Below are 57,671 nucleotides of genomic sequence, written 5' to 3'. Positions count from 1 at the left end.
TTTTGATCTTTCGCTTGAGATTCAAGTGTCAGGGGAAAGATCGCAGCCTCGTTGCACTCGACAGCTCCTACAGGCGCAGCCTAGCGGGAGCAAGCTCCCTCGCCGTAGGGGTAGAGGTGGTTCCGAGCGGCCTGTGCCCATCTGCTACGCGCCGATTCCCCATCGTTGTTCCTCGCTTGTCCGTCGCTCACAGCAGTGAATGTCGCCGGCATGCCTCGCGAAACGCCGCCGCGTTCCAAGTAATGCTCCTCGTACACCCATGTACCCATGCTGCGACCTGACCAATGTGGCCGCGCTGGTGCTGAGTTGGTTGGGTGACCGCCTTGGAGAGTCACTGAACCGGGATTCCGACAACGTGGACGTGTCCAGGCTTGGCTGGATGCGCGCAACAGTTTTCGATCACGGCCTATGAAGGCCGTCATCTAGGCTGACTTCACCGCCGCGCCACATCCGAAAAATAAAACTTGTCCAGCGTATGCCGCGATTCGGTGTACTCGAACTGCCGGCCGTCCTGGAGAAAGGTCTGGTTGCTGACCACGATCACATGGCTCTGGCCGTCGAGGTCCAGGTGTTGCTGATCGTCCTTGCCGCAGCGGACTGCTTCGATGGTGCGCTGGGCGTAGGCAATCTGCAGGTGCAGGGTCTGTTCGATGAAGGCGTAGATCGACTGCACGGCGATGTCGCGGGTCAGGCCGGGGATCACGTCGCTGACGAAGTGGTTGATGTCCAGGATCACACGCTTGCCGTCGATTCGTCGGACCCGCTTGATGCGGGTGATCGGGCTCCCGGCGGGGGCCTTGATGTGTTCGAGCAGCGCTCCTTCCAACGGCAACTGGCTGAACTCGACCACTTCGGTGCTGACATCGTTGCCCAGGCGCGGGTAGGTCTCCTGGAAGCTGACGATGCCGCCGAGCTGGAATTCGATGGGCTGGGTCGACAGCACGAAGGTGCCCTTGCCATGGATCTTCTGGGCGAAGCCGCGCTCCTGGAGTTGCTCGATGGCCTTGCGCACCGTGCCACGGCTGGCCTGATAACTGTCCATCAGTTCGGTTTCGGAGGGCAGGCGAGCGCCTCGCTCCAGGCGTTCGGTGGTAATGCTGGTCAGCAGATCGTTGTAGATCTGGTTGTATTTACTCATGGAGAGGGCTCTGTACCGCGCTGTTCACCGGGGCGGAACCTTACGGGCCAAGTGGGGGAGTTGTCCATTCGGCTGTCATCATTTGACGACAGGAGCGTAGGACGTTTCCCGGTTTTTCGGGGGCTCATCATAAACAAAAACAAAACTCGTCTGTACGAGTTGTTGATTTAACTCGTACAGACGAGTACTTTCCCTTCCACGTGCTGTCGACTCTCAATAACAAGAATGACGCGGAAGAAAAAAGCATGAGCCACGATTACTCCAAAATCGCCAGCGAGCTGCTGCAAAGCTTGGGTGGCGTCGACAATATCGAGCAGGCGGCCCATTGCGTGACGCGCCTGCGCCTGTCCCTCAAGGACGCGGCCCGGGTGGACAGTGCCACGCTGAACCAGATCGACCTGGTCAAGGGTTCGTTTTTTACCGGTGGCCTGTTCCAGGTGGTCATCGGCCCGGGCGAGGTGGAAAAGGTCTATGCCGCCCTGCGCGAGCTGACGGGCCTGGCTGCCGCGACCATTGCCGACGTCAAGCGCCAGGGCGCGCAGAAGGGCAACGGCATGCAGCGCCTGGTGCGGGTACTGTCCGATGTGTTCATGCCCATCCTGCCTGCCCTGGTGATCGCCGGCCTGCTGATGGGTGTCAACAACCTGTTGGGCGCCAAGGGCATGTTCATCGCCGGGCAGACGTTGCTCGATGCCTATCCGAACCTGGATGGCGTCTGGAGCCTGATCAACCTCATGGCCAATACCTCCTTTGTCTTTCTCCCGGCCCTGGTGGGCTGGTCGGCGGCCAAGCGTTTCGGCGGCAGTGAGATCCTTGGCATCGTGCTGGGCCTGATGCTCGTCCACCCGGACCTGCTCAACGCCTGGAACTACGGCAAGGCCGTGGCGGGGCTGGAAGGCCAGAGCCTGCCGTACTTCGACATCTTCGGCTGGTTCCGGATCGAGAAAGTCGGTTACCAGGGGCAGATCCTGCCGATCCTGCTGGCGGCCTATGTCATGAGCGTGATCGAGCGATGGTTGCGGGCCAGGGTGCCCAACGCCATCCAGTTGCTCGTGATCCCCATCACCACCATCGTGATCACCGGTGTACTGGCCCTTGCCATCATCGGTCCGGTCACCCGGCACCTGGGCATCCTGATTACCGAAGGCATGGTGGCGCTGTTCGACCTGGCGCCGGTGATTGGCGGGGCGATTTTCGGCCTGCTCTATGCGCCGCTGGTGGTGACCGGCATGCACCACATGTTCCTGGCGGTGGACCTGCAACTGATCTCGACCCAGGGCGGCACGTTCATCTGGCCGATGATCGTCATGTCCAACCTGGCCCAGGGCAGCGCGGCGCTGGCGGTGTTCTACATGACCCGCAATGCGCGGGACAAGAGCATGGCGTCCACGTCAGCGATTTCCGCTTATTTCGGCATCACCGAACCGGCAATGTTCGGCGTCAACCTGCGCTACAAATTCCCCTTCTATTGCGCCCTGGCCGGCTCGGCCCTGGGCTGCATTTTCCTGTCGCTGAACAAGATCAAGGCCTCGGCGATTGGTGTCGGGGGCCTGCCGGGTTTCATTTCGATCGTGCCCGATTACATACCGATGTTCGTGGTCGGCATGGTCATCGCCATGAGCGTGCCCTTTGCCCTGACCTGCGCGTTGAGCATGAAGATCGTCCGGCCGGGGTATCGGGTGGCCTGACCTGTGGGAGCCGCCCGCAATGTGGCCCGCAGGGCCAGTACCAAACAGAATGAAGGAATCTCGCCATGCAAGACTGGCAACGCTCAGTGATTTACCAGATTTATCCAAAGAGTTTCTACAGCCATGGCGGCCAGGCCACCGGTGATTTGCTGGGGGTGGTGGACAAGCTCGACTACTTGCACTGGCTGGGTGTGGATTACCTGTGGCTGACACCGTTCCTGCGTTCGCCGCAACGGGACAACGGCTATGACATCAGCGACTACTACGCCATCGACCCCAGCTACGGCACCATGGCCGATTGCGAATTATTGATTACCGAAGCGAGCAAGCGCGGTATCAAGCTGATGCTCGACATCGTGGTCAATCACACTTCCATCGAGCACCCCTGGTTCCAGGCCGCCCGCAGCAGCCTCGACAACCCGTACCGCGATTTCTATATCTGGCGGGACCAGCCGAACAACTGGGAATCCAAGTTCGGCGGCTCGGCCTGGGAGTACGAAGCGCAGACCGGCCAGTACTACCTGCACCTGTTCGACCACACCCAGGCCGACCTGAACTGGGACAACCCCCAGGTGCGCGCCGAAGTGTTCAAGATGATGCGTTTCTGGCGGGACAAGGGAGTGGGCGGCTTTCGTCTCGATGTGATCAACCTGATCTCCAAGCCGGCCGACTTCCCTGACGACCATACCGATGGCCGGCGTTTCTACACCGACGGTCCCAACGTGCATCGCTACCTGCAGGAAATGCATCGGGAAGTCTTCGAGGGGTTCGACCTGATCAACGTCGGCGAGATGTCGTCCACCAGCCTCGAACACTGTGTTCGTTATTCGTGCCCGGCGTCCCGTGAACTGTCGATGACGTTCAATTTCCATCACTTGAAGGTGGATTACCCGAACCTGCAAAAGTGGGTGCGGGCCGATTTCGATTTTCTCGAACTCAAACGCATCCTGTCCGACTGGCAAGTCGGCATGCAGGCCGGTGACGGTTGGAATGCGCTGTTCTGGTGTAACCATGACCAGCCGCGGGTGGTGTCGCGGTTCGGTGATGACGGCGAGTACCGCGAGCCTTCGGCGAAGATGCTCGCCACGGCGTTGCACTTTCTCCAGGGCACTCCGTTCGTGTACCAGGGCGAGGAGTTGGGGATGACCAATCCGGGCTTCGAACGCATCGAGCAGTATCGCGATGTGGAAACCCTGAACATCTATCGCCTCAAGCGCAACGCCGGGGTGTCGGAGGCCGACGCCATGGCGCCGATCATGCAGAAGTCCCGTGACAACGGGCGCACGCCGATGCAATGGAATGCCGGGCCGAACGCAGGTTTCAGCCGGGCCGAACCCTGGATCGGCGTGCCCGCCAACGCCGCGTTCATCAACGTCGAGCAGCAACAGCAAGACCCGACCTCGGTGCTGCATTACTACCGTCAATTGATCGCCTTGCGCCGCAGCGAAGCCTTGATTCAGGACGGCGTCTACCGCCTGCTACTGCCCGAACATCCACACGTGTGGGCGTACCTGCGCGAAGGGCAGGGCGAGCGCCTGTTGGTGGTCAGCCATTTTTATGGGGGCGACTGCGAGGTGGAACTGCCCGAAGGGATCCTCAGCCATGGCACGAAACAACGCTGGGTGATCGGCAACTACGAGGCCGGCGAACACCGATACCGACGGCTGCGCTTGCGGCCCTACGAGTCGTTTGTGTTGCACCTGAGCGACTGAATAAAAAACTTCCCCTGACCCAGGCAATGCCTGACAGCGAACACGTTGCGCCAGACGCATCGTGGGCCCTTTGTCGTCAGCCAAATGGCGGCCAAGGGGGAAGTCATGGAGCAAAAAAAACAATAAGAAATAATGGAGAGGCGTATGAAAACAATAATAAACCGTGGCCTTGCCGCGTCCTGTATCTGCCTGGCGCTGCCGTTCCCGGTTCAGGCCCTGGAGTTTTCCGGCTATCTGCGCAGCGGCGTCGGCAGTGCGACCAATGGCCGTTCCCAATCCTGCTTCCAGTTGCCTGGGGCGCAGACTAAATATCGGTTGGGCAATGAATGCGAGCAGTACGGGGAACTGGAACTGCGCCAGGATCTTTTCACCCTCGACGATGGCTCGGTGTTGAGCGTGGACGGCATGGCGTCGCTGTACAACCGCTATGACCGCACGCCGACTTTCCAAGGTGAAAACGGCTCGGCACGCATGCCGCAGATGTATGCCCAATGGTCGAACATGCCCAGCCTGAATGGCGGGTCGCTGTGGGCCGGTCGGCGTTACTACAAACGTAACGACATCCATATTTCGGATTTCTACTACTGGAACCAGAGTGCTACCGGTGGCGGGATCGAGGACGTCTTGATCGGCGGGTTGAAATACAGCTACGCCTTCTCGCGCAAGGACAACCTCTACCAGAAAGACCCGGTCAATCGGCATGACTTCAACGTCGCCGGTTTCAAGGCCAACCCCGGTGGCGAGTTGGAGTTTGGTCTGAGCTTCATTGACCGGGCGGACCGTCGCGACGCCCATCGCGGCTGGGCCTTGACCGCCCAGCATGTGCAGCAGGACTTCCTGGGTGGGAAGAATAAACTGGCCTTGCAATATGGCGAGGGGCCCGGCACCGGGCTCGGTTATACCGGCGATACCGGGCTGGACGACAGCAACAAGAGTTATCGTCTGGTGGAGTTTTTCGATTGGCAGGTCACGCCGCGTTTTGGCGGGCAGGTGCAGGCGGTGTACCAGAAGGACATCCGCCCCGATGGCGCCGACCAGAACTGGCTGTCGTTGGGGGTGCGCCCGGCGTACGCCATCACTGATCAATTCAAGCTGGTGGCCGAACTGGGCCATGACCAGGTTCAGGCCAGCGATGGAACACGCAAGCTGAGCAAATTCACCTTTGCGCCCACCTGGTCGCCCAAGGGCCCGGAATTCTGGGCTCGCCCGGAAATCCGCCTCTACTACACCTACGCCAGTTGGAACGAGGCGGCCAAGCGTGCAGCCAATGAACTGGCAGCCGGTTCGGCGCTGTCGGACACCGGTGTATTTGGCGGTGCGCGACATGGTTCCAACGTGGGCCTGCAGGTCGAATACTGGTGGAAATGACCCGTGTAGCGCGGGTCGCTTCTCTGCGTGCCCGCGATGCCAAAAAGAACAGACAGCAGCAGGTGAAGTCTCATGAACACAACGCAACCTTTGCAATTGCTCGCACCGCTGTCCGGGGTCTTGATGCCCTTGGACAGCGTGCCGGACCCGGTCTTCGCCAGCCGTGTGGTGGGGGATGGCATCTGCATCGATCCGACCTCGCAGACCCTTTGCGCACCGCTGTCCGGTGTCATCGGCACGCTTCAGGACAGCGCCCATGCGGTGAGTGTCACCGCTGACAACGGCGTCCAGGTGCTGATGCATATTGGCCTGGATACGGTCAATCTGGCGGGCAAGGGGTTCACCTCGCGGGTGACCATGGGGCAACGGGTCGAGGCCGGCCAGCCGCTGATCGATTTCGATGCCGACTACATTGCCCTGCATGCGCGCAGTCTGTTGACGCTGATGCTGGTGGTCAGCGGCGAGCCCTTCAGCCTGCTCGGGGATGGGGCGAGCTGTATCGAGAGTGGTGCTCCGTTGTTGCGTGTGTGCCCGACGGAACAAGGGCCAGTCGACGAGGCGCAGCAGGGCTCGGTGCTGTTTTCCAAGCCGCTGATCGTGCCCAATGAAAGTGGCCTGCATGCCCGTCCTGCCGCGGTGTTCGCCCAGGCGGCCAAGGGGTTTGATGCCAATATCCAACTGCATAAGCAGCAAGCCGGCGCCAACGGCAAATCACTGGTCGCGATCATGGCGTTGCAGACGGCCAAGGGCGACAGCGTGCAGATCAGCGCCGCCGGCCCTCAGGCCGGACAGGCCATCGAAGCGTTGGAACAGTTGCTGTTGTCGGGGTGCGGCGAAACGGTGCAAGCGCCGCTGACGCCGGCGCCGACCGTCACGGTCGAGCCATCGATACCCGGTCGGCTACGGGGTGTCTGCGCGTCGCCCGGTTCGGCGTTTGGTGAAGTGGTCCAGGTCGCCTCCCAGGTGTTGGCGATCGAGGAGGCGGGGGCCGGCATCGAGGTTGAGCAGGCCGCCCTGGATCAAGGGCTGGAGCAAGCGACGCAAGCCTTGAAAGCGTTGCAGGACGAGGCGGCGGGCAGCGTTCAGGCGCAGATTTTTCGCGCCCATCAAGAGTTGCTGGAAGACCCCACCTTGCTGGAGCAGGCCCTAGCCTTGATCACCGAGGGCAAGAGCGCGGCATTCGCCTGGAGGACCGCTACCGAGGCGAGTGCTGCGCTGTTCCAGCAATTGGGCAGCGCTTTGCTGGCCGAGCGCGCAGCGGACCTGGCCGATGTCGGGCAACGGGTGCTCAAGCTGATCCTGGGGGTTCAGGACAACGCCTGGAACCTGCCTGAACGGGCGATCCTGGTGGCCGAGCAACTGACGCCGTCCCAGACCGCCAGCCTCGACACTTCACGCATCGCCGGTTTTGTCACCGTGGGTGGCGGCGCCACCAGCCATGTCGCGATCCTCGCCCGTGCGCTGGGCCTGCCCTCGTTGTGTGGCGTGGCGCACTCCGTGCTGGCCCTGGATAACGGCACCCGGGTGTTGCTGGACGCCGACAATGGCGAATTGCACGTGAACCCGGATCAAGCCCTGGTCGAGCAATTCCACGCCACTCGTGACCGGCAGCGCCAGCGACATCAGCGTGACCTCGAACAATCGGCCCAGGCGGCGCGTACCCTTGATGGTCATCGAGTCGAGGTCAGTGCCAATGTCGGGTCGCTGCGGGACGTGGAGCAGGCCATGAGCCTGGGCGGCGAAGGGGTCGGGCTGTTGCGCTCCGAGCTGCTTTACCTGGATCGCGCGCACCCCCCTGGCCATGACGAGCAAGCGGCCCTGTACAGCGCCGTCGCCCGGGCCCTGGGGCCGGAGCGCAATCTGGTGGTACGTACCCTGGACGTGGGCGGGGACAAGCCGCTGGCCTATGTACCGATGGCTCATGAGGCCAATCCCTTCCTCGGCATGCGCGGTATTCGCCTGTGCCTGGAGCGCCCCCAGTTGTTGCGTGAACAGTTCCGGGCCATTCTCGCCTGTTCGGGGCTGGCGCGGCTGCACATCATGCTGCCCATGGTCACGCAACTGGCGGAGCTGCGCCTGGCGCGGCAAATGCTGGACGAAGAGGTCCGCCACCTGGGACTCGAGCAGGCGCCGAAGCTGGGCATCATGATCGAAGTGCCGGCGGCGGCGCTGATGGCCGACCTGTTCGCCCCAGAAGTGGATTTTTTCTCCATCGGCACCAACGACCTGACCCAATACGCCCTGGCCATGGACCGTGACCACCCCCGCCTGGCCAGCCAGGCCGACAGCCTGCATCCCTCGGTGTTGCGCCTGATCGCCCGTACGGTCGAGGCCGCCCGTGCCCATGGCAAATGGGTCGGGGTGTGTGGTGCGCTGGCATCGGAACCCCTGGCGGTGCCGGTGTTGCTGGGGTTGGGCGTGGATGAGCTATCGGTCAGTGTGCCGCTGATTCCGGCGATCAAGGCCTGCGTGCGTGAATGGAACCTGAGCGAGTGCCGCACGCTGGCTCAACAGGCCTTGGGCCAGGAAAGCGCCGAGCAGGTGCGTGACCTCCTGCGTATTCACTCATCCACGGCCACCCCGGCCACCCTGGCCATGGAGCATTGAACATGTTCGATAAACTGCAACAGGCATTCTGGAAAGCCCTGACCCCGGACCTGGTACCGGAAGAACCCAAGCGACCGGCCTCGGTAGATGGACTGGCGCCGGCCATCATCGTCGCGTTGGGCGGTGCGGAAAACCTCAAGTCCCATCAGCCTGTGGCGTTGACGCGACTGCGGGTGGAACTGCGGGATGTGGCGCGGATCGACCGGATGGGCTTGAGTGCCGCCGGTGTGGCAGGCGTGATGACGCTGGACAACGGTGTGGTGCATCTGATCACCGGCTTGCAAGGCTGAACCGAAGCGGGCACATGGCGATAACGGCTCCGGGGGCTGCTGTGCAGCCCATCGGGGATAAATCCCCTCGCCACAGGGGATAGGCGTTTCCCAGGCGTCTGTGCCCAGGCTCTGCGCAAAGTCGGGTTTTAAATTGTGCTTAAATGCCACCTTCCCCATCGTTGCTCTTGGCTTGTCCACGTTTGTCCGTCGCTCTCTGCACGTGAATGCGCAAAGCTGTCGGCCGCTCACAACAAGACTGCAAACTTCCATCCCAAGAACACCGTGCCGACAAACTCAGAAACGGTGTCACTGCCCTTATGTTCAAACGCATCCTGTCCGCTCTGAGCGGCAAGAAATCCAGCACGTCGACACCGGTTTCTTCCGCGCACACTGACGCGCCACCGCCCCAGCCGGACGAGAGTGAGTTGATCACGGTCTACGACAGCTACGGTCGCGAGATGCAGATCACCCGCAACGAGTGGCGCAACAACGTCTTCCTGCCAAACCTGCGAGAGAAATGGAATTCTGCCGACGAGCTCTACAGCCTGATTATCTCGGGTTTGAATGATGGTTTTGTCGCTGACTTGATCCCGGCCGCGGCACAACTGGTCGAGATCGACAGCAATCCCGAGCGCAGCCATGTCATCCAGGGCATTGTGCTGCTGGAGAACGGCCAACTCGATGCCGCCGAAAACGCGCTGCGCACGGGGATGGCGAAAGTGGGCGCGACGGGCACCTTGCTGACCAACCTGGCCAAGGTCTTCAGCGATCGAGGCGAGCAGGCGCTTGCCGATGAAACGCTTTGGCTCGCGATCCAGGCCGACCCGAATCAAGAGAATGGCCTGTTGTGGTGGGCGGCCATTCAGCGGGAGAAGGCCGGCGAGGCGGGTTATCTCGAGGCGCTGCGTACCGTGGCTGCGTTACCCGGCAGTTGGCGTGCGCCCTTGTGGTTGGCGCGTCATTGCCTGGAACAGAAGGACGTCGAATCGGCACGTGTGTTTTACACGCAGGTGCTGACGGCGGGTACGTTCGACGGCAGCGCGCTGATGATGATCTCGGGCGACTTGGGTAACAACGGCCAGATTCCACTGATCATCGAGTTGGTCGAGCCCGTCTACGATGAGCACAAGCACGACCCCATGGCCGGTATCAACTTGCTGCGCGCCTATCAGGAACTTGGCCAAGCGGCCGAAGGCGAGGCGCTGCTCGCCCGCCTGTATGCCCTGGGTTTTGCGCCGATCAAAAGCCAACTCGACCAGTTTGCCCAAGCTTTCCAGCAAATGCACAAGCAGGACGCCCAAGGCGTGCCGGTGGATCCTGAAAGCCTGCAGTTCGCGACGTTGGCATTGAGCCAGCCGATCTGGCACTACGGTTTGCGCAACGCCGATTGGTTCTTCGCGCAGAAACCGGAAGGGGCATCGCAAATCGGTTTCTTCGCGCTGTCCAAAAGCACAGACGGGGCAGAGCGCGCCGAATCGCAACGGGAGGATGAACTGGGACGCTTCTCGCGCGCGATTCCTCTCTACCTGGCCGAAGCCGTGCACTACTGGAGCGACCATGTAGGCACTTGCTATATCCAAATCGTGGAAGGCGGCGGCCCGGTGCTATCGGGGTGTGAAGCCGACGGCCAAGCGCTTTTCGATATCGTGCCGCCGGCGATGAAGTCCTTCATCACCGGCGAGATCGGCTGTTCGGGTGAGGGTGATCAAGCCCAATGGCAGCTTTCCCTGAGCCTCTGGGACTGCGCGACCCGCACCAGGCAAACTACCGAAAGCGGCAGCGCGGTGAAGGCTGATATCGGTGCGCTGGTACTTGATCTTGAGCAGCGCTTGCTTGCCCGCATTGGCCTGAGTCGCGAGACGCCCCTGGATTCGTTCTACCTGCATCCCACCGCCGAGGTCCTGCCGGTCTACCTGACCGAACTGGGCCAGGCCTTCATGTTGACGCTGCTGGCGAACGGGCGCATGCCTAAATCCGCGATGTGGGGTGAGCGTGCCATGCTCGACTGGCCGCTCAACATGGCTCTTCATTGGCCCACGGTGGAAGTCGCCAAGCTGATGTACATCTCCGGGTTGGGCAAGGCCCACGATTACCAGTCGGACGTACTCGTCGAATACAAGGAGCGCAGCCTGCAGTGGCTGCGCGAGTTGGAGCAGGCGGGCAACCCTGCATCGCGCTTGGCGCCACTGATATGGAAGGTGTTCGGTATGCAAGCAGAGCTACAGGCTTACCTGAGCAACTTGCCCGACGATACAAGTGCTGCGCACAAGGCCTGGCTGGAGCGGGTGAGCGAATAGTCGCTCGGCTTTTTTACGCCACGCGGTGTAAAAGCACGCTGACCGTTCGATTCATTCTCCTATCGGGAAAACGTTGGGAATAACCACCACACGTTTTTTTCATCTTCCTTTCCTTACCGTTTCTCATCTGCGGGTGTATCGTATTCGCCTTTTGCGGGCCCAACGGTTCGTCGCGGATTCAATAGGTGGTTGCGTTCATGTCCTTTACCCGTCGCCAAATACTCGGTGGCCTGGCCGGCCTTGTTGTCGTTGGCGTGGGTGCGGGAGGTGCGTCGCGGTATTGGTTGGGCAAGCGCGCCGATGCCGAGGCCGGTCACGACTATGAATTGATCGCCGCGCCGCTGGACGTCGAGCTGGTGGCCGGGCACAAGACCCAGGCCTGGGCGTTTGGCCCCTCGGCGCCGGGCACCGAGCTGCGGGTGCGCCAGGGTGAATGGTTGCGGGTACGCTTTATCAATCACCTGCCGGTTGCCACCACCATTCATTGGCACGGGATCCGTTTGCCGCTGGAGATGGACGGCGTGCCGTATGTCTCGCAACTGCCGGTGCTGCCGGGCGAGTATTTCGATTACAAGTTCCGCGTGCCAGACGCCGGCAGCTATTGGTATCACCCTCACGTCAACAGCAGCGAAGAGCTCGGGCGTGGGTTGGTGGGGCCGTTGATCATCGAAGAGCGTGAGCCCACTGGCTTCAAATACGAGCAGACCCTGAGCCTCAAGAGCTGGCATGTGGACGAGCAGGGCGAGTTCGTCGCGTTCAGCATTCCCCGTGAAGCGGCGCGTGGTGGCACGGCCGGCCGGCTGGCGACCATCAACGGCGTGGCGCAAGCGGTGATAGACCTGCCGGCCGGGCAGATCACCCGGGTGCGCTTGCTCAACCTGGACAACACCCTGACGTATCGCATCAACATCCCAGGCGTTGAAGCGCAGATCTATGCACTGGACGGCAACCCCATCGAACCGCGCCCGTTGGGCAAGGAATACTGGCTCGGCCCGGGCATGCGCATTTGCCTGGCGATCAAGGCCCCGCCAGCCGGCGAAGAGTTGTCGTTACGCAATGGCCCGGTGCGCCTGGGGACCTTGCGTTCGGTGCCTAACACTGACGCGCCGAGCCAATGGCCGCCGGCGCTGCCGCCCAACCCCGTGTCCGAGCCGGACCTGGCCAATGCCGAAAAACTCAACTTCAATTTCGAATGGGTCGGCTCGGTGTCGGTCAATGTCGACAATGGCAAGCCGCCGAGCCTGTGGCAGATCAACGGCAAGGCCTGGGACATCACCGACAAGACCTGCGCCGACCGGCCGATCGCCACGCTGAAGAAAGGCCAGAGCTACATTTTCGAATTGAAGAACATGACCCAGTACCAGCACCCGATCCATTTGCACGGCATGAGCTTCAAGGTGATCGCGTCGAACCGGCACAAGGTCGTGCCGTATTTCACCGACACTTACCTGCTGGGCAAGAACGAGCGGGCGCAGGTGGCGCTGGTGGCGGATAATCCAGGCGTATGGATGTTCCACTGCCATGTGATCGACCACATGGAAACCGGCCTGATGGCCGCCATCGAGGTGGCTTGATGCGCCAGATTCGCCCTGCCAGGATCATCGACCGCAGCCACGACCAGGACTTCATGCGCGAAGCCCTGGCCCTCGCCGCACAAGGCGCAGCCCTGGGCGAAGTGCCGGTGGGCGCAGTGCTGGTGCAGGACGGCGAGATCATCGGACGCGGCTTCAACTGCCCGATCAGCGGCCACGACCCCAGTGCCCACGCGGAAATGGTCGCCATCCGCGCCGCCGCCCAGGCGGTGAGCAACTATCGCCTGCCCGGCAGCACGCTGTATGTGACGTTGGAGCCATGCAGCATGTGCGCTGGCCTGATTGTCCATTCGCGTATCGCCCGGGTCGTCTACGGCGCCCTGGAGCCCAAGGCCGGCATCGTGCAGAGCCAGGGGCAGTTCTTCAACCAGGGTTTCCTGAACCATCGGGTGATGTACGAGGGCGGGGTGCTGGCCGAGGAATGCAGCACCGTGCTGAGTGAGTTCTTCAAGGCCCGTAGAACCAAACCTTCAGACTGACACCGTCCCCCCTGTGGGAGTGAACCTTTGTGGGAGCAAGGCTTGCCCGCGATGAACGATAACGCGGCCTTGCTATAGACCGCGGTGCCTCCATCGCGGGCAAGCCTTGCTCCCACAAGGGCTCGCTCCCACAGGGTTTTTGTGGTGCTTGGGCGATTTACTTACGCGCCACAATCACCGCCCGCATCGGCGCCGGCAGCCCTTCGATGGTCTTGCTGTGGTCGGCGGGGTCGAGGAAGTCGCTCAGCGACTGATACTTCATCCACTCGGTGCTGCGCTGTTCCTCTACGGTGGTCAGGCTCACGTCCACGCAACGCACATCGCTGAACCCGGCGCGGCGCAGCCAGCGTTCCAGGGCCGGGACCGACGGCAGGAACCACACGTTACGCATCTGCGCGTAGCGGTCCTCGGGCACCAGCACCTGGTGTTCGTCGCCCTCGATCACCAGGGTTTCCAGCACCAGTTCGCCGCCCTTGACCAGGCAGTCCTTCAAGGCCAGCAGATGCTCGATCGGCGAGCGTCGGTGGTAGAACACGCCCATGGAGAACACCGTGTCGAAACCTTCCAGCTCCGCTGGCAGGGCCTCGAACGGGAACGGCAGGTGCCAGGCGTTGGGCTGCGACAGGTAGCGCTGCACCGCCTGGAACTGGCAGAAGAACAGCCAGTTGGGGTCGACTCCGATCACCGTGTCTGCCCCGGCGCCTAGCATCCGCCACATGTAGTAGCCGTTGCCGCAGCCCACATCGAGGATGCGCTTGCCTTTCAGGTCCAGGTGCGGGGCCACCCGGGACCACTTCCAGTCCGAGCGCCATTCGGTGTCCACGTGCACGCCAAACAGGTCGAAAGGTCCTTTGCGCCATGGCGACAGACCCATCAACGCGGTACGCATTTGCGCACGGGTTTCGTCGGAACAATCGGTGTCGAGCGTCAGGCCGTTCAGCAGGTCGACCGTGGTAGGTTGCAAGGCCGGCAGCGCATCGAGCGCGCTTTGCCAACGCTCCAGATCGCCATGGCCCTTTTCCATCTTGCTGTCGAGTTGCGTCTGCAGTGTCGCGGCCCAATCGGCCAGGGGCGTGCCGGCCAGATGGCGGGCGAGGGGGGACAGATCAATCATGGCAGGGCAATCAACGAGGCGAAGTTAAGACACTGGAACCACGGCACGACTTTCGAGAAACCGGCCGCCAGCAGACGCTCGCGGTGTTCTTCGAGGCTGTCGGGCTTCATGACGTTTTCGATGGCGCTGCGCTTCTGGGCAATTTCCAGCTCGCTGTAGCCGTTGGCGCGCTTGAACGCCACGTGCAGGTCGGTGAGCAGGGCGTGTTCCTCGGCATCGTTGAACCGCAATTTTTCCGACAGGATCAGGGCGCCACCGGGCAGCAAGGACTGGCGAATGCGGCTCAACAGTGCGGTGCGCTGGTCCGGCGCGATGAATTGCAGGGTGAAGTTCAGTGCCACCACCGAAGCTGGCTGGAACGTCAGGGCGAGGATGTCGCCTTCGATCACTTCCACCGGCAGCAGCTCCTGGAACATCGAGTCCTGGCCGTTGAGGTATTCGCGGCAGCGCTCGACCATGGCCGCCGAGTTATCCACAGCGATTACCCGGCAACCGTCGGTGCGCACGTGGCGGCGCAGGGCCTGGGTCACGGCGCCCAGGGACGAGCCCAGGTCGTAGAGCACACTATTGGGCTGGGCGAATTGCGCGGCGAGCACGCCGAGGTTTTCGACGATGGTCGGGTAGCCCGGCACTGAACGCTTGATCATGTCCGGAAACACCCGCACCACGTCCTCGTTGAAGGCGAAGTCCGGCACTTGGGCCAGGGGTTGGGCGAATAGGCGATCGGGGTCTTTGCTCACGGCGGTTCCAGCGGCATGGGTGGTGAAAAGGCCGGCATTTTAACCAAAAAAACTGTGGGAGCGAGCTTTGTGGGAGCAAGGCTTTGTAGGAGTAAGGTTTTGTGGGAGTAGGGCTCTGTGGGAGCAAGGCTTGCCCGCGATGAACGATAATGCGGTCTTGCTATAGACCGCGGTGCCTTCATCGCGGGCAAGCCTTGCTCCCACATTAATCTTTGTTCAGTGTGGCTTTTGGCTAAACGCCGATGCCGTAATCCCCCACTGGCCCAGCCAATAACTGACGATGATCAGGTAAGGCGCGGCATGGAAGGGCTGCACGAACCGGTTGATGCCGATCAGGCTGTCGGAGAACACAAACGCCAGCGCCCCGGCGGCGGCCAGCCAGGCCGAGCGTTTCGGCACGCCGCTGCCCAGCCGCGCCAACGCTCGCCAAAGCATGGCGCTGATGGCCAGGCCGTAGACAATCACCGGCACCAGCAACGGCCCGAGACCGTTCGACACCAGGATCCCCAACAGCACCGCGCCGATGCCCAAGGCCAGGGTCAATGGCAGCAGTGCCGGACGGCGGCAGTCGCTGAGGTAGCCTTTCAGGTAGGCCAGGTGCGCCAGCAGAAACGCGCCGAGGCCGAACACGAACAGATCCCCCGGCCAGGCCAGCAACACGTCGCCCACCAGTGAAAAAATCAGCCCGAGGCTGATCCAGCGCCGATAGTCACTGGGCGGCGCATCGTGCAGCCAGCCGAGCAGGGCCAGGACCGGCATGGGCTTGACCAGCAGGCACAGGAGTGTGGCGTGCACGCTCAGGCCGTACAGGTAGGTGGCTGCGCCCATCAGTGCAAGGATCAGCCAGCCCACGATCAATTCACCGCAATGGCGCAGTCAAAGGTTTCCACGGGCGGCACTTCCGGGGCCCAGGGCTGTTGATAAGTCAGGCGCAAACGCCCGGTGCCGGCGCTGAACGCCTGGAAGCGCCAGGTCGAGACACCCGCGGCGCCAACGATGCCGGCGTCTTCCGGATTGCGATAAACCTCCGGGCCCAAGCCTTTGAGCACGCCACCGGCCGAATCCTGGATCGCCCAGCGATAACCGGTAGTGGGGTTGCTGGGCAAGCTCAGGATCAGGTTCTGCCCGTTATTGAGCCTTACCGGGCACTGGCTCAGTTTTTCCACGGTCACGTTGTTGCTGGTTTGCGTGGCGCAGGCGCTCAGCAGGGCGAGGCTGAGAGGGACGAGCAGGCGAGTGAGGGACATAAGGGCAACGGCTCCGGCATTTACGACGAACGGCGAGCATAACCGAAGATGCTACTGGGTGTGTCAGCTGGGCATATGTTGTTGCTGATAACGCCTTCGCGGGCAAGCCTTGCTCCCACTGTGGATCTTTGTTGCAGACAAAATCTGTGAGCGACATTTAACCCTGTGGGAGCAAGGCTTGCCCGCGATGGCGCCCGCACAAGCGCTAGAGGAACATCAGAACAACACCTTGGCCACATCCGCAAACCGCTTGGCAAAGTGCACCGTGACACCTTCCTTGAGGTAGTCCGGCAGTTCTTCGAAGTTGCCCCGGTTGGCTTCCGGCAGGATCAGTTCGTTGATTTTCTGCCGCCGCGCCGCGATGACCTTCTCGCGCACCCCGCCAATCGGCAGGACGTGCCCGGTGAGGGTCAGTTCGCCGGTCATGGCTACGCCTTTTTTCGGCGGCTGGTTGCGGGCCAGGGACAGCAAGGCGCTGGCCATGGTCACGCCGGCGCTCGGGCCGTCCTTGGGCGTGGCACCTTCCGGTACGTGCAGGTGAACGAAGGCCTCGTCAAAGAACTTCGGATCGCCGCCAAATTGCTTCAGGTGCGAACTGACGTAGCTGTGGGCGATTTCCGCCGATTCCTTCATCACGTCCCCCAGTTGCCCGGTCAGCTTGAAGCCGCGATTGAGGGTATGGATGCGCGTCGCTTCGATCGGCAAGGTCGCGCCGCCCATGCTGGTCCAGGCCAGGCCAGTGATCACGCCGACGCCGGACAACACCTGCTCGTTGCGGAATACCGGTTTGCCCAGGGAGGCCTCGAGGTCCTTCGGCCCGAGCTTGATCACGGCCTTGGGGTCGTCGATCAGCTTCATCACCGCCTTGCGCACCAGTTTGCCCAGCTGTTTTTCCAGCTGTCGCACCCCGGCTTCACGGGCATAGCCGTCGATCAGGGCCTTGAGGGCGCTGTTGTTGATGCTCAGGCTGCCCTTGGACACGCCAGCCTTGGCCAGTTGCTTGGGCCACAAGTGACGCTTGGCGATGGCGACTTTTTCTTCGGTGATGTAGCCCGACAGGCGGATCACTTCCATCCGGTCCAGCAGCGGGCCGGGGATCGAGTCCAAAGTGTTGGCGGTGCAGACGAAGAGCACTTTCGACAGGTCCAGGCGCAGATCCAGGTAGTGGTCGAGGAATTCGACGTTCTGCTCCGGATCGAGGGTCTCCAGCAAGGCCGAGGCCGGGTCGCCCTGGTAGCTCTGGCCCATCTTGTCGATTTCATCGAGCATGATCACCGGGTTCATCACTTCGACATCTTTAAGCGCCTGCACCAGCTTGCCCGGCTGGGCGCCGATATAGGTGCGCCGATGCCCCTTGATCTCGGCTTCGTCGCGCATGCCGCCGAGGCTGAAGCGGTAGAACGGTCGCCCCAGGGATTCGGCGATGGATTTGCCGACGCTGGTCTTGCCCACGCCCGGCGGGCCGACCAGCAGCACGATGGAACCGCTGATCTCGCCTTTATAGGCACCGACGGCGAGGAACTCCAGGATGCGGTCCTTGATGTCGTCCAGGCCGGCGTGGTGCTGGTCGAGCACCTTGCGCGCGTGCTTGAGGTCAAGCTTGTCCTGGCCATACACGCCCCACGGCACCGAGGTCGCCCAATCCAGGTAGTTGCGGGTGACGGCGTATTCCGGCGAGCCGGTTTCCAGGATCGAGAGCTTGTTCATTTCCTCTTCGATGCGTTTCTGCGCCTGGGCCGGCAGCACCTTGCCTTCGAGCCGCTGCTCGAACTGTTCGATATCGGCGCTGCGGTCGTCCTTGGTCAGCCCCAGTTCCTGCTGGATGACCTTGAGCTGCTCCTTGAGGAAGAACTGGCGCTGATGTTCGCCGATCTTGTTGTTGACCTCGGCGGAAATCTCTTTCTGCAACCGCGCCACTTCGACTTCCTTGCGCAGCATCGGCAGGACTTTTTCCATGCGCTTGAGCATGGGCACGCAGTCGAGCACTTCCTGCAGTTCGTTGCCGGTGGCGGAGGTGAGCGCGGCGGCAAAGTCGGTCAGCGGCGAAGGGTCGTTGGGGCTGAAGCGGTTGAGGTAGTTCTTCAACTCTTCGCTGTACAGCGGGTTGAGCGGCAGCAGTTCCTTGATCGCGTTGATCAGCGCCATGCCGTAGGCCTTGACCTCGTCGGTCGGCTCGCTCGGCTGGTGCGGGTATTCGACTTCCACCAGGTACGGTGGGCGATGGTGCTTGAGCCAGGTGCGGATACGCACGCGAGTCAGGCCCTGGGCGACGAATTGCAGTTTGCCGCCTTCCCGGCTGGCGTGGTGCACCTTCACCAGCGTGCCGTACAGCGGCAGTTTCGAGGTGTCGAAATGACGCGGGTCTTCCTGGGGCGAGTCCATGAAGAACAGCGCCAGGGAGTGATGGTCGGACTTGGCCACCAGCTCCAGGGTCTCGGCCCACGGTTCTTCGTTGACGATGACCGGCAACACCTGGGCCGGGAAGAACGGACGATTGTGGATCGGGATGATGTAGACCTTGTCCGGCAAATTCTGGCCAGGCAGCGCCAGGCCGGTGCCGGAGGAGGTGTGTTCGATGTGTTCGGAGTCAGCGTAATCGTGAGTGGCTTCTGTAGAGTGCTGGTCGCTCATGGGGCACCTGCGCAATGGGGTATGGGTCTTAGATGGGGCAGGTGGGGGGGGGGTTCAATGGCGGGTGATTGTTAGCGGTTATTTCATTGGCCGGTTTTGCCCCGTAGGAGCTGCCGAGCGAAGCGAGGCTGCGATCTTCCCCTGACGCTTGAATCTCAAGCGTCAGGGGAAGATCGCAGCCTGCGGGAGGCGCGTCAGGCGACCCGGTTCAAGTCGTTATGACGCGTCTCCTTCAGGCACAGCACGGCGATCACACTGAGCAGTGCGGCCGCTGAAACATAGCCCCCGACATAACCCAAGCCACCCATCGCCACCAGTTTCTGGGCGAAGAACGGCGCGGCCGAGGCGCCGACGATGCCGCCCAGGTTATAGGCCGCCGAGGCGCCGGTGTAGCGCACGTGGGTCGGAAACAGTTCCGGCAGCAAGGCGCCCATGGGGGCGAAGGTCACGCCCATCAGGAACAGCTCGATGCACAGGAACAGCGCCACACCGCCGGTCGAGCCGTGGGTCAGCAAGGGCTCCATGAGGAAACCCGAGGCAATCGCCAATACGCCGCCGACGATCAGCACCGGCTTGCGCCCGTAGCGGTCGCTGGCCCAGGCCGATAGGGGCGTAGCGGCGGCCATGAACAGCACGGCAAAGCACAGCAGGCCCAGGAAGGTCTCGCGGCTGTAGCCGAGGGTGGACACGCCGTAGCTCAGGGAAAACACCGTCGAGATATAGAACAGCGCATAACACACCACCATCGCTGCCGCGCCCAGCAAGGTTGGCGCCCAGTACTGGCTGAACAGCTCGACCAACGGCACCTTCACGCGCTCCTGGCGGGCCATGGCATTGGCGAACACCGGGGTTTCGTGGAGCTTGAGCCGAACATAGAGGCCGACGATCACCAGCACGGCGCTGAGCAGGAACGGAATCCGCCAACCCCAGGCGCGAAATTGCTCATCGTCCAGGCTCATGGCCAGGGTCAGGAACAGCCCGTTGGCCGCCAGGAAGCCGATGGAGGGCCCCAGTTGGGGGAACATGCCGAACCAGGCCCGCTTGCCCTTGGGCGCGTTCTCGGTGGCGAGCAGCGCCGCCCCGCCCCATTCACCGCCCAACCCCAGGCCCTGGCCGAAACGCAGCACGCACAGCAGGATCGGCGCCCAGGCGCCAATGCTGGCGTAGCCGGGCAACACGCCGATGAGCGTGGTGCACACGCCCATCAGCAGCAGGGATGCCACCAGCGTCGACTTGCGCCCGATCCGGTCGCCGAAATGGCCGAACAGCGCAGAACCCAGCGGGCGGGCAAGGAAGGCGATGCCGAACGTCAGGAAGGACGACAGCATCTGTGCCGTGCCTGAGGTTTGCGGGAAGAACACCGGCCCGATCACCAGGGCCGCAGCCGTGGCGTAGACGTAGAAATCGTAGAACTCGATGGCGGTGCCGATGAAACTCGCGGTGGCCACGCGGGTGGTCGAGTTTGTCGGCTGGGCAGACACAGCCTCGTTGCAGGTAGCGGTCGTCATGCGGTTATCCCTGACAGTCATGTGCTCCATTGGAGCGAATTATTATGGTCGAACACCCAGGGATGTGGGCGGGTATCCTTTCGCTGTTTCGGGTAGGAACAGTCGCAGGACTGATGCGGATTTTGCCGATGAACCGGCTGGGTGCGGGTAAGCACGAGGTTCGGGCGGGGCTGGGTAAGCGGATTGAGTATAGGAAGGAGGCTAACGATTCAACAAGTGAGCTGGCCCACAATAACGGCGCTGGCGATGAGCTTTTGTGGCGAGGGAGCTGGGTTGCGCTGTGTAGGAGCTGTCGAGTGCAACGAGGCTGCGATCTTGTCCCAGACAATTGAGTCGGAAGTGAAAGACCAAGATCAAAGATCGCAGCCTTCGGCAGCTCCTACACGCACCCCAGCGGGAGCAAGTTCCCTGCCACAGGGAAGTCAGGAAACGGCGGGCACCGAACTGTTATGCCACGCCAGTACCTGGCTGACACGGTTGTCCACGGTCTCGATGATTTCCAGTCGATAACGGCCGATCTTCAGGCACACCGGGCTTTCGGGGATGGTTTCGAGGGCTTCGGTCACCAGCCCGTTGAGGGTCTTGGGGCCGTCGCAAGGCAGGTGCCAGCCCAGGGTCCGGTTCAATTCGCGGATCGACGCCGCGCCATCGATCATCAGGCGACCATCGGGCTGGGGGTGGACGTGGGGGTTGTCGAGGCTGTGCTCGCTTTCGAATTCGCCGACGATTTCTTCCAGGATGTCTTCCAGGGTGACAATGCCCAGCACCTCGCCGTATTCGTCCACCACCATGCCCAGGCGCCGCTGCTGCTTGTGGAAATTCAGCAATTGCAGTTGCAGTGGCGTGCTTTCGGGAACGAAGTAGGGCTCGTGGGAGGCGGTCAGCAGCGCTTCCTTGGTCAGGCTCGCGTCCGCCAGCAAATGACGGATCTGGCGCGTGTTGAGCACCGCTTCGACCTGGTTGATGTCGCTGTGGAACATCGGCAGGCGGGTACGCCGGTTCAGGCGCAACTGTTCGATGATCTCGCCGATGGGGTCGTCGAGGTTGATCCCATCGACCTCGCTGCGGGGCACGAGGATATCGTTGACGGTGATGTTGTCCAGGGCGTGGATGCCGGAAATCGGGTGCAGGCGGCTGCCGCTGTGCTCAGGTTCGTGATCGCTGCGCGGTGGCGCGGGCATTTCGTCGTCGCTCTGTTGCACCATGCTGGCTTTGCGCGCGAATGGGCGCAGTAAAAACTGGCTCGTGCCGTTCAACAGCCAGGCAAACGGATAGAGGATCTTCAACGGTATGCCCAGCAAGGCGTTGCCCAGCGCCAGCACTGCTTCGGGCTGGCGGGTGGCCAAGGTGCGCGGCAGGTAGTCGGCAAACACCAGCAGGGCGGCGCTGGTGCCGAGCCAGGCTACCCAAGGGCCGTTTTCCAGCCAGGTAAAGATCGCCAGCAAGGTGCCGATGACCACGGCCAGGGTGCGGCAGAGGGTATTGCACAGGATCAGGCTGGCCAGCGGGAATGTCAGCGTTGCCAGCGGTTTGTCACTGGCGCGTGAGGCCGTGCGCTGGGCCAGCAGGTGCTGCTGGGCGGCTTCGATGGCGGTGAACAGGGCCGACCAGAGGATCAGCACCACCAGCACGGCAAACAGCGGCGCCACGGGTAACGTATCCATCAGCGCCGTCCGTCACACATGCAGGATGTATTCGCGGACCAGCTTGCTGCCGAAGTACGCGAGCATCAGCAGGCAGAAACCGGCCAGGGTCCAGCGAATCGCTTTGTGGCCGCGCCAGCCGAGGCGGTTGCGGCCCCACAGCAGCACGCTGAACACGACCCACGCCAGGCAGGCCAGCAGGGTCTTGTGCACCAGGTGCTGGGCAAACAGGTTCTCGACGAACAACCAACCGGAGATCAGCGACAGCGACAGCAGGCTCCAGCCGGCCCAGAGGAAACCGAACAGCAGGCTCTCCATGGTTTGCAGCGGCGGGAAGTTGCGGATCAGTCCGGACGGGTGCTTGTGCTTGAGCTGGTGGTCCTGCACCAGCAGCAGCAAGGCCTGGAACACGGCGATGGTGAACAGGCCGTAGGCGAGGATCGACAGCAGGATGTGGGCAAGGATGCCCGGTTCTTCATCGATGATCTGCACCGTGCCCGACGGCGCGAACTGCGCCAGTAGCACCGTGGCCAGCCCCAGCGGGAACAGCAGCACCAGCAGGTTTTCCACCGGAATGCGCGAGCAGGCCAGCAGCGTCAGGCCGATCACGGCGACGGCGATCAGGCTGGCGGCATTGAAAAAGTCCAGGCCCAGGCCAATCGGCGTCATCAGGTGGGTATAAAGGCTGGCCGCGTGACCGAGCACCGCCAGCACGCCAAGCGTGACCAGCAGGCGTTTGTTCGCCTTGGCGCCGGTGGCCAGGCGGGTGCCTTGATAGAGGGTCGCAGCGGCATAAAGGCAGGCGGCGGCGAGCGTGGCAAGCAAGCTGGGTGACAAGGGGAGCATAAATCCTGTTAGGCAAGCCCGAAAGGCGCTGAGTTTGGCATAGAACCCCCTCCGCACGAAAGACCACAGCAACTGACAGTAAGGTGTACGTTGCCCGCTTCTTCGCTATAATCCGCGACCTGCCCACGCCGCAGGCTCGCCGAGCACATTTTTCACGGTCTGGGCCGCCATTATCCCGGTCTCATCTGGGCCTGAAAGGATCGCGCATGTTTGAAAACCTAACCGACCGTCTCTCGCAGACGCTGCGCCATGTCACCGGCAAGGCGAAACTGACCGAGGACAACATCAAAGACACCCTGCGCGAAGTGCGCATGGCGTTGCTCGAAGCCGACGTCGCCCTGCCGGTGGTCAAGGACTTCGTCAATTCGGTCAAGGAGCGCGCCGTCGGCACCGAAGTGTCGCGCAGCCTGACACCGGGCCAGGCGTTCGTGAAGATCGTCCAGGCCGAACTCGAAAGCCTGATGGGCGCCGCCAACGAAGACCTGAACCTGAGCGCCGTACCGCCAGCGGTGGTGCTGATGGCTGGTCTGCAGGGCGCGGGCAAGACCACGACAGCCGGCAAACTGGCGCGCTTCCTTAAAGAGCGCAAGAAGAAGTCGGTGATGGTGGTGTCGGCGGACATCTACCGTCCGGCGGCGATCAAGCAACTGGAAACCCTGGCCAACGACATCGGCGTGACGTTCTTCCCGTCCGACCTGAGCCAGAAGCCGGTGGACATCGCCCAGGCGGCTATTAAAGAAGCAAAACTGAAATTCATCGACGTGGTCATCGTCGATACCGCCGGTCGCCTGCACATCGATGAAGAGATGATGGGCGAGATCAAGGCGCTGCATGCCGCGATCAACCCGGTGGAAACCCTGTTCGTGGTCGATGCCATGACCGGCCAGGACGCGGCCAACACCGCCAAGGCGTTCGGTGATGCGCTGCCGTTGACTGGCGTGATCCTGACCAAGGTCGACGGTGACGCCCGTGGCGGCGCCGCGCTGTCGGTACGGGCCATCACCGGCAAGCCGATCAAGTTCATCGGTATGGGCGAGAAGAGCGAAGCTCTCGAGCCGTTCCACCCCGAGCGTATCGCTTCGCGCATCCTCGGCATGGGCGACGTGCTCAGCCTGATCGAACAGGCCGAACAGACCCTCGACAAGGACAAGGCCGACAAACTGGCCAAGAAGCTGAAGAAGGGCAAGGGCTTCGACCTCGAAGACTTCCGCGACCAGCTGCAACAAATGAAGAACATGGGCGGTCTTGGCGGCCTCATGGACAAACTGCCGAACATCGGTGGCGTGAACCTGGCGCAGATGGGCAATGCCCAGGGCGCGGCTGAAAAGCAGTTCAAGCAGATGGAAGCCATCATCAACTCCATGACCCCGGCCGAGCGCCGCGACCCTGAGCTGATCAGCGGTTCGCGCAAGCGCCGTATCGCCATGGGTTCCGGCACCCAGGTGCAGGACATCGGTCGCTTGATCAAGCAGCACAAGCAGATGCAGAAGATGATGAAGAAATTCTCCGCCAAGGGCGGAATGGCCAAGATGATGCGCGGCATGGGCGGTATGTTGCCCGGCGGCGGCATGCCGAAAATGTAAAGAATCTGCGCCGGCTGTCATGTCGGCGTTGCCCCGCACGGATGCGGGGATCTCCAGCAAACCCGCGCTACGCGGGAGCTGACTTGCCGTTTTTCATGACGGCTCTATGGCAAATCTTGATCGCATGGCGCCAGGTGCCGGAAAAAGACATTTGCAAAAGTCCGGATATTCCTTAGAATATGCGGCCTTTCGGGCACCTATGCCCGCTGTGCATTTAGATTTGCAGCACCGACTACAGGAACGATGTTCACATGCTAACAATCCGTCTTGCCCTTGGCGGCTCCAAAAAGCGCCCGTTTTACCACCTGACCGTAACCGACAGCCGCAACCCGCGTGACGGTTCCCACAAGGAACAGGTTGGTTTCTTCAACCCTGTTGCCCGTGGTCAGGAAGTACGTCTGTCCGTGAACCAAGAGCGCGTAGCCTACTGGCTGAGCGTTGGTGCACAACCTTCTGAGCGCGTTGCTCAGTTGTTGAAGGAATCGGCTAAGGCTGCGGCCTGAGCAATATGAACGCGACGCCAAAAGATGCTGATGATTTGATCGTTGTCGGCAAGATCTACTCTGTACATGGCGTTCGCGGCGAAGTGAAGGTGTATTCCTTTACTGATCCGATCAAGAACCTGTTGGACTACAAAACCTGGACGCTCAAGCGCGAAGGTAGCGTGAAACAGGTGGAGCTGGTCAGCGGACGCGGGAACGACAAGTTCCTGGTCGCAAAGCTCAAGGATCTCGATGATCGTGAAGAAGCGCGTCTTCTGGCCGGTTATGAGATCTGCGTGCCGCGCAACCTGTTCCCTGAACTGACCGACGGCGAGTACTACTGGTACCAGCTGGTGGGTCTGAAGGTCATCGACCACCTCGGGCAATTGCTCGGGAAAATCGATCACCTGCTCGAGACCGGTTCGAACGATGTCATGGTGGTCAAGCCTTGCGTCGGCAGCCTGGATGATCGCGAACGCCTGTTGCCCTATACCGAGCAATGCGTGTTGGCCGTCGACCTTGCCGCAGGCGAGATGAAGGTGGAATGGGATGCGGATTTCTAAACGTGGCTAACTTGCGCGTTGAAGTCATCACATTGTTTCCCGAGATGTTTTCCGCCATCAGCGAGTACGGCATAACCAGCCGCGCGGTGAAACAGGAGCTGTTGCAGCTTACCTGTTGGAATCCGCGGGACTACACCACGGATCGACATCACACTGTGGACGATCGCCCGTTTGGCGGTGGTCCGGGCATGGTGATGAAGATCAAGCCCCTGGAAGATGCGCTGGTTCAGGCCAGGACGGCAGCCGGGGAGGGTGCGAAGGTGATCTACCTGTCGCCCCAAGGCCGCCAACTGACTCAGTCGGCGGTACGCGAGCTGGCGAATTCGGATGCATTGATCCTGATTGCCGGCCGTTATGAAGGCATTGACGAGCGTTTCATTGAAGCTCATGTCGATGAAGAGTGGTCGATTGGCGACTATGTACTGTCTGGCGGCGAGCTGCCGGCGATGGTCCTGATCGATGCGGTTACACGACTGCTGCCTGGAGCTTTAGGGCATGCAGATTCCGCTGAGGAAGATTCCTTTACGGATGGTCTGCTGGATTGCCCGCACTACACCCGACCGGAGGTGTATGCGGATCAGCGTGTTCCCGACGTGTTGCTAAGTGGCAACCACGCGCACATCCGGCGTTGGCGTTTACAGCAGTCCCTTGGTCGGACCTATGAACGACGCGCCGATCTTCTGGAAAGCCGCTCGCTTTCTGGAGAAGAGAAGAAGCTGCTCGAGGAATACATCCGCGAGCGGGACGATAGTTAACAACGTATCGATGGTGAGTCCGACGACTTGCCTTAGGAGCACAGCATGACTAACAAAATCATCCTTGCACTCGAAGCAGAGCAGATGACCAAAGAAATCCCTACCTTTGCCCCAGGCGACACCATTGTCGTTCAGGTGAAAGTGAAGGAAGGCGACCGTTCCCGTCTGCAAGCGTTCGAAGGCGTCGTTATCGCCAAGCGTAACCGTGGCGTGAACAGTGCATTCACCGTTCGTAAAATCTCCAACGGTGTTGGCGTAGAGCGTACTTTCCAGACCTACAGCCCGCAAATCGACAGCATGGCTGTCAAGCGTCGCGGTGACGTACGTAAAGCCAAGCTGTACTACCTGCGTGACCTGTCGGGTAAAGCAGCTCGCATCAAGGAAAAACTGGCTTAAGTCCAGCTTCCGATGCAAAAAAAGCAGCCTGCGGGCTGCTTTTTTGTTGCCTGCGATTTGCTCTTTGAGCACCCTGCATAGCTTCATTTGCCATTTTGATGCTGTGTGTGCCGCATCCTTCAAGAGTTCTTATGCCCGCCATCGATCATCCGCTGATAGACCAGTTTCTCGACGCCCTGTGGCTGGAGAAGGGCCTGTCCGATAACACCCGCGATGCCTATCGCAGTGACCTGGCGCTGTTCAACGGGTGGTTGCAGGAAAACCACCTGGAGCTGATCAATGCCGGTCGGGAGCTGATCCTCGATCACTTGGCGTGGCGTCTGGAGCAGAACTACAAACCGCGCTCGACCGCGCGGTTTCTCTCTGGCCTGCGTGGGTTCTATCGCTATTTGCTGCGGGAAAAGCTGATCGCGGTGGACCCGACCTTGCGCGTGGAAATGCCGCAATTGGGGCGTCCATTGCCCAAATCCCTGTCGGAAGCCGATGTGGAAGCGCTGCTGGCGGCGCCCGACCTCAGCGAAGCCATCGGTCAGCGCGACCGGGCCATGCTGGAAGTCTTGTACGCCTGCGGCCTGCGGGTCACCGAGTTGATCAGCTTGACCCTGGAGCAGGTCAACCTGCGCCAGGGCGTGCTGCGGGTGATGGGCAAAGGCAGCAAGGAGCGCCTGGTGCCGATGGGTGAGGAAGCGATCGTCTGGGTCGAGCGCTACATGCGCGATGCCCGCCACGAACTGCTGGGCGGGCGCCCCAGCGACGTGCTGTTCCCCAGCCTGCGCGGCGAACAGATGACCCGCCAGACCTTCTGGCACCGCATCAAGCACCAGGCCAAGGTGGCCGGGATCAACAAATCCCTCTCGCCCCACACCTTGCGCCATGCCTTTGCCACGCACCTGCTCAACCACGGCGCCGACCTGCGGGTGGTGCAGATGCTGCTCGGCCACAGCGACCTGTCCACCACCCAGATCTACACCCACGTCGCCCGGGCGCGGCTGCAGGACCTGCATGCCAAACACCATCCACGCGGCTGAATGAGGCCCCTTGTGCGAGCTTGTGGGAGCAAGGCTTGCCCGCGATGAACGATAGCGCGGTGTAGTTGTTACACCGCGGCGCGGCCATCGCGGGCAAGCCTTGCTCCCACAGGACAGCTCCCACAGGACAGCTTCCACAGAAAAACCTCCACCAATGTCTTGCGTCAGCGGCATTCGGTCACGCGGGCCTTATGTGGTAGGCTTTCCCGGTTTGCACAGTGGGCGGTTGGAACCCGAATCTGCGGGTCGGTGTTTCCCGTCTCATTTGTTCGCCTCAGGAGTCCCCATGCGTTTGATCCAGATGTTCACCGCCGCCGCCATTGCGCTGGCCAGTACCTTTGCCATCGCCGACGATGCGGCTGACAAGGCTATCCGCAAGAGCCTGGAAAACCTTCAGCTCGAAGTGCCGATCGAAACCATCTCGGCCAGTCCCATGGCCGGCCTGTATGAGATCAAGCTCAAGGGCAGCCGCGTGCTTTACGCCAGCGCCGACGGTCAGTACATCGTCCAGGGCAACCTGTTCGAGCTCAAGGACGGCAAGCCGGTCAATCTCACCGAGATGACCGAGCGCCAGGGCATTTCCAAGTTGATCAACGGCATTCCAGTCGCTGAAACCGTGGTCTATCCTGCGATTGGCGAAACCAAGTCCCACATCACCGTGTTCACCGACACCACCTGCCCGTATTGCCACAAGCTGCACGCCGAAGTGCCGGAGCTGAACAAGCGCGGCATCGAAGTGCGCTATGTTGCGTTCCCGCGCCAGGGCCTGGGCTCGCCGGGCGATGAGCAGTTGCAGGCGGTCTGGTGCTCCAAGGACAAGAAAGCGGCCATGGACAAGATGGTCGATGGCAAGGAAATCAAGGCCGCCAAGTGCGAGAACCCGGTTTCCAAGCAGTTCGCCCTTGGCCAGTCCATTGGTGTGAATGGCACGCCGGCCATCGTTTTGGCCGACGGCCAGGTGATTCCGGGCTACCAGCCGGCGCCACAAGTCGCCAAACTGGCCTTGAGCGCGAAATGATCATGGGCGATCCGCTTCTGAAGATCACGGCTCGGCGAAAACCTTCGTCGGGCCGTTAAACACAAAGTCGCGTTGCTGCGCGGCTGTATTTCACGGCCGACCTTGCGTCGGCCGTTTCATGGGGAGTCAAGAGTGAATCCGGTCAAAGTAGGCATCTGTGGGTTAGGTACCGTCGGTGGCGGCACCTTCAACGTACTTCAGCGCAACGCCGAGGAAATTGCTCGTCGTGCCGGGCGTGGGATCGAAGTGGCACAAATTGCCATGCGCACGCCAAAGCCTCAGTTCCAGACGACCGGTATTGCGATTACCAACGATGTCTTCGAAGTGGCCACGAACCCTGAGATCGACATCGTCATAGAGCTGGTCGGCGGCTACACCGTTGCCCGCGATCTGGTACTCAAGGCCATCGAGAATGGCAAGCATGTGGTCACCGCGAACAAGGCGCTTATCGCTGTTCACGGTAATGAGATTTTCGCCAAGGCCCGCGAGAAGGGCGTGATCGTGGCTTTCGAAGCCGCCGTGGCCGGTGGTATCCCGGTGATCAAGGCGATCCGCGAAGGCCTCTCGGCCAACCGCATCAACTGGGTCGCGGGAATCATCAACGGCACCGGTAACTTCATCCTCACCGAGATGCGCGAGAAGGGTCGCACCTTCGAAGACGTGCTCGCCGAAGCCCAGGCCCTGGGCTACGCAGAGGCTGATCCGACGTTCGACGTGGAAGGCATCGACGCGGCGCACAAGCTGACGATCCTGGCCTCCATTGCATTCGGCATTCCGTTGCAGTTCGACAAGGCCTACACCGAAGGCATCACCAAGCTGACCACCGCTGACGTGAATTACGCCGAAGCCTTGGGCTATCGCATCAAGCACCTGGGCGTGGCGCGCAGCACCGCCAACGGCATCGAGCTGCGCGTGCACCCGACCTTGATCCCGGCCGATCGCCTGATCGCCAACGTCAACGGCGTGATGAACGCGGTGATGGTCAACGGCGATGCCTCCGGCTCGACGCTGTTCTACGGCGCCGGTGCGGGCATGGAGCCGACGGCCTCCTCGGTGATCGCCGACCTGGTGGACGTGGTTCGCGCCATGACCTCGGACCCGGAAAACCGTGTGCCGCACCTGGCCTTCCAGCCAGACTCGCTGTCGGCTCACCCGATTCTTCCGATCGAGGCATGCGAAAGCTCCTACTACCTGCGCATCCAGGCCAAGGACCATCCGGGTGTGCTGGCCCAAGTGGCAAGCATCCTTTCGGAACGCGGCATCAACATCGAGTCGATCATGCAGAAGGAAGTCGAGGAACACGACGGCCTGGTGCCGATGATCCTGCTGACCCACCGTGTGGTCGAGCAGCGCATCAACGACGCGATTGCGGCGCTGGAAGCGTTGCAAGGTGTCGTTGGGCCGGTGGTCCGTATCCGCGTTGAACATTTGAACTAAAGCAGCTACAAGCTACAAGCTGCGAGCTACAAGTTAAAAGCAGCCCCGCTTTTACTTGCAGCTTGTGGCTTACAGCTTGAAGCTCAAACCGAAGGTTTGCCCCTATGCGCTATATCAGCACCCGCGGCCAGGCACCGGCCCTGAATTTCGAAGATGTCCTCCTGGCCGGCCTGGCCACGGACGGCGGTCTCTATGTGCCGGAAAACCTGCCGCGCTTCACCCAGGAAGAAATCGCTTCCTGGGCCGGCCTGCCGTATCACGAGCTGGCGTTCCGGGTCATGCGCCCGTTCGTCACCGGCAGCATCCCGGACGCCGATTTCAAGAAAATCCTGGAAGAGACCTATGGCGTCTTTTCCCACAACGCCATCGCACCGCTGCGTCAGCTCAACGGTAACGAATGGGTCATGGAGCTGTTCCACGGCCCCACCCTGGCGTTCAAGGACTTCGCCCTGCAATTGCTCGGTCGCCTGCTCGACTACGTGCTGCAAAAGCGTGGTGAGCGTGTGGTGATCGTCGGTGCGACTTCTGGCGACACCGGTTCGGCGGCCATCGAAGGCTGCAAGCATTGCGAGAACGTCGATATTTTCATCCTGCACCCGCACAACCGGGTCTCGGAAGTACAACGTCGGCAGATGACGACGATTTTCGGCGATAACATCCACAACATCGCCATCGAAGGCAACTTCGATGACTGCCAGGAAATGGTCAAGGCCAGTTTCGCCGACCAGAGCTTCCTCAAGGGCACGCGGCTGGTGGCGGTGAACTCGATCAACTGGGCGCGGATCATGGCCCAGATCGTTTATTACTTCCACGCGGCCCTGCAATTGGGCGGTCCGGCCCGCTCCGTGTCGTTCTCGGTGCCGACCGGCAACTTCGGCGATATCTTCGCCGGCTACCTGGCGCGCAACATGGGCCTGCCGATCAATCAATTGATCGTCGCCACCAACCGCAACGACATCCTGCACCGCTTCATGAGCGGTAACCAGTACGTCAAGGAAACCCTGCACGCCACGCTGTCGCCTTCGATGGACATCATGGTGTCGTCGAACTTCGAGCGCCTGCTGTTCGACCTGCACGGTCGCAATGGTGCGGCGATTGCCGGCCTGATGGACAGCTTCCGCCAGGGCGGCGGTTTCAGCGTCGAGCCTGAGCGCTGGACCGAAGCCCGCAAGTTGTTCGACTCCCTGGCCGTGGACGACGAGCAGACTTGCGAAACCATCGCCGAGGTGTTCGAGCAGAGCGGTGAGTTGCTCGATCCGCACACGGCCATCGGTGTCAGGGCCGCTCGTGAGTGCCGTCGTAGCCTGGACACCCCGATGGTGATCCTGGGCACGGCTCACCCGGTCAAGTTCCCGGAAGCCGTGGAGAAAGCCGGTGTAGGAAAAGCGCTTGAACTACCTGCACATCTTTCTGATTTGTTTGAGCGAGATGAGCGTTGCACCGTGTTGCCCAACGACTTGAAGGCTGTGCAGGCCTTTGTCAGCCAGCATGGCAACCGCGGCAAGCCGCTCTGAGCGCGTAAACCTGTCACATTTTGAAGCCCGTCTCCTGACGGGCTTTCTTGTTTCTGCATGCCAAACTGGTCGGGTTTTCGCCCTTGGAGGAACGGGCGAGTCATCTCGAAGGAAATGCAGATGTCGTTTTTTAGCAAAGGCAAGCCAGCCCTGGGCTGGATAATGGGCCTGGCCCTGATGTACTGGGCGCAAGGGGGCAATGCGGCGCAGTTGGCGGCTTTCGAAACGCCGCCGTTCAATCCTGGCGAGCGGCTGGTATTGGATGCGCAGGAATTGAAGTGGATCAAGGATAACCCCCGCGTCATCGTGGCCACGATGCAGTTTCCGTTGTACCTGTTCAAGGATGAACTGGGGCAGTGGAGCGGCCTGAACCACGACATCCTCCAACGCATTACGCAAATGACTGGCCTTGAGTTCGTGCATCGGGAGTCGTTCTCCCCCGGCGAGTTGCTGACGCTGCTGGAAAACAGCGAAGCCGACATGACAACCCTCCTGGCGATGAATGACGAACGCAGGGATTTCCTGAGTTTCAGCCATGCATTTGGTGGCTCGGGCTGGGTATTTGTTGGCCGTGACGGAGAGTCGATCCTCCATTCGCTGGAACAGCTGGAAGGGAAGGTCCTGGCGTTGCCGGCGCGGCATGCCTTGGAAGCGGAGATCAGGCGCGACTACCCGGCCATCAAATTGCGCACGACCAAGACCTATGGCGAAGCGCGGGCATTGGTGGAGAGCAGGGAAGCCTATGCCACCATCGAAAATGAAACCGGGGTGCATCTCTATCCGGCGGGTCAATTGCAAGTAGGCAGGGGCCTTGAGGGCAAATGGGAACCCGATTACCTCGCGGTACGCCAAGACCTGACCATGCTGCTGGGTATCTTGAATAAAGCGCTGGAAGCTTTCCCGGCCAAGGACATGCGCGCGCTGCGTTCCAAATGGGTGGCCGGCATCACACCCGTCCAGGCGCCATCGATCTGGGAGCGGGTGTCCCGATGGGGTTACTGGTGCGTGGTCGTGGTCGTGGTGTTCGGCTTTCTGTCCCTGCTATGGAACCGCCGCCTGCAGATACAGATCGACCAGCGCCTCAAGGCCGAGGCGATCCTCAAGGACCAGTTGATGCTCCAGCGGGCCTTGATGGATGCCATTCCCGACCCGATTTTCATCCGGGATCTGGAAGGGCGCCTGATCATGTGCAACAAAAGCTACGAGGATCAGTTTGCGACCCGCTTCGAAAAGCTGCGGGGCACGCGGCTGACCGATTCGGCGGCATTCCCACCGGCCACCGCCGAGTTGCTCCATGGGGAGGTGATGGAGCAATTGCGCACCGGCCAGTCTCGGTTCGTCGACCGGCAATTGATGTTCAGCAGCGGTTTGCGGGAAATCTATCATTGGTCTGTGCCCTTCTATGGGGCCGACGGGCAGTTGCGCGGCATTCTGGGGGGCTGGACCGATGCCGGGCGTCGGTGGCGCCGTTGCGACAAGTTGATGGCCTGACGCCGACCGTCACCACGCCAAGGCTTCACGAGAAGGCTGTTGTTTGCCTGTCATATTGGGCGCGCATGCTCGGTTGAACAGGTTGAAGGCATGCCGGTTCGGTGCGCTGACGAACTTTCTGCTGCGGCTCACGGTCACTTACTGTGAACATGCAGTTGTTTTCGGACTATTGAAGGGTGAGCGAATGGAAAGTATCAGCCTATTGCTGGGTGAGGCTTTGAGCCCGTATCAAGTCACGCTGACTCCCTCCGGCGCCAAGGGCGAATGCCTGGTGACGCTGAAGAATACCTCCGGGGCCATCATGGTCGAGCGAGTGTTCAATCAGGCCCAATTGACCGACAAGCGTCAGTTGACGGATGTGGTCGATGGCCTGCATCGCGATGTGCTGATTGCCGAGGGTCGCCTGGAGCCCTGCGTGATTGCGGCGCTGCGTAATCTGGCACGCGACAAGGTCATGGTCGGGGCGAATTGACTGGGGGTTTGTGGGAACCTTCCTACATCCCAATGAGTCAGACTCTTTACCAACAAGAGCGAGCATTGTGCTCCGGTGCTTGTCGCTTGTTGTACGGACCATGAGTGGTCACGTTTAACCCCGAGTCGTCTCCCCACTTCTCGGGGTTTCTTTTTGCCCGGCTTTTACGTTTTTAGCGCGTTCTGTCAGGCGCTGGAGCCTTTTGTGGAAGCAAAGCTTGCTCGCGAGGCGGCCTTACAGCCGGCCTGGCTCTCCCGGTCGTACACCCATCAGATCTGTTTGAGCAGGGCCTGTGGGAGCAAAGCTTGCTCGCGAGGCGGCCTGACAGCCGGCCTGGCTCGCCCGGTCGCACACCCATCAGATCTGTTTGAGCAGGACCTGTGGGAGCAAAGCTTGCTCGCGAGGCGGCCTGACAGCCGGTCTGGCTCGCCCGGTCGTACACCCATCAGATCTGTTTGAGCAGGACCTGTGGGAGCAAAGCTTGCTCGCGAGGCGGCCTGACAGCCGACCTGGCTCTCCCGGTCGTACACCCATCAGATATGTTTGAGCAGGACCTGTGGGAGCAAAGCTTGCTCGCGAGGCGGCCTTACAGCCGACCTGGTTCTCCCGTTCATACTCCGATCCTATTGTGGGAGCGGGCTTGCTCGCGAAGGCGGCCTTACAGCTGACCTGATTCTCCCGGGTGAAACCAATCCTAATGTGGGAGCGAGCTTGCTCGCGATTGCAGTGTGTCAGTCAACATCAAGTCGATTGAACGGACGCTATCGCGAGCAAGCTCGCTCACAGTTTGATCTTCAGTGACGGCCCGCTGCGGTGTGTCAAATGGCCCCGTCGCTGCGCAGTTTGGCGATCTGCTGTGCATCGTAGCCAAGCTCGCCGAGCACTTGTGCGTTGTGTTCGCCCAGCGCCGGCCCGACCCATTCGGAGGTGCCCGGGGTGTCGGAGAGTTTCGGTACGATGCCCGGCATCTTGAATGCCTTGCCGTCGGGCAACTTGGCCTGCAGGAACATTTCACGGGCCAGAAACTGCGGGTCGCTGAACATATCCTCGGCGCTGAAGATCCGGCTGGCCGGCACTCCGGCCTGGTTCAGTTGGTCGATAACGCTATCGAGCGGCAGCGAGTTGACCCAGCGATCGATGACGCCGTACAGCTCGTCGCGGCGGCTGTCACGACCATCGTTGCTGGCCAGTTGCGGGTCATTGGCCAGGTCGTCACGGCCGATGATCTGCATGAAGCGCTTGAAGATCGCGTCGCCGTTGGCACCAATCTGTACGTGCTTGCCGTCAGCGCTGGTGTGGATGGACGAGGGGGTGATGCCGGGCATGATGTTGCCGGTGCGCTCACGGATGAAGCCGAACACGTCGAACTCCGGCACCATGCTTTCCATCATGGCGAAAATCGCCTCGTACAAGGCCACGTCCACCACTTGCCCGGTTCCGCCGTTGATCTCGCGGTGACGCAGGGCCATCAATGCGCCGATCACGCCCCAGAGGGCGGCGATGGAGTCGCCGATGGAAATCCCGGTGCGCACCGGCGGACGGTCCTCGAACCCGGTGATGTAGCGCAGGCCGCCCATGGACTCACCCACCGCGCCAAACCCCGGCTGATCTTTCATCGGCCCGGTCTGGCCGAAGCCCGAAAGCCGCACCATCACCAGTTTTGGGTTCAGTGCATGCAGCACATCCCAGCCCAGGCCGAGCTTTTCCAGTACGCCGGGGCGGAAATTCTCGATCAGGATATCGGCTTCGCCGATCAGTTTTTTCAGGATCGCCAGGCCTTCGGGGTGCTTGAGGTTCAAGGTCAGGGATTTCTTGTTGCGCGCCTGGACGAACCACCACAGCGAGGTGCCTTCGTACAGCTTGCGCCACTTGCGCAGGGGGTCACCGCCGTCGGGCGATTCGACCTTGATGACTTCGGCACCGAATTCACCGCAGATGCGCGAGGCGAAGGGCCCGGCGATCAAGGTGCCGAGTTCGATGACTTTGACGCCGGCAAGGGGTTTGGCAGTAAGCGACATGACAGATCCTGTAGGACAAAGGCAGAACGAATAGAGCGTTTTATCATAGGCCAAGGTCGGTCGCCGCAGGTTGATGGTCGGCAATTCGTGGATTGCCCGCGTCATCGGTTAGACTTGCCGCCTTTCCTCGTATCAAGAAGCCCGTTCATGGCCCAGCCGTCCACGACTTACAAGTTTGAACTGAACCTCACCGATCTCGACCGCAATGTGTATGAGAATGTGAAGCAGACCATCGCCCGTCACCCTTCGGAAACCGAAGAGCGCATGACCGTGCGCCTGCTGGCCTACGCGTTCTGGTACAACGAGCTGCTGGCGTTTGGTCGTGGTCTGTCAGACGTCGATGAACCTGCGCTGTGGGAAAAAAGCCTGGATGACCGTGTGCTGCACTGGATCGAAGTCGGCCAGCCGGATGCTGATCGCCTGACCTGGTGCTCGCGCCGGACCGAGCGCACCAGCCTGCTGGCCTACGGCAGCCTGCGGGTCTGGGAAGGCAAGGTGATCCCGGCGGTCAAGAACCTGAAAAACGTCAACATCGCCGCGGTGCCCCAGGAAGTGCTCGAAACCCTGGCCCAGGACATGCCCCGGGTGATCAAGTGGGATGTGATGATCAGCGAGGGCACGATTTTCGTGACCGACGACCGTGGCCAGCATGAAGTCCAGCTGCAATGGTTGTTGGGCGAGCGTGGTTGAGCCCACCGGGACTGTAGGAGCTGTGTAGGAGCTGTGTAGGAGCTGTCGAGTGCAACGAGGCTGCGATCTTTCCCCTGACGCTTGAATCTCAAGCGAAAGATCAAAAGATCAAAAGATCGCAGCCTTCGGCAGCTCCTACAGTGCCAAGCTCCCTCGCCACCAGGATTTTCACCATTAAAAGAGAAGTTTTTGTCACCCCATGCGCATAGAACCCCGCCAACTGCCCGACACCCTGCCATTCCTCGGTGACCTGCCGCCCCTGTTGACCCGCCTGTACGCAGCGCGTGGTGTGCAGTCCGAGGCTGAACTGGACAAGAGCCTGGCGCGCTTGATTCCCTTCCAGCAGCTCAAGGGGATCGACGCCGCGGTGGATCTGTTGGTGACGGCGCTGGAGCAACGCCAGCGCATCCTGATCGTGGGCGATTTCGATGCCGATGGCGCGACTGCCAGCACCGTGGGCATGCTCGGGTTGCGCCTGCTCGGTGCGGCCCATGTCGATTACCTGGTGCCCAATCGCTTCGAATATGGCTACGGGCTGACCCCGGAAATCGTCGAAGTCGCCCTGGCTCGCGAACCGCAGTTGCTGATCACTGTGGATAACGGTATTTCCAGCGTGGAAGGCGTGGCGGCGGCAAAAGCGGCGGGGCTCCAGGTGCTGGTCACCGACCACCACTTGCCCGGCCTCGAACTGCCGGCAGCCGATGCCATCGTCAATCCGAACCAGCCGGGTTGCGAGTTCCCGAGCAAGGCCTTGGCCGGTGTCGGGGTGATTTTTTATGTGCTGATGGCCCTGCGGGCGCGTCTGCGCAGCCTGGGCTGGTATGCCAGCACACCCCAGCCGAACATCGGCGAATTGCTCGACCTGGTGGCCCTGGGCAGCGTGGCCGACGTGGTGCCCCTGGACGCGAATAACCGCATCCTGGTGCACCAGGGCCTGGAACGGATTCGCGCCGGGCGTGCCCGGCCCGGCATCAAGGCAATCCTGGAAGTGGCCAAGCGCGATGCTTCACGGATCACCTCCACCGACCTCGGATTTATCCTCGGGCCGCGTCTGAATGCGGCGGGGCGCCTGGACGACATGAGCCTGGGCATCGAATGCCTGCTCACCGATGACCCGGCCCTGGCGCGGGAGATGGCGGCGCAACTGGACGGCATGAACCAGGATCGCAAGTCCATCGAGCAGGGCATGCAGCGCGAAGCCCTGGCCCAGCTCAAGGACCTGCCGGTGGAGTCGATGCCGTTCGGTTTGTGCCTGTTCGATCCGCAGTGGCACCAAGGGGTCATCGGCATCCTCGCCTCGCGGATGAAAGAGCGCTATTTCCGTCCGACCATCGCCTTTGCCGATGCCGGGGACGGCTTGCTCAAGGGCTCGGGTCGCTCGGTGCCGGGCTTTCACATTCGCGATGCGCTGAGCGTGGTGGCGGCGCAGCATCCCACCCTGATCAGCAAGTACGGCGGTCACGCCATGGCGGCGGGGCTGACGCTGCCGGAGGCGAATTTTCCGTTGTTCGCCGAGGCGTTCGATGCGGAAGTGCGTCGGCAGTTGCGCGAAGAAGACCTGACCGGCCGGCTGTTGTCGGATGGCACCCTGGCGGTGGAGGAGTTCCATCTGGAACTGGCCCGGGCACTGCGCCACGCCGGCCCCTGGGGCCAGCATTTTCCAGAACCGATATTCCACGGCGTGTTCCAGTTGGTCGAACAGCGCGTGGTGGGCGAACGGCACCTGAAGGTGGTACTCAAGAGCGAATGCGGCTCGGTGAAGCTCGATGGCATCGCCTTTGGCGTCGACCGCGAGATCTGGCCCAACCCTACGGTGCGCTGGGTGGAACTGGCCTACAAGCTCGACCTCAACGAGTTCCGCGGCCAGGAAACGGTGCAATTGATGATTGCCCATATCGAGCCGCGGTAGCCGATACGCCGATCGGCCTTTGTGGCGAGGGAGCTTGCTCCCGCTGGGCCTGTAGGAGCTGGCGAAGCCTGCGATCTTTTGATCTTGATCTTTCGCTTGGGCCTCAAGTGTTTGGGGAAAGATCGCAGCCTCGTTGCACTCGACAGCTCCTACAGCGTCCAGCGGGAGCAAGCTCCCTCGCCACAGGGTTTCAGGGGCGCCTTAAGTGAACTGCATTGCGTCACACCGTCGGTTTTTAAGTTCTGAACCCTCCGTCCTTGCGGGTTGTCGACTAGGCTCTAAGCACTGCTTGATAGCCCTTGTGACGTCTTGTCGAATTTTTTGCCCGCGGGGGCGGGTGTTGCACCTTTTGTCACTCGTCGACTTTTCAAACAGAACCCTGGAGCCTGCCCACTGATTCGAGAGGTGCCCCATGAGTCTGCTGCTGGAACCCTATACCCTTCGCCAATTGACCCTGCCCAATCGCATCGCGGTATCGCCGATGTGCCAGTATTCGAGCACCGATGGCCTGGCCAACGATTGGCACCTGGTGCACTTGGGCAGCCGTGCCGTGGGCGGTGCCGGCCTGGTGTTCACCGAAGCCACCGCCGTCACCGCCGACGGTCGCATCACTGCCCAGGACCTGGGGCTGTGGAATGATGAACAGATCGAACCCTTGCAACGCATCACCCGTTTCATCACCGCCCAAGGGGCCGTGCCGGGCATACAACTGGCCCATGCCGGACGCAAGGCCAGCACCTGGCGACCTTGGCTGGGCAAGCATGGCAGCGTAAAACCGGCGGACGGCGGCTGGGTTCCGGTCGGCCCGTCGCCGATTGCCTTCGACCCGCAACACACCCAGCCGGTGCAGTTGGACGAAGGACAGATCGCCGATGTGATCCAGGCCTTCGTGGATTCGGCCAAGCGCGCCCTCACGGCCGGCTTCAAAGTGGTCGAGGTTCACGCGGCCCATGGTTATCTGCTGCATCAATTCCTCTCGCCCTTGAGCAATCAGCGCCGCGATCAATACGGTGGCTCGTTCGAGAATCGCATCCGCCTGGTGCTGCAAGTCACCGAAGCGGTGCGGGCCGTATGGCCTGAAGAGCTGCCAGTGTTCGTTCGCGTTTCTGCCACCGATTGGGTCGAGGACGGGTGGAACCCGGACGAAACCGTGGAGCTGGCGCGGCGATTCAGGGCCCTGGGGGTGGATTTGATCGACGTGTCATCGGGTGGCACGGCGGCCAATGCGGAAATTCCCACTGGCCCGGGTTACCAGACACGCTTTGCCGAGCGGGTGCGCAAGGAGTCGGAAATCGCCACCGGCACCGTCGGCATGATCACCGAACCGGCCCAGGCCGAACACATCCTGCGCACCTGCCAGGCCGATATCATCTTCCTGGCCCGCGAATTGTTGCGCGATCCGTACTGGGCCCTGCATGCCGATGATGACCTGGGCGGCCGCAAGGCCACGTGGCCGGCGCAGTACCAGCGGGCTACGCATCGGGACCAGCCGATTCATGAGTCGGATTTGCGCGATTGAGTGCTTGGTAAAACAAAAAGCCCCGGTCGTCATTGGCCGGGGCTTTTTGTTTGTTTGAAAAAAATTGGTGCTTGTACCGGCCTCATCGCGAGCAGGCTCGCTCCCACAGTGGATCTGTTGTGTGGCGCGGATAGCGTTCACAACAAGGCTCAATGTGGGAGCGAGCCTGCTCGCGAAGGCGTCATCCCTGACGCAGCAGGGCTCAGGGATACTTGCGCTTATCCGGTGCCGGCGGGAAGTACTGGTACAACCAGGTCTCGCTCAAGGTGCGGTCCTTGGTGCGAATGAACAGGCGCATCTGCACCGGCTCCACACTGTCGTCGGTCGGGTACCAGTCGAACGTGATGCGGTAGCCCTTGATCGCATCCAGCACCAACACGTTGAAGTCCTTCACTTCGCCATGGGAGCAGGTCACCACCGGTTCGATACCGGTGCCCGGCGGCAGTTGGTCGAGGCCGCCGCCGCTGAAGTCCACGGCAAAACGACGGGCCCAGACGGTCGGGTAATGCTCGCCCGGTGCCCAGCCTTCGATGAAACCGCCCATGCCTGAGCGGGTGGCGTCGACGTGGGCCAGGTCGGTGCTGACTGGCGGCAGCGCGCTCCAGTAGAGCTTGTAGCCATAGTTCAGCGAGTCGCCGGCGGCCACCGGTTTTTTCGGCGTCCAGAACGCGACAATGTTGTCCAGGGTTTCGCCGGTGGTAGGAATCTCCAGCAGGTCGACCGAGCCTTCGCCCCAGGCTGTCGTCGGTTCGACCCACAGGCTTGGACGCTTGCTGTACCAGTCCACGGTGTCCTGGTAGCTGGCAAAATCGTGGTCGGTCTGCACCAGGCCGAAGCCTTTCGGGTCCTTGTCGGCGAAGGCGTTGAATTGCAGGGTGGCCGGGTTGTTCAACGGCCGGCACACCCACTCGCCGTTGCCGCGCCACATGGCCAGCCGGTCGGAGTCGTGGATTTGCGGGTGAATGGTGTCGCACATGCGCCGTTCGACGGTGCCACAGCTGAACATGCTGGTCATGGGCGCGATACCCAACTGCTCGATGGCGGTACGGGCATTGATGTGCGCGTCGATCTCCATCACCACCCGGGTCGGCTGGCAATCGATGTCAAACCGATAGGCACCGGTGGCGCTGGGGGAGTCGAGCAGGGCATAGACCACGAACCGGGTACTGTTCTTTTCCGGGGTTTCGAACCAGAACTTGGTGAAGTCCGGGAATTCCTCGCGCTTCTTCGCGTAGGTGTCGATGGCCAGGCCGCGGGCCGACAGCCCGTACTGGCCGCTGGCATCCACGGCGCGGAAGTAGCTGGCCCCCAGAAACGAAACGATGTCGTGCCGGTCCAGCTCCGGCGCCTTGAAGACGCGAAAGCCGGCGAAGCCCAGGTCACCCTTCAATTGCGCGGTGTTGACCGTGGTTTTCTCATAGTTGAACAGTTCCGGGCGGAAGTGCACCTCACGGGCCATACGCGTCTTCGGATCGACGCTGTACATGCGCACCGGCTGCTTGAAGCCCATGCCGACGTGGAAGAACTGCGCATCCAGTTGCCGCCCGTCGAGGTCATTCCACAGCGAGTGGTTGGCGTCGTACTGGATGGCGTTGAACTGCAGCGGCGACATCAGGGCCAGGGTTTCTGGCAGGACTTGCTTGGTGTCGACGTAGCGGCTCTCGGCCAGCCGCCGGGCCTGATCCTTCAAACCGTTGAAATCGAAGGGACGGGCTTCGCCGTCGGCAGTCTGATCGGCGGCCCAGGCGCGTGCGGCCATGAGCCCGGAGGCCGATAGCCCGGTGTAGGCGGCGAAGGCCATGGAGGCCTTGAGCAGATTCCTGCGGTGCATAAATACAACCTTTCTCGAAACAATCCCGAGCCGATCCTGGCAACAGAGACTGATAAGGGAGTTCGGACATGCCTTTGGCCAAACGCGACGAACGTTAGAACAGATGCCTGAGAGCTGGATCGGTTCACCAAGGCGCAAAATCATAGGGGAAATACAGGCTTTGAGAGAAAGGAAAGCGTGGCTTGGTCAAATTTTCTTACAGTTATTTCTTTTTTTATGTCGATTCCGACTTTTTTTGACTAATTACTCTAAAACTCCCTTTTCACGCTTTGAATCCTCCCTATTCTTTAGCGTGATAGGCGATCTAGCCCGGATTCAGACGGCGCTATCAGGTCAACCTCGACGTAAAGAAGGACAACTCATGACAAAAATACAGGGCATTACCGAAATGCTGGGGATCTTTCCAGGCCTGACCAACCCGCGCAGGACACGCCGGCTCAGCCTGGAAGAATTGAGACTGGTGGAGCGCTATCGGGAGTTGTCGGAAAACGACCGCATCGCCATGCGCTATCTGGTGGATGCGATGCGCAGTGTTTCGCGGTTTTGAAGCGTGGCGCAGGTGAGCGGCCGGGGCGGGGAGCACCGGCCGGCGTTACTCCACCGACCAGTCCTGGGGACGTTCGGTGCGCTGGTGCAGTATCCGCAGGACCTGCAGTTGTCCATGCTTGAGCCGGTAGGGGGCTACGAATGGGTAGCGCGTCAGTACCAGCTCTCGAATATCAGGAGCGACTGACGGACGCCCCGAGCCGGGAAAGCGTTGCAGTTGGCGCAGTGTCTCCAGGATGGCGCTGATGACATCATCGGCGCCTTCTGCACCGATGGCGCTTTGGTAATGTTCGTGGATCGAGTCGAGGTCACTCTGTGCTTTGTCGGTCAGTACGATGCTCGGCACGTTTTGCCCACTTAGCCTTCACGGCGTCCAGATCGGTCAGGTTTCCAGCGTCGGCATCGGCTATGCCTTCGCTGATGGCTTGCAGATGCCAGGATTCGGCCTCCACATATCGGACCAATGCACGCTTGAGGTGATACTGACGGTCGCGGTCGGTGGCGGCAGCCAGCAAGTCCAGCTGTTGGGCCAGACCTTCTTCCACACGAAAGGACAAAACGGGCGAGGCCATGGCTGATCTCCAGGGTGTATACGTTGTAGACACCCTAGGTGCTGCCAGGATTTCCGTCAACCGGCGAGCGTGCACCGATCGACGAAAACCTTAGCAGGACGAACGCAGGGCAAGCGCAAGCATGTGTTGCCAAGGTTGTCTTGTCGTCAATGCTTGAACATCACATGCCGCACTACCGTGTAATCCTCCAGCCCATACATGGACATGTCCTTGCCATAGCCGGAGCGTTTCTGACCGCCATGGGGCATTTCGCTGACGAGCATGAAGTGGGTATTCACCCAGGTGCAGCCGTATTGCAGGCGTGCCGACAGGCGATGGGCTCGGCCGATGTCGGCGGTCCATACCGATGAGGCCAGGCCGTAGTCCGAATCGTTGGCCCAGGCCAGCACTTGTGCCTCGTCGACGAAGGGCGTGACGGACACCACCGGCCCGAAGACTTCCCGGCGGACGATTTCGTCATCCTGCTGGGCGTCGGCCAGCACCGTCGGCTCGAAGAAGAACCCATTGCCGTCCACGGCCTTGCCGCCAGTGATCAGGCGAATATGCGGCTGGGCAATGGCCCGTTCGACAAAACCGGCCACGCGGTCGCGGTGCTGGGCGGTGATCAGTGGGCCCATCTCGGTGTCTGGCGCGGTTTGCAGGCCGTACTTGATGCTGCCCACCGCGGTGCCGAGTTTCTCGACGAACTGGTCGTAGATGCCTTGCTGGGCATAGATACGGCAGGCAGCGGTGCAGTCCTGGCCGGCGTTGTAGAAACCGAAGGTGCGGATGCCCTCCACGGCGGCGTCAATGTCAGCGTCGTCGAAAATGATCACCGGAGCCTTGCCGCCCAGTTCCATGTGCATGCGCTTGACGCTGTCGGACGTGCTGGAAATGATGTTCGAGCCGGTGGCGATGGAGCCGGTCAGCGACACCATGCGCACTTTCGGGTGGGTGACCAGCGGGTTGCCGACGGTTTGCCCACGACCGAATATCACGTTGAGAACACCGGCCGGGAAAATTTCCGACGCCAGTTCTGCCAGGCGCAGCGCGGTCAGCGGGGTTTGCTCCGACGGCTTGAGCACCACGGTATTACCGGCGGCCAGGGCCGGGGCGATTTTCCAGGCGACCATCATCAGCGGGTAGTTCCACGGCGCGATGGAGGCGATGACGCCCACCGGATCGCGGCGGATCATCGAGGTATGCCCTGGCAGGTATTCACCGCCCGCTGAACCACTCATGCAGCGGCTGGCGCCGGCAAAGAAACGGAACACGTCGGCAATCGCCGGGATCTCGTCATTCAGTGCGGCGCTCAAGGGTTTGCCGCAGTTTTCCGACTCCAGCTTCGCCAGTTCCTCGCCGTGGGCTTCGATGGCATCGGCCAGCTTGAGCAGCAACAGCGAACGGTCCTTGGGCGGCACTTGCGACCAAGACTCGAAGGCGGCGTCGGCGGCGCGCACGGCGGCATCGACCTGGGCTTCGCTGGCCTCATTGATTTCCACCAGCACCCGGCCCAGCGCCGGGTTGAACACCGCCTGGCCAGGGCCTTCGCCGTTCACCAGATGGCCGTTGATCAGCAGTTTGGTTTGCATGTCCATGTCCTCTTCATGCTGTTGCTTTTCTGTGGGAGCGAGCCTGCTCGCGATGGCGTTCCTGATAACGCCAAAAGCATCGCGAGCAGGCTCGCTCCCACATTGGATAGTCGTTAGAGCCGGATTTACTTCCCGCCGCTACCGGCCACGCTCTCACCGCCTCGGGTCAGGTAATACGCGCCGAGTATCGGCAACATCGTGACCATCATCACCAGCATTGCCACCACGTTGGTCACTGGTACATCGCGAGGGCGGCTGAGTTGGTTGAGCAGCCACAGCGGCAGCGTGCGTTCGTGGCCGGCGGTGAAGGTGGTGACGATGATCTCGTCGAATGACAGCGCAAACGCCAGCATCCCGCCGGCCAGCAGTGCCGAGCCTAGATTAGGCAGGATGATGTAGCGAAAGGTCTGCCAACCGTCGGCGCCCAGGTCCATCGAAGCCTCGATCAGGCTGTGGGACGTGCGGCGCAGGCGGGCGATGACGTTGTTGTAGACGATCACCACGCAGAAGGTGGCATGGCCGACGACGATGGTGAACATGCCGGGCTCGATGCCCAGGGTCTTGAAGGTCGCCAGCAGCGCGATGCCAGTGATGATGCCCGGCAAGGCAATCGGCAGGATCAGCATCAGCGAAATGCCTTGCTTGCCGAAGAAATCCCGACGGTACAGCGCCGCCGAGGCAAGGGTGCCCAGCACCATGGCGATCAGCGTGGCGATGGCCGCGACCTGCAACGACAGCTTGATCGCCTCCAGCACATCCGGGCGCGAGAAGGCGACGCTGAACCACTTCAGGGTCAGGCCCTTGGGCGGGAAGCTGAACGCGGCGTCCTCGGTATTGAAGGCGTAGAGGAAGATGATCAGGATCGGGAAATGCAGGAACACCAGCCCGCCCCACGCCGCGATCCGCAAGCCCCACGAGGCCCGGTCTTGAGAGTCAGAGTGCATCGAAAGCCCCCAGGCGCTTGACGATAGACAGGTAGATGGCGATCAGCACGATGGGCACCAGGGTGAACGCCGCGGCCATGGGCATGTTGCCGATGGCGCCTTGCTGGGCGTAGACCATGCTGCCGACGAAGTAGCCCGGCGGGCCCACCAACTGGGGCACGATGAAATCCCCCAGGGTCAGCGAGAAGGTGAAGATCGAGCCGGCGGCGATGCCGGGGATCGACAGCGGCAGGATCACCTGCATGAACGTCTGGTGTGGCCTGGCGCCCAGGTCGGCCGAGGCCTGCAGCAGCGATGGCGGCAGACGCTCGAGGGACGCCTGGATCGGCAGGATCATGAACGGCAGCCAGATGTAGACGAATACCAGGAAACGCCCCAGGTGCGAGGTGGACAAGGTGCTGCCACCCACGCCCGGGATCCCCAGCACGAACTGCAACACCGGCCCCAGGCCCAGGTGCTGGACGAACCACTGCGCCACGCCACCCTTGGCCAGCAACAGCGTCCAGGCATAGGCCTTGACGATATAGCTGGCCCACATCGGCAGCATCACCGCGATGTAGAAAAACGCCTTGGTCTTGCCACTGGTGTAGCGCGCCATGTAGTAGGCAATCGGGAACGCGACGATGGCGCTGGCGATGGACACCGCTATCGCCATGCTCAGGGTGCGCCAGATGATGTCGAAGTTCGACGGCTGGAACAGCGCCGCGAAATTCGCCAGGGTCAGGTCCGGCGTGACCGCCATGGTGAAGTCGTCGAAGGTGTAGAAACCCTGCCACAGCAAGGTCAGCAGCGAGCCCAGGTAGATTGCGCCGAACCAGATCAGCGGCGGCACCAGCAACATCGACAGGTACAGGTTGGGGCGCCGGTACAGCAGGTTGGAAAAGCGTCGCAACGGTGAACCGGGCGTGGGCGTTTGAGCAATGGCCAGGGTGTTCATCTCACACCTCGCCGCTGACGGTGTCGTGCAGCGCGACCATCGCCTCCCGCGCCCAGCGTACGCTCAGGTGCTGGCCGGTCTGGTGCTGGGCTGTGTTGTCGAGCCACTGGGTGTTGGCCTGGCTGAGGTTCAGGGTCTGGCCGTTGGCAAGTTTCAACTCGTAGCGCGTGGCGCTGCCCTGGTACTGGATGTCGTGCAGCAGGCCGTGGACTTCGATCTCCCCACTGGCCAACGGACCCTCGGCGAAACGCACATGTTCCGGACGAATCGAGAACGGCTGTGGATAACCGCTCAGTTCCCGGGCCAGCTCACCACGGATTACATTGGAGGTGCCGACGAATTCGGCAACGAAGGTGGTCGCCGGTTTCATGTACAGGTTGCGTGGGGTGTCGACCTGTTCGATGCGGCCCTTGTTGAACACTGCCACGCGGTCGGACATCGACAGTGCTTCGGTCTGATCGTGGGTGACGAAAATGAAGGTGATGCCTAGCTGGCGTTGCAGCTTCTTCAATTCGCCCTGCATTTGCTCACGCAGCTTCAAGTCGAGGGCGCCCAAGGGTTCATCGAGCAGCAACACCCGCGGGCGATTGACCAGCGCGCGGGCCAAGGCCACGCGTTGGCGCTGGCCGCCGGAGAGCTGCACCGGCTTGCGTTCGCCGTAGCCGCCCAGGGCAACCATCTCCAGCGCTTCGTTGGCGCGCTGGATGCGCTCGGCCTTGGCGACGCCTTTGACTTTCAGGCCATAGGCCACGTTGTCGCGCACGTTCATATGGGGGAAGAGGGCGTAATCCTGGAACACCGTGTTGACGTCCCGCTGGTACGGCGCAAGCCCGGTGGCCTCTTCGCCATGGATGCGGATCGAGCCGGCACTGGGTTGTTCGAATCCGGCGATCAGTCGCAGGCAGGTGGTTTTGCCCGAACCGGACGGGCCCAGCATGGAAAAGAACTCGCCGTCCTGGATGTCGATGCAAACCCGGTCAACGGCCTTCACATCGCCGAACTGACGGGATACCTGGGTGAATTGGACTGCAAGCGTCATGGTGCGGGGCTCCAAAAAGCGCGATTTCTATTGGATCGTGGGTGGGTTGCCGTGCACCAGACCTGTGAGAGCAACGCTGTGGGAGCAAAGCTTGCTCGCGATACAGGCGCCTCGGTTCCCCGGGAGACCGCATCATCTTCATCGCGGGCAAGCCTTGCTCCCACACAGTGAACTACACCGACTGATTGGGCTTAGCGCCCGCCCATGATCGCAATGTAGTCCTGGGTCCAGCGGCTATACGGCACGAACTTGCCGCCCTCGGCCTGTGGGGTTTTCCAGAAGGCGATCTTGTCGAACTGATCGAAACCGTTGGTCTTGCAGCCCTCGGCGCCCAGCAGTTCGCTGCCCTTGCACGCCGCAGGCACCGCCGGCAACGAGCCGAACCACGCGGCGACGTCACCCTGGACTTTCGGTTGCAGCGACCAGTCCATCCACTTGTACGCGCAGTTGGGGTGCTTGGCCTCGGCGTGCAGCATCGTGGTGTCGGCCCAACCGGTGGCGCCTTCTTTCGGAATGGTCGAGGCGATCGGTTGCTTCTCGTTCATCAGGCCGTTGACCTGATACGGCCAGGCGCCGGAGGCCACCACGCCTTCGTTCTTGAAATCGCTCATCTGCACGGTGGTGTCGTGCCAGTAGCGGTGGATCAGCGGTTGCTGGGCCCGCAGCAATTCCAACACGGCCTTGTACTGGGCTTCGTCGAGTTGGTACGGGTCCTTGATACCCAGCTCAGGCTTGGCGGTCTTGAGGTACAGCGCCGCGTCGGCGATGTAGATCGGGCCATCATAGGCTTGCACGCGGCCTTTGTTCGGCTTGCCGTCGGGCAGGTTCTGGGCGCTGAACAGCACGCTCCAACTGGTGGGCGCTTGCTTGAACACCTCGGTGTTGTACATCAGCACGTTCGGGCCCCACTGGTACGGGGTGCCGTAGGTCTGCTGGTTGACCACGTACCACGGTGCATCCTTGAGGCGCGGGTCGAGGTTTTTCCAGTTGCTGATCAGTGCGGTGTTGATCGGCTGCACGCGCTTGCCGGCAATCAGCCGCAACGAGGCGTCGCCCGAAGCGGTGACCAGGTCGTAGCCACCCTTGGTCATCAGGCTGACCATCTCGTCGGAGGTGGCGGCGGTTTTCACATTGACCTTGCAACCGGTTTCCTTCTCGAAACCGGTGACCCAATCGTAGGCCTTGTCGCTTTCGCCGCGTTCGATGTAACCCGGCCAGGCGACGATATCCAGTTGGCCTTCGCCAGCGCCAACGGCCTTGAGTGGTTCGGCGGCCTGGAGGCTGACGCTGGTCAGCAGCGCCGTGGTGATTGCACTGAGCAATACGGTCTTGTGCGCGTACATGGAAATCCCTCTTGCTTTAATTATGGTCGGGGCAGGGTTCGAGAAACGTGTCGCTGGTTATTGTTTTAGCTTAGCTGCAAGCTTCGAGCCGCAAGCTGCAAGCCACACACCACCTGCTTTTGCTTGCAGCTTGCCGCTCAAAGCTCCCGGCCATGCCGGGCCATGATGTGGCGCACCACGCTGTAGTCCTGGAGCGAGTCGCTGGACAGGTCTTTGCCGTAGCCCGAACGTTTCAGGCCGCCGTGGGGCATTTCGCTGACCAACATGAAATGGCTGTTGATCCAGGTGCAGCCGTATTGCAGCCGCGCCGCCACTTGCATGGCCTTGTCCAGGTTCTGGGTCCATACCGAAGAAGCCAGGCCGTATTCGGAATCGTTGGCCCAGTCCACCGCCTGGCTGAGTTCGTCGAAGCGGGTCACGGTGACGACCGGGCCGAACACTTCGCGCTGGACGATTTCATCGCTTTGCTTGCAGCCGGCCAGCAACGTGGGCTGGTAGTAGAAACCTGCACCGGAATGCACCGCCGCGCCGGTAATGCGTTCGATGTGTGGCTGGCCGAGGGCGCGCTCGACAAAACTGGCCACGCGGTCGCGCTGGCGGGTGCTGATCAGCGGGCCGATCTCATTGTCGGCGTCGCGCTTGCCGGCAAAACGCAAGCTGCTGACCGCCGCGCCGAGTTCGGCCACCAGGCGGTCGTGAATCGCGCCCTGGGCGTAGATCCGGCATGCCGCGGTGCAATCCTGCCCAGCGTTGTAATAACCATAGGTGCGCACGCCTTCGACCACGGCCTGGATGTCGGCGTCGTTGCACACGATCACCGGCGCCTTGCCGCCCAGCTCCAGATGCGTGCGCTTGAGGGTTTTCGCCGCGGCCTGGAGGATCTTCTGCCCGGTGACGATATCGCCGGTCAGCGAGACCATGCGCACCTTGGGATGGCTGACCAGATGGCTGCCCACACCTTCGCCACCCCCGCAGAGGATGTTGATCACGCCCCGTGGCAGGATCCGGGCCAGTGTCGGCGCCAGGGCCAGGATCGACAGCGGTGTGTGTTCCGACGGCTTGAACACCAGCGTATTGCCGGCGGCCAGGGCCGGGGCGATTTTCCACGCGGCCATCATGATCGGGTAATTCCACGGTGCAATGGACGCCACCACGCCAATCGGGTCGCGGCGCACCATGCTGGTGTAGCCGGGCAGGTATTCGCCACTGAGCTGGCCGGTCTGGCAGCGCACGGCACCGGCGAAGAAACGGAATACATCCACCGTCGCACTGAGGTCATCCTGGCGCGCCAGGTGCAGCGGCTTGCCGCAGTTCAGGGATTCGAGGCGGGCCAGCTCATCGGCGTTCTTTTCGATGGCGCTGGCGATGTCCAGCAGCAGGTTCGAGCGTTGTTGCGGCGTGGTGCGCGACCAGCCGTCGAAGGCCTGATGGGCGGCGAGGATCGCGGCTTCGACCTGCTCGGTACTGGCCTCGGCGATGTGAGCCAGCACTTCGCCGGTGGCCGGGTTGAGGATCGGCTCGACAATGCCTTCACCGGGAACCAGTTCCCCGTCGATCAGTAATGCGGTGCACAACGGGGTTTGCGTACCAGCCATGTTCGCCTTCTCTTTTTGGAAGTGACTACTGCTATCAGCTACAACACAAACCTGTGGGAGCGAGCCTGCTCGCGATAGCGGTCTATCTGTACCCACCGCTTCGCGAGCAGGCTCGCTCCCACAATGGATTGCGGCGATGCAGCAAGACTAGTGCTCAGCCTTAAGGCCGACAAATTCGAAATACTCAAGGCTGCGTTCGATTAAATAGATGGCTTGCGCCCGCCATGGGGTTGTTCCCGGGCGACGGCCAGGAACGGGTCGACCGACGCCGGTCGCGCCGTGCCCCGGCGCCAGGCCAGGCCTACGTCGAGGGTCTGGTTGAGGTCGGCAATCGGTCGCGCTTCGATGATGTCACCTTCCAGCGACCAAGGGCGGTAGGTCATGTCCGGCTGGATCGACACCCCCAACCCTGCCGCCACCAGGCTGCGCACCGCTTCGGTCGAGGCCGTACGCAGGGTGACCCTGGGTTGCAGGCCGGCACCACGCCACAGGCGCTGGGCACTGCGGTCCATTTCATCGACGTTCAGCTGGATCAGTGGCTCGCGGGCCACGTCGGCCAGGTTGATGTTGTCGTGTTCCAGCAGCGGGTGTTGCGCTGGCAGCCACAAGCGGTGTGGTGAATGCGTCAGCACTTCGGTCTGCAAGGCGTGGCGGTCTTCCAGGTTGGACAGGATCAACACCCCGACGTCGATTTCACCGCTGACCAGCAAATGCTCGATGTACGGTCGCTCGTCCTCCATCACCCGGATCTCCACGTTGGGATAGGCGCGCTGGAAACGGGTCAGCAGGTCCGCCAGGTAATAGCCGGCCACCAGGCTGGTGACGCCGATGGTGACTTGGCCGGCGACCTGGTCGGTGCTCTGTTGCAGGCTGCGCTTGGCGTTGTCGACGGTGGCCAGGATCAAATGAGCCTGGCGCAGGAATTGATGACCCTGGTGGGTCAGGGTCATGCCCTTGGCGTGGCGGTTGAACAGGCTGACGCCGATTTCCTGCTCCAGTTGCTGGATGGCCAGGGTCAAGGTGGATTGGGAAATGAATGCCGTTTGTGCAGCGGCAGAGATGGAGCCGGTTTCGGCCACGGCGATGAAATGGCGGATCTGACGCAGGGTCATCATGGTCGAATATCCGGTGGGCGGTTTTATCGATGTGCTGGAGTGTATATCGTTTTTTTAGAATGAAAGGGAGTGTGTCTTGCAATGAGCCAGGCAACATCTGGAAGCAATCTCGCCAACGGTGCCGGGGCACTTTCGATCTAGGCTGGTGGCCTTACGTTGACCCGAAATGTGGAGACGACAAATGAACACCCGTGGATTGCTCGATCAGCTTCTCAAGTCCGGCCAGGAAATGTTGCAGAACAAGGCTGGCGGGTCCCAAGGCAAGTCGTCCGGCGGTCTGGGCGGTTTGCTCGGCGGTTCCGGCAACCTGGGCGGGATGCTTTCCGGTGCGGGCGGCGGGGCACTGGCCGCCGGGGCCATGGGCCTGTTGCTGGGCAACAAGAAAGCCCGCAGCTTCGGCGGCAAGGCCCTGGCCTATGGTGGCCTCGCGGCCTTGGGCGTGATCGCCTACAAGGCCTACGGCAACTGGCAGGCCCAGCAAGGCACCGCGCCGAAAACCGAACCGCAGACCCTCGACCGCGTACCCCCGGCGCAGGTCGAGCAGCACAGCCAGGCGATCCTCAAGGCGCTGGTGGCGGCGGCCAAGGCCGACGGCCATGTGGACGAGCGCGAGCGGCAGTTGATCGAAGGCGAGTTCACCAAGCTCGACAACGACCAGGAACTGCAACACTGGCTGCACGCCGAACTCAACAAGCCCCTGGACCCCACCGACGTCGCCCGCGCCGCCAGCACCCCGGAAATGGCGGCGGAAATGTACATCGCCAGCGTGATGCTGGTGGACGAGGAAAACTTCATGGAGAAGTCCTACCTCGATGAACTGGCGCGCCAACTCAAGCTGGAGCCGGGGCTGAAGGTGGAGTTGGAGAAACAGGTGCGCCAGGCGACTGTATAGAACAGTCCCAACCTAACTCCCACAGTGGTTTTGTGGTGTTTGGCGGTCTTGTGTCCAACCCATTTCCCTGTGGGAGCGAGCCTGCTCGCGATGGGGCCCGGTCAGTCACAGTGTTTTTGACTGATGCACCGCTATCGCGAGCAGGCTCGCTCCCACAGGTCAAATCCCCTCAAACCGCCATACAGGCCCGGTGCCGCCCTCGGCTATACTCCCCAGCATTTCAAATGCCCGAGGTTTTACCGTGAAGAATTGGACATTGCGCCAACGCATCCTGGCGAGTTTTGCAGTGATCATCGCCATCATGCTGTTGATGGTGGTTGTCTCGTATTCACGGTTGTTGAAGATCCAGGACAGCGGAGAAAAGGTTCGGACCGATGCGGTGCCGGGGGTGTATTTCAGTTCCATGATTCGCGGTGGCTGGGTCGACAGCTATGTCTTGACCCAGCAAATCGTCGGCCTTTCGGGCAACCGGGAAATCACCGCTGAGGACAAGGCCCGCTACCAGGGCTTCGAGCAGCACCTGCGCGAAGAAATACAGAACTATCAAAAACTGATCCAGAACCCCGCCGACCAAGCCTCTTTCGACGAGTTCGAGGCCAATCACCAGGCGTTCAACCAGGCCATGGCAAAGGTCCTGGACTTGTACCAGCGCAAGGACTACGAAGGTGCGCGGCAGGCCTTGGACAAAGAGCTGACGCCAGAATGGATCGGCGGCCGCGGGCATTTGAATCACATCATCGAGCGCAATCGTGAGCTGGCGGAAAACGCCACCCAGACCATCGGCGATGCGGTAACGGCGGCCAAGGTCGCCATGGGCCTGTCGTTCCTGGTTGCGCTGATCGTCGCCGTACTCTGTGGCCTGCTCTTGATGCGGGCGATCATGGGGCCGATGAACCGCATCGTCGAGATCCTCGAAATCATGCGCAGCGGCGATCTGAGCGGGCGCCTGAACCTGGCGCGCAAGGACGAGTTCGGCGCCGTGGAAACCGGCTTCAACGACATGATGGCCGAGCTGACCTCACTGGTGTCCCAGGCCCAGCGCTCTTCCGTGCAGGTCACCACTTCGGTGACCGAGATCGCCGCCACCTCGCGCCAGCAACAGGCCACGGCCACCGAAACCGCCGCCACCACCACCGAGATCGGCGCGACGTCCCGGGAAATCGCCGCCACCTCCCGGGACCTGGTGCGTACCATGACCGAAGTGTCCACCGCCGCCGACCAGGCTTCGGTGGCCGCCGGCTCCGGCCAGCAGGGCCTGGCGCGCATGGAGGAAACCATGCATTCGGTGATGGGCGCCGCCGACCTGGTGAACGCCAAGCTGGCGATCCTCAACGAGAAGGCCGGCAACATCAACCAGGTGGTGGTGACCATCGTCAAAGTGGCCGACCAGACCAACCTGTTGTCCCTCAACGCGGCCATCGAGGCCGAAAAGGCCGGCGAGTACGGTCGCGGTTTCGCCGTGGTCGCCACTGAAGTAAGACGCCTGGCCGACCAGACCGCCGTGGCGACCTATGACATCGAGCAGATGGTGCGCGAGATCCAGTCCGCGGTGTCGGCCGGGGTGATGGGCATGGACAAGTTCTCCGAAGAAGTGCGTCGGGGCATGGCCGAAGTGCAGCAGGTGGGTGAGCAACTGTCACAGATCATCCATCAGGTCCAGGCCCTGGCGCCGCGCGTATTGATGGTCAACGAAGGCATGCAGGCCCAGGCCACCGGTGCCGAGCAGATCAACCACGCCTTGGTGCAGTTGGGCGATGCCAGCAGCCAGACCGTGGAGTCCCTGCGCCAGGCCAGTTCCGCCATCGACGAGCTGAGCCAGGTCGCCGTCGGGCTGCGCAGCGGCGTCTCGCGTTTCAAAGTCTGATGAGCGAACTCGAAACCCGGCGTCGCGCCGCACCGACGGTCCGCCAGTCGTTGTTCCTGGTGTTCTGCATCGGCAACGAACGTTACGCCCTGCAGGCCATCGATGTGGTGGAAGTGCTGCCGCGCCTGCCTCTCAAGCCGATTGCCCGGGCGCCGTCCTGGGTGGCGGGGGTGTTTGCCTGGCGCGGCACGGTGGTGCCGGTGATCGACCTGTGCGCCCTGACCTTTGGCCAGAGCGCACAGGCCCGGACCAGTACGCGACTGGTGCTGGTGCGCTATCAGGATGACACGCAACAAGAAGCGGGACAGGTGTTGGGCCTGATCCTGGAACAGGCGACCGACACCGTGCGCTGTGACCCGGCCGATTTCAAACCCTATGGCCTGGACAACCGGCAGGCGCCGTACCTCGGCCCTGTCCGCGAAGATGCACACGGATTGCTGCAATGGGTGCGGGTCAATGACCTGCTCGATGAATCCGTTCGGGCGCTGCTGTTTCCTGCGCCGCCGCTGAACCTCGACGACCTCGAGGCAACGCCATGAACAACGACCAGCGGTTTTTCGATTTCCTCAAGGAGCGCATCGGCCTGGATGTGACCTCCGTCGGCACCGCGATCATTGAGCGGGCCGTGCGCCAGCGCATCATTGCCGTGCCCGGGCGAACCGCCGATGAGTACTGGCAAGGCCTGCAGCATTCGGCCCAGGAGCAGCAGGCGCTGATCGAAGCGGTGATCGTCCCGGAGACCTGGTTCTTCCGCTACCCCGAATCCTTCGCGACCCTCGCCAGGCTGGCCGTCAAGCGCCTGGCCGAGATCAAGCACCTGCGCGCGCTGCGCATCCTCAGCTTGCCGTGTTCTACCGGCGAAGAACCTTATTCGATTGCCATGGCCTTGCTCGACGCCGGCCTGGGACCGCATCAGTTCAAGGTGGACGGCCTGGACGTCAGCCCGCTGTCGGTGGCGCGGGCCAAGGACGCGCGTTACGGCAGGAATTCCTTCCGTGGCGCGGAGCTGGGTTTTCGCGAGCGGTACTTCGACGCCGAAGACGAGGGCTACCGCCTAAGCGAGCGGGTGCGCGAACAGGTGCGTTTGCAAGTGGGCAACCTGCTGGATCCGGCCTTGTTGGTGAACGAGGCGCCTTACGACTTTGTGTTCTGCCGCAACCTGCTGATCTATTTCGACCAGCCGACCCAGCAGCAGGTATTCGAGGTACTCAAGCGCCTGACCCATCAGGACGGCGTGCTGTTTATCGGCCCCGCCGAGGGCAGCTTGCTGGGCCGACTGGGCATGCGCTCGATCGGGGTCGCCCAGTCGTTCGCCTTCAGCCGCCAGGGGGCACCCGAGCCGCAACCGTTGCCGGCCTTGATGCCGACCCCGCTGCCGGTTCGTCAGCCTCCGCCGCGCGTTGTCCCGCCGGTTGTTCGGCCGCGGCCGTTTGCGGCGAGCGTGACGCCGATTGCCGAGCCCAAAAGCAGCGATGCCGCGACCTTACTGGCCAATATCGCCGCCCTGGCTAATGGCGGCAAAAGCGCCGAGGCCCGTGCGGCGTGCGAAGAGTACGTGCGCAGCCACGCGCCAAACGCCCAGGTGTTCTATTGGTTGGGCCTGCTCAGCGACATGGCTGGCAGCGCCCTTGAAGCCCAGGGTTTTTATCGCAAGGCGCTTTATCTTGAACCGCAACACGCCGAGGCCCTGGTGCATCTGGCGGCGCTGCTGGCTTCCCAGGGAGACGCGGCCGGAGCCCGTCGATTGCAGGAACGCGCCGCCCGTAGCGGGCGCGCGGCAGACAGTGAGCACAAACGATGAGCGGTTCGGCTTCTTACACCGTCACCCATGACGATGCCCAGGCTATCGACGACTGCTGGAATCGCATCGGCGTGCATGGCGACAAATCCTGTCCGCTGTTGGTCGAGCATATCCACTGCCGCAATTGCTCGGTGTATTCGGCGGCCGCCACCCGGCTGCTTGACCGTTATGCCTTGCCGCAGGATCAGCGGGATCTGTCCCTTGCCCCCGCGGACACCGATGTGGTCACACGCTCGCTGCTGATGTTCCGCCTCGGCGAGGAATGGCTGGGCCTGACCACTCGCAGCCTGGTGGAAGTGGCGCCGTTGCAGCCGATCCATTCCTTGCCCCACCAGCGCTCGCGGGCCTTGTTGGGCGTGGCGAATGTACGCGGGGCGCTGGTGGCCTGCCTGTCGCTGGTGGAGCTGTTGGACCTGGAGCCCGGCGCGGCGGTGGTTTCCGGCGCACGGGTCATGCCGCGCATGTTGATTGTCGCGGCCAAGGGCGGGCCGGTGGTGGTGCCGGTGGATGAGGTGGACGGCATCCACGCCATCGATGAGCGCATCCTGGCGAGCGCTTCGCAATCGACGGGCAAGTACACCCGTGGCGTGCTGCCCTTCAAGGGCCGCAGCCTGCGCTGGCTGGATGAAGAACAATTGCTGTCCGCCGTGGCTCGGAGCCTGTCATGACCCCTGATCAGATGCGCGACGCCTCGTTGCTGGAGCTGTTCAGCCTGGAAGCCGAAGCCCAGGTCCAGGTGCTGAGCGCTGGTCTGCTGGCCCTGGAGCGCGATCCGACCCAGGCCGACTATCTGGAGTCGTGCATGCGCGCGGCGCATTCCCTCAAGGGCGCGGCGCGCATTGTCGGGGTGGACGCCGGGGTCAGCGTGGCCCATGTGATGGAAGATTGCCTGGTCAGCGCCCAGGAGCGGCGCCTGGTGCTGGGGGCTGAACATATCGATGCCTTGCTGCAAGGTACTGACCTGCTGACGCGCATCGCCACCCCGGGCAACAGCGTCGGCGCCCCGGACATCGACGCCTATGTGGCGTTGATGGGGCGGCTGCTTGATCCCAACGCGCCGCAGGCCCCGGCAGTGGCGTCACCGAGCGTCGAGACGCCGGTCGAGCCGCTACCCATTGAGCTGCCGGAAGTGGAACCGCCCCCGGCAACGGAGCCGGCCCCCAAGCGCAAACGGGTCACCGAAGGCGGCGAGCGGGTCTTGCGGGTCACGGCCGAACGCCTCAACAGTTTGCTCGATCTGTCGAGCAAGTCCCTGGTGGAGACCCAGCGCCTCAAGCCCTGGCTGGCAACGATGCAACGCCTCAAGCGCCAGCAAAGCACTGGCCTGCGCGCCCTTGAAGAGCTGAACGTGCACCTCAAGGACCACGCCCTGAGCCTGCAAGCCCAGGAAGCCCTTGGCGATGCCCGCCGTTTGCTCGCCGAAACCCAGCAATTGCTGGCGCAGAAAACCGCCGAGCTGGATGAGTTCGCCTGGCAGGCCAGTCAACGGGCGCAGGTGCTGTACGACACGGCGCTGGCCTGTCGCATGCGACCGTTCGCCGATGTGCTGTCGGGCCAGGCAAGAATGGTCCGTGACCTGGGCCGCAGCCTGGGCAAACAGGTGCGCCTGGAGATTGAAGGCGAGAAAACCCAGGTCGACCGCGATGTGCTGGAAAAGCTCGAAGCGCCGCTGACCCATTTGCTGCGCAATGCCGTGGACCATGGCATCGAATCCCCGGAGCAACGAATACTGGCCGGCAAGCCCGCCGAAGGCCTGATCCGCCTGCGGGCTTCCCATCAGGCTGGCCTGTTGGTGTTGGAGCTGGCGGACGACGGCGCCGGGGTGGACCTGGAGCGGGTGCGCCGTAGCATCGTCGAGCGCGGC

General features: G+C 61.9%; 49 protein-coding genes (1 of these 49 only partly in view). 29 read left to right on the top strand and 20 right to left on the bottom strand.

Translation table 11 applies throughout. From position 1 onward, the window contains the following. Positions 1-433: 433 nt before the first annotated feature. Positions 434-1,138, bottom strand: coding sequence for a trehalose operon repressor (gene treR / locus ASC85_RS04385; RefSeq protein ID WP_057448412.1), 705 nt, complete (start codon positions 1,136-1,138; stop codon positions 434-436). A gap of 245 nt (positions 1,139-1,383) precedes the next feature. Here treR and treP point away from each other — a divergent pair, with 245 nt between their 5' ends. From treP to tadA, 8 genes are all read left to right on the top strand, one after another. Further along, positions 1,384-2,826 carry a PTS system trehalose-specific EIIBC component gene (gene treP / locus ASC85_RS04380; RefSeq protein WP_057448411.1) on the top strand — a complete coding sequence of 481 codons (1,443 nt, stop codon included), beginning with the start codon at positions 1,384-1,386 and terminating at the stop codon, positions 2,824-2,826. Positions 2,827-2,891: 65 nt separating this feature from the next. Beyond that, positions 2,892-4,538 carry an alpha,alpha-phosphotrehalase gene (gene treC / locus ASC85_RS04375; RefSeq protein WP_057448410.1) on the top strand — a complete coding sequence of 549 codons (1,647 nt, stop codon included), beginning with the start codon at positions 2,892-2,894 and terminating at the stop codon, positions 4,536-4,538. A 144-nt stretch (positions 4,539-4,682) separates the two neighbouring features. Next, a complete protein-coding gene (locus ASC85_RS04370) occupies positions 4,683-5,906 on the top strand; it encodes a maltoporin (RefSeq protein ID WP_057448409.1) in 1,224 nt (407 codons plus the stop codon). 72 nt (positions 5,907-5,978) lie between these two features. Continuing rightward, positions 5,979-8,513 (top strand): phosphoenolpyruvate--protein phosphotransferase, encoded by a 2,535-nt coding sequence (gene ptsP, locus ASC85_RS04365; protein WP_057448408.1) that lies wholly within the window; start codon positions 5,979-5,981, stop codon positions 8,511-8,513. Positions 8,514-8,515: 2 nt separating this feature from the next. Continuing rightward, a complete protein-coding gene (locus ASC85_RS04360; RefSeq protein WP_057448407.1) occupies positions 8,516-8,803 on the top strand; it encodes a PTS transporter subunit EIIB in 288 nt (95 codons plus the stop codon). 299 nt (positions 8,804-9,102) lie between these two features. Beyond that, positions 9,103-11,082 (top strand): tetratricopeptide repeat protein, encoded by a 1,980-nt coding sequence (locus tag ASC85_RS04355; RefSeq protein WP_057448406.1) that lies wholly within the window; start codon positions 9,103-9,105, stop codon positions 11,080-11,082. 197 nt (positions 11,083-11,279) lie between these two features. Further along, entirely contained in the window at positions 11,280-12,656 is a 1,377-nt protein-coding gene (locus ASC85_RS04350) for a multicopper oxidase family protein (RefSeq protein ID WP_057448405.1), read from the top strand. Next, a complete protein-coding gene (gene tadA / locus ASC85_RS04345; protein WP_057448404.1) occupies positions 12,656-13,153 on the top strand; it encodes a tRNA adenosine(34) deaminase TadA in 498 nt (165 codons plus the stop codon). The genes ASC85_RS04350 and tadA overlap by 1 nt, the downstream gene beginning before the upstream one ends. A 157-nt stretch (positions 13,154-13,310) precedes the next feature. Here tadA and cmoB read toward each other — a convergent pair whose 3' ends face one another. The 8 genes from cmoB to ASC85_RS04300 all read right to left on the bottom strand — a co-directional run bounded on the left by cmoB (position 13,311) and on the right by ASC85_RS04300 (position 22,882). Continuing rightward, on the bottom strand, positions 13,311-14,267 hold the full coding sequence (gene cmoB, locus ASC85_RS04340; protein WP_043042530.1) for a tRNA 5-methoxyuridine(34)/uridine 5-oxyacetic acid(34) synthase CmoB: 957 nt from the start codon (positions 14,265-14,267) through the stop codon (positions 13,311-13,313). After that, on the bottom strand, positions 14,264-15,007 hold the full coding sequence (gene cmoA / locus ASC85_RS04335; protein ID WP_003198073.1) for a carboxy-S-adenosyl-L-methionine synthase CmoA: 744 nt from the start codon (positions 15,005-15,007) through the stop codon (positions 14,264-14,266). Before cmoA ends, cmoB begins: the two co-directional genes overlap by 4 nt. A gap of 216 nt (positions 15,008-15,223) precedes the next feature. After that, positions 15,224-15,859 carry a lysoplasmalogenase gene (locus ASC85_RS04330; protein WP_057448441.1) on the bottom strand — a complete coding sequence of 212 codons (636 nt, stop codon included), beginning with the start codon at positions 15,857-15,859 and terminating at the stop codon, positions 15,224-15,226. Between the two features lie 2 nt (positions 15,860-15,861). Then, entirely contained in the window at positions 15,862-16,254 is a 393-nt protein-coding gene (locus ASC85_RS04325) for a protease inhibitor I42 family protein (RefSeq protein ID WP_057448403.1), read from the bottom strand. Between the two features lie 216 nt (positions 16,255-16,470). Next, positions 16,471-18,885 carry an endopeptidase La gene (gene lon, locus ASC85_RS04320; protein WP_057448402.1) on the bottom strand — a complete coding sequence of 805 codons (2,415 nt, stop codon included), beginning with the start codon at positions 18,883-18,885 and terminating at the stop codon, positions 16,471-16,473. 194 nt (positions 18,886-19,079) lie between these two features. After that, entirely contained in the window at positions 19,080-20,393 is a 1,314-nt protein-coding gene (locus tag ASC85_RS04315) for an MFS transporter (RefSeq protein ID WP_057448401.1), read from the bottom strand. A 422-nt stretch (positions 20,394-20,815) separates the two neighbouring features. Next, on the bottom strand, positions 20,816-22,057 hold the full coding sequence (locus ASC85_RS04305; RefSeq protein WP_057448399.1) for an HlyC/CorC family transporter: 1,242 nt from the start codon (positions 22,055-22,057) through the stop codon (positions 20,816-20,818). 12 nt (positions 22,058-22,069) lie between these two features. Next, positions 22,070-22,882, bottom strand: a complete 813-nt coding sequence (locus ASC85_RS04300; RefSeq protein WP_057448398.1) for a cytochrome C assembly family protein — start codon at positions 22,880-22,882, stop codon at positions 22,070-22,072. A gap of 206 nt (positions 22,883-23,088) precedes the next feature. Here ASC85_RS04300 and ffh point away from each other — a divergent pair, with 206 nt between their 5' ends. The 11 genes from ffh to ASC85_RS04245 all read left to right on the top strand — a co-directional run bounded on the left by ffh (position 23,089) and on the right by ASC85_RS04245 (position 33,621). After that, positions 23,089-24,465 (top strand): signal recognition particle protein, encoded by a 1,377-nt coding sequence (ffh, locus tag ASC85_RS04295; protein ID WP_003198085.1) that lies wholly within the window; start codon positions 23,089-23,091, stop codon positions 24,463-24,465. 251 nt (positions 24,466-24,716) lie between these two features. Further along, on the top strand, positions 24,717-24,968 hold the full coding sequence (gene rpsP, locus ASC85_RS04290) for a 30S ribosomal protein S16 (protein WP_003198088.1): 252 nt from the start codon (positions 24,717-24,719) through the stop codon (positions 24,966-24,968). Between the two features lie 5 nt (positions 24,969-24,973). Beyond that, positions 24,974-25,510 (top strand): ribosome maturation factor RimM, encoded by a 537-nt coding sequence (rimM, locus tag ASC85_RS04285; RefSeq protein WP_003198090.1) that lies wholly within the window; start codon positions 24,974-24,976, stop codon positions 25,508-25,510. Continuing rightward, positions 25,492-26,265 (top strand): tRNA (guanosine(37)-N1)-methyltransferase TrmD, encoded by a 774-nt coding sequence (trmD, locus tag ASC85_RS04280; RefSeq protein WP_170845966.1) that lies wholly within the window; start codon positions 25,492-25,494, stop codon positions 26,263-26,265. The genes rimM and trmD overlap by 19 nt, the downstream gene beginning before the upstream one ends. Before the next feature lie 45 nt (positions 26,266-26,310). Then, positions 26,311-26,661: a 50S ribosomal protein L19 gene (rplS, locus tag ASC85_RS04275; protein ID WP_003175895.1), complete on the top strand. Its 351-nt coding sequence runs from the start codon at positions 26,311-26,313 to the stop codon at positions 26,659-26,661. Positions 26,662-26,792: 131 nt separating this feature from the next. Beyond that, positions 26,793-27,689: a site-specific tyrosine recombinase XerD gene (gene xerD, locus ASC85_RS04270; RefSeq protein WP_003198093.1), complete on the top strand. Its 897-nt coding sequence runs from the start codon at positions 26,793-26,795 to the stop codon at positions 27,687-27,689. Positions 27,690-27,975: 286 nt separating this feature from the next. Further along, positions 27,976-28,707, top strand: coding sequence for a DsbC family protein (locus ASC85_RS04265; protein ID WP_057448397.1), 732 nt, complete (start codon positions 27,976-27,978; stop codon positions 28,705-28,707). A 132-nt stretch (positions 28,708-28,839) separates the two neighbouring features. Then, entirely contained in the window at positions 28,840-30,144 is a 1,305-nt protein-coding gene (locus ASC85_RS04260; protein WP_046063932.1) for a homoserine dehydrogenase, read from the top strand. A 104-nt stretch (positions 30,145-30,248) separates the two neighbouring features. Further along, a complete protein-coding gene (gene thrC, locus ASC85_RS04255) occupies positions 30,249-31,658 on the top strand; it encodes a threonine synthase (protein WP_057448396.1) in 1,410 nt (469 codons plus the stop codon). A gap of 120 nt (positions 31,659-31,778) precedes the next feature. Continuing rightward, positions 31,779-33,149: a transporter substrate-binding domain-containing protein gene (locus ASC85_RS04250; RefSeq protein ID WP_057448395.1), complete on the top strand. Its 1,371-nt coding sequence runs from the start codon at positions 31,779-31,781 to the stop codon at positions 33,147-33,149. A 184-nt stretch (positions 33,150-33,333) separates the two neighbouring features. Then, on the top strand, positions 33,334-33,621 hold the full coding sequence (locus ASC85_RS04245) for a DUF3509 domain-containing protein (RefSeq protein ID WP_057448394.1): 288 nt from the start codon (positions 33,334-33,336) through the stop codon (positions 33,619-33,621). An 818-nt stretch (positions 33,622-34,439) separates the two neighbouring features. On the opposite strand, the gene ASC85_RS04240 is transcribed toward ASC85_RS04245, so the two are convergent. Then, on the bottom strand, positions 34,440-35,639 hold the full coding sequence (locus ASC85_RS04240; RefSeq protein WP_003198107.1) for a CaiB/BaiF CoA transferase family protein: 1,200 nt from the start codon (positions 35,637-35,639) through the stop codon (positions 34,440-34,442). A 147-nt stretch (positions 35,640-35,786) separates the two neighbouring features. Between ASC85_RS04240 and ASC85_RS04235 the strand changes: the two genes are divergently transcribed. The 3 genes from ASC85_RS04235 (at position 35,787) to ASC85_RS04225 (ending at position 39,757) form a co-directional block, all read left to right on the top strand. Continuing rightward, complete coding sequence (locus tag ASC85_RS04235; RefSeq protein ID WP_003198109.1) at positions 35,787-36,329, top strand: YaeQ family protein; 543 nt, start codon at positions 35,787-35,789, stop codon at positions 36,327-36,329. Between the two features lie 199 nt (positions 36,330-36,528). Then, positions 36,529-38,238, top strand: a complete 1,710-nt coding sequence (gene recJ / locus ASC85_RS04230) for a single-stranded-DNA-specific exonuclease RecJ (protein ID WP_057448393.1) — start codon at positions 36,529-36,531, stop codon at positions 38,236-38,238. A 412-nt stretch (positions 38,239-38,650) separates the two neighbouring features. Further along, on the top strand, positions 38,651-39,757 hold the full coding sequence (locus ASC85_RS04225) for an NADH:flavin oxidoreductase/NADH oxidase (RefSeq protein ID WP_057448392.1): 1,107 nt from the start codon (positions 38,651-38,653) through the stop codon (positions 39,755-39,757). 202 nt (positions 39,758-39,959) lie between these two features. Here ASC85_RS04225 and ASC85_RS04220 read toward each other — a convergent pair whose 3' ends face one another. Next, positions 39,960-41,588, bottom strand: a complete 1,629-nt coding sequence (locus ASC85_RS04220; protein ID WP_057448391.1) for a glucan biosynthesis protein D — start codon at positions 41,586-41,588, stop codon at positions 39,960-39,962. Between the two features lie 361 nt (positions 41,589-41,949). Here ASC85_RS04220 and ASC85_RS04215 point away from each other — a divergent pair, with 361 nt between their 5' ends. Next, a complete protein-coding gene (locus tag ASC85_RS04215; protein ID WP_003198116.1) occupies positions 41,950-42,135 on the top strand; it encodes a hypothetical protein in 186 nt (61 codons plus the stop codon). A gap of 45 nt (positions 42,136-42,180) precedes the next feature. On the opposite strand, the gene ASC85_RS04210 is transcribed toward ASC85_RS04215, so the two are convergent. The 9 genes from ASC85_RS04210 to ASC85_RS04170 form a co-directional block, all read right to left on the bottom strand. After that, on the bottom strand, positions 42,181-42,480 hold the full coding sequence (locus tag ASC85_RS04210; protein ID WP_057448390.1) for a type II toxin-antitoxin system RelE/ParE family toxin: 300 nt from the start codon (positions 42,478-42,480) through the stop codon (positions 42,181-42,183). Then, positions 42,443-42,706, bottom strand: a complete 264-nt coding sequence (locus tag ASC85_RS04205) for a CopG family ribbon-helix-helix protein (RefSeq protein ID WP_003198119.1) — start codon at positions 42,704-42,706, stop codon at positions 42,443-42,445. The genes ASC85_RS04210 and ASC85_RS04205 overlap by 38 nt, the downstream gene beginning before the upstream one ends. A 146-nt stretch (positions 42,707-42,852) precedes the next feature. Then, entirely contained in the window at positions 42,853-44,277 is a 1,425-nt protein-coding gene (locus ASC85_RS04200) for a gamma-aminobutyraldehyde dehydrogenase (RefSeq protein WP_057448440.1), read from the bottom strand. A gap of 125 nt (positions 44,278-44,402) precedes the next feature. Continuing rightward, the gene (locus ASC85_RS04195; protein ID WP_057448389.1) at positions 44,403-45,221 is read right to left on the bottom strand and encodes an ABC transporter permease; all 819 of its coding nucleotides are present in this window, start codon (positions 45,219-45,221) and stop codon (positions 44,403-44,405) included. Further along, a complete protein-coding gene (locus tag ASC85_RS04190) occupies positions 45,211-46,158 on the bottom strand; it encodes an ABC transporter permease (protein WP_057448388.1) in 948 nt (315 codons plus the stop codon). Before ASC85_RS04190 ends, ASC85_RS04195 begins: the two co-directional genes overlap by 11 nt. Before the next feature lies 1 nt (position 46,159). Next, complete coding sequence (locus tag ASC85_RS04185) at positions 46,160-47,197, bottom strand: ABC transporter ATP-binding protein (RefSeq protein WP_057448387.1); 1,038 nt, start codon at positions 47,195-47,197, stop codon at positions 46,160-46,162. 191 nt (positions 47,198-47,388) lie between these two features. Continuing rightward, entirely contained in the window at positions 47,389-48,540 is a 1,152-nt protein-coding gene (gene ydcS / locus ASC85_RS04180; protein ID WP_024616776.1) for a putative ABC transporter substrate-binding protein YdcS, read from the bottom strand. Positions 48,541-48,677: 137 nt separating this feature from the next. Next, on the bottom strand, positions 48,678-50,135 hold the full coding sequence (locus tag ASC85_RS04175; RefSeq protein ID WP_057448386.1) for a gamma-aminobutyraldehyde dehydrogenase: 1,458 nt from the start codon (positions 50,133-50,135) through the stop codon (positions 48,678-48,680). Positions 50,136-50,335: 200 nt separating this feature from the next. Beyond that, on the bottom strand, positions 50,336-51,250 hold the full coding sequence (locus ASC85_RS04170; protein ID WP_057448385.1) for a LysR substrate-binding domain-containing protein: 915 nt from the start codon (positions 51,248-51,250) through the stop codon (positions 50,336-50,338). 181 nt (positions 51,251-51,431) lie between these two features. Between ASC85_RS04170 and ASC85_RS04165 the strand changes: the two genes are divergently transcribed. The 6 genes from ASC85_RS04165 to ASC85_RS04140 form a co-directional block, all read left to right on the top strand. Then, positions 51,432-52,142 carry a tellurite resistance TerB family protein gene (locus ASC85_RS04165; RefSeq protein ID WP_003198134.1) on the top strand — a complete coding sequence of 237 codons (711 nt, stop codon included), beginning with the start codon at positions 51,432-51,434 and terminating at the stop codon, positions 52,140-52,142. A 241-nt stretch (positions 52,143-52,383) separates the two neighbouring features. Further along, entirely contained in the window at positions 52,384-54,006 is a 1,623-nt protein-coding gene (locus ASC85_RS04160; protein WP_057448384.1) for a methyl-accepting chemotaxis protein, read from the top strand. Continuing rightward, positions 54,006-54,545 carry a chemotaxis protein CheW gene (locus ASC85_RS04155; RefSeq protein WP_057448383.1) on the top strand — a complete coding sequence of 180 codons (540 nt, stop codon included), beginning with the start codon at positions 54,006-54,008 and terminating at the stop codon, positions 54,543-54,545. Before ASC85_RS04160 ends, ASC85_RS04155 begins: the two co-directional genes overlap by 1 nt. Further along, positions 54,542-55,807: a CheR family methyltransferase gene (locus ASC85_RS04150; RefSeq protein ID WP_057448382.1), complete on the top strand. Its 1,266-nt coding sequence runs from the start codon at positions 54,542-54,544 to the stop codon at positions 55,805-55,807. Before ASC85_RS04155 ends, ASC85_RS04150 begins: the two co-directional genes overlap by 4 nt. Continuing rightward, the gene (locus tag ASC85_RS04145) at positions 55,804-56,475 is read left to right on the top strand and encodes a chemotaxis protein CheW (RefSeq protein WP_003198143.1); all 672 of its coding nucleotides are present in this window, start codon (positions 55,804-55,806) and stop codon (positions 56,473-56,475) included. The genes ASC85_RS04150 and ASC85_RS04145 overlap by 4 nt, the downstream gene beginning before the upstream one ends. Next, on the top strand, positions 56,472-57,671 hold the 5' portion of the coding sequence (locus ASC85_RS04140; protein ID WP_057448381.1) for a hybrid sensor histidine kinase/response regulator. It continues 1,065 nt past the right edge of the window; the window shows 1,200 of its 2,265 coding nt (coding positions 1-1,200); its start codon is at positions 56,472-56,474; its stop codon lies off the right edge, out of view. Before ASC85_RS04145 ends, ASC85_RS04140 begins: the two co-directional genes overlap by 4 nt.

Origin of the sequence: Pseudomonas sp. Root401, assembly GCF_001425105.1 — a bacterium.
GTDB classification, from domain to species: domain Bacteria; phylum Pseudomonadota; class Gammaproteobacteria; order Pseudomonadales; family Pseudomonadaceae; genus Aquipseudomonas; species Aquipseudomonas brassicacearum.
This window is presented reverse-complemented; position numbering and strand designations above follow the sequence as displayed.

What these genes read in the sequence shown, in the direction of transcription:
- ASC85_RS04360 (WP_057448407.1), top strand. Translation starts at nt 8,516, where the DNA reads ATGTTCGATAAACTGCAACAGGCATTCTGGAAAGCCCTGACCCCGGAC.
- ASC85_RS04235 (WP_003198109.1), top strand. Translation starts at nt 35,787, where the DNA reads ATGGCCCAGCCGTCCACGACTTACAAGTTTGAACTGAACCTCACCGAT.
- cmoB (WP_043042530.1), bottom strand. Translation starts at nt 14,267, where the DNA reads ATGATTGATCTGTCCCCCCTCGCCCGCCATCTGGCCGGCACGCCCCTG.
- ASC85_RS04170 (WP_057448385.1), bottom strand. Translation starts at nt 51,250, where the DNA reads ATGATGACCCTGCGTCAGATCCGCCATTTCATCGCCGTGGCCGAAACC.
- ASC85_RS04205 (WP_003198119.1), bottom strand. Translation starts at nt 42,706, where the DNA reads ATGGCCTCGCCCGTTTTGTCCTTTCGTGTGGAAGAAGGTCTGGCCCAA.
- ASC85_RS04165 (WP_003198134.1), top strand. Translation starts at nt 51,432, where the DNA reads ATGAACACCCGTGGATTGCTCGATCAGCTTCTCAAGTCCGGCCAGGAA.
- ASC85_RS04305 (WP_057448399.1), bottom strand. Translation starts at nt 22,057, where the DNA reads ATGGATACGTTACCCGTGGCGCCGCTGTTTGCCGTGCTGGTGGTGCTG.
- ASC85_RS04245 (WP_057448394.1), top strand. Translation starts at nt 33,334, where the DNA reads ATGGAAAGTATCAGCCTATTGCTGGGTGAGGCTTTGAGCCCGTATCAA.
- treR (WP_057448412.1), bottom strand. Translation starts at nt 1,138, where the DNA reads ATGAGTAAATACAACCAGATCTACAACGATCTGCTGACCAGCATTACC.
- ASC85_RS04240 (WP_003198107.1), bottom strand. Translation starts at nt 35,639, where the DNA reads ATGTCGCTTACTGCCAAACCCCTTGCCGGCGTCAAAGTCATCGAACTC.
- ASC85_RS04215 (WP_003198116.1), top strand. Translation starts at nt 41,950, where the DNA reads ATGACAAAAATACAGGGCATTACCGAAATGCTGGGGATCTTTCCAGGC.
- ASC85_RS04185 (WP_057448387.1), bottom strand. Translation starts at nt 47,197, where the DNA reads ATGACGCTTGCAGTCCAATTCACCCAGGTATCCCGTCAGTTCGGCGAT.
- trmD (WP_170845966.1), top strand. Translation starts at nt 25,492, where the DNA reads ATGGGATGCGGATTTCTAAACGTGGCTAACTTGCGCGTTGAAGTCATC.
- ASC85_RS04315 (WP_057448401.1), bottom strand. Translation starts at nt 20,393, where the DNA reads ATGACGACCGCTACCTGCAACGAGGCTGTGTCTGCCCAGCCGACAAAC.
- recJ (WP_057448393.1), top strand. Translation starts at nt 36,529, where the DNA reads ATGCGCATAGAACCCCGCCAACTGCCCGACACCCTGCCATTCCTCGGT.
- ASC85_RS04355 (WP_057448406.1), top strand. Translation starts at nt 9,103, where the DNA reads ATGTTCAAACGCATCCTGTCCGCTCTGAGCGGCAAGAAATCCAGCACG.
- ASC85_RS04155 (WP_057448383.1), top strand. Translation starts at nt 54,006, where the DNA reads ATGAGCGAACTCGAAACCCGGCGTCGCGCCGCACCGACGGTCCGCCAG.
- ASC85_RS04195 (WP_057448389.1), bottom strand. Translation starts at nt 45,221, where the DNA reads ATGCACTCTGACTCTCAAGACCGGGCCTCGTGGGGCTTGCGGATCGCG.
- xerD (WP_003198093.1), top strand. Translation starts at nt 26,793, where the DNA reads ATGCCCGCCATCGATCATCCGCTGATAGACCAGTTTCTCGACGCCCTG.
- ASC85_RS04175 (WP_057448386.1), bottom strand. Translation starts at nt 50,135, where the DNA reads ATGGCTGGTACGCAAACCCCGTTGTGCACCGCATTACTGATCGACGGG.
- ASC85_RS04250 (WP_057448395.1), top strand. Translation starts at nt 31,779, where the DNA reads ATGTCGTTTTTTAGCAAAGGCAAGCCAGCCCTGGGCTGGATAATGGGC.
- tadA (WP_057448404.1), top strand. Translation starts at nt 12,656, where the DNA reads ATGCGCCAGATTCGCCCTGCCAGGATCATCGACCGCAGCCACGACCAG.
- ASC85_RS04325 (WP_057448403.1), bottom strand. Translation starts at nt 16,254, where the DNA reads ATGTCCCTCACTCGCCTGCTCGTCCCTCTCAGCCTCGCCCTGCTGAGC.
- thrC (WP_057448396.1), top strand. Translation starts at nt 30,249, where the DNA reads ATGCGCTATATCAGCACCCGCGGCCAGGCACCGGCCCTGAATTTCGAA.
- ASC85_RS04370 (WP_057448409.1), top strand. Translation starts at nt 4,683, where the DNA reads ATGAAAACAATAATAAACCGTGGCCTTGCCGCGTCCTGTATCTGCCTG.
- ffh (WP_003198085.1), top strand. Translation starts at nt 23,089, where the DNA reads ATGTTTGAAAACCTAACCGACCGTCTCTCGCAGACGCTGCGCCATGTC.
- ASC85_RS04265 (WP_057448397.1), top strand. Translation starts at nt 27,976, where the DNA reads ATGCGTTTGATCCAGATGTTCACCGCCGCCGCCATTGCGCTGGCCAGT.
- ASC85_RS04190 (WP_057448388.1), bottom strand. Translation starts at nt 46,158, where the DNA reads ATGAACACCCTGGCCATTGCTCAAACGCCCACGCCCGGTTCACCGTTG.
- ptsP (WP_057448408.1), top strand. Translation starts at nt 5,979, where the DNA reads ATGAACACAACGCAACCTTTGCAATTGCTCGCACCGCTGTCCGGGGTC.
- ASC85_RS04150 (WP_057448382.1), top strand. Translation starts at nt 54,542, where the DNA reads ATGAACAACGACCAGCGGTTTTTCGATTTCCTCAAGGAGCGCATCGGC.
- ASC85_RS04225 (WP_057448392.1), top strand. Translation starts at nt 38,651, where the DNA reads ATGAGTCTGCTGCTGGAACCCTATACCCTTCGCCAATTGACCCTGCCC.
- ASC85_RS04350 (WP_057448405.1), top strand. Translation starts at nt 11,280, where the DNA reads ATGTCCTTTACCCGTCGCCAAATACTCGGTGGCCTGGCCGGCCTTGTT.
- rpsP (WP_003198088.1), top strand. Translation starts at nt 24,717, where the DNA reads ATGCTAACAATCCGTCTTGCCCTTGGCGGCTCCAAAAAGCGCCCGTTT.
- treC (WP_057448410.1), top strand. Translation starts at nt 2,892, where the DNA reads ATGCAAGACTGGCAACGCTCAGTGATTTACCAGATTTATCCAAAGAGT.
- ASC85_RS04200 (WP_057448440.1), bottom strand. Translation starts at nt 44,277, where the DNA reads ATGCAAACCAAACTGCTGATCAACGGCCATCTGGTGAACGGCGAAGGC.
- rplS (WP_003175895.1), top strand. Translation starts at nt 26,311, where the DNA reads ATGACTAACAAAATCATCCTTGCACTCGAAGCAGAGCAGATGACCAAA.
- rimM (WP_003198090.1), top strand. Translation starts at nt 24,974, where the DNA reads ATGAACGCGACGCCAAAAGATGCTGATGATTTGATCGTTGTCGGCAAG.
- ASC85_RS04220 (WP_057448391.1), bottom strand. Translation starts at nt 41,588, where the DNA reads ATGCACCGCAGGAATCTGCTCAAGGCCTCCATGGCCTTCGCCGCCTAC.
- ASC85_RS04145 (WP_003198143.1), top strand. Translation starts at nt 55,804, where the DNA reads ATGAGCGGTTCGGCTTCTTACACCGTCACCCATGACGATGCCCAGGCT.
- treP (WP_057448411.1), top strand. Translation starts at nt 1,384, where the DNA reads ATGAGCCACGATTACTCCAAAATCGCCAGCGAGCTGCTGCAAAGCTTG.
- ASC85_RS04300 (WP_057448398.1), bottom strand. Translation starts at nt 22,882, where the DNA reads ATGCTCCCCTTGTCACCCAGCTTGCTTGCCACGCTCGCCGCCGCCTGC.
- lon (WP_057448402.1), bottom strand. Translation starts at nt 18,885, where the DNA reads ATGAGCGACCAGCACTCTACAGAAGCCACTCACGATTACGCTGACTCC.
- ydcS (WP_024616776.1), bottom strand. Translation starts at nt 48,540, where the DNA reads ATGTACGCGCACAAGACCGTATTGCTCAGTGCAATCACCACGGCGCTG.